Source organism: Pseudarthrobacter kochi (assembly GCF_055412805.1).
The window spans coordinates 1-57,671 of record NZ_JBVAYV010000022.1 but is presented as its reverse complement, the minus strand read 5'-3'; the positions used below and the strand labels follow the sequence as shown (position 1 = coordinate 57,671).

Annotated in this window: 47 protein-coding genes, 3 tRNA genes and 1 pseudogene (1 of these 51 running past the window's edge); 28 read left to right on the top strand and 23 right to left on the bottom strand. The window is 68.0% G+C overall.

Annotation, left to right across the window (positions count from 1 at the left end; genetic code table 11):
* Window positions 1-1,586 carry the 5' portion of a glycogen debranching protein GlgX gene (gene glgX / locus ACZY0Y_RS12175; protein ID WP_463958223.1) on the bottom strand. The gene continues 529 nt to the left of window position 1, outside the view, so the window shows 1,586 of its 2,115 coding nt (coding positions 1-1,586); it begins with the start codon at window positions 1,584-1,586; its stop codon lies beyond the left edge, outside the window.
* Between the two features lie 116 nt (window positions 1,587-1,702).
* Between glgX and ACZY0Y_RS12170 the strand changes: the two genes are divergently transcribed.
* Window positions 1,703-2,506 (top strand): carbon-nitrogen hydrolase family protein, encoded by an 804-nt coding sequence (locus tag ACZY0Y_RS12170; RefSeq protein ID WP_463958221.1) that lies wholly within the window; start codon window positions 1,703-1,705, stop codon window positions 2,504-2,506.
* A 577-nt stretch (window positions 2,507-3,083) separates the two neighbouring features.
* Here the strand turns inward: ACZY0Y_RS12170 and rlmB are convergent.
* The 6 genes from rlmB to ACZY0Y_RS12140 all read right to left on the bottom strand — a co-directional run bounded on the left by rlmB (window position 3,084) and on the right by ACZY0Y_RS12140 (window position 8,152).
* Window positions 3,084-4,070, bottom strand: a complete 987-nt coding sequence (gene rlmB / locus ACZY0Y_RS12165) for a 23S rRNA (guanosine(2251)-2'-O)-methyltransferase RlmB (protein WP_160667810.1) — start codon at window positions 4,068-4,070, stop codon at window positions 3,084-3,086.
* Between the two features lie 123 nt (window positions 4,071-4,193).
* Window positions 4,194-5,675 carry a cysteine--tRNA ligase gene (gene cysS, locus ACZY0Y_RS12160; protein WP_463958219.1) on the bottom strand — a complete coding sequence of 494 codons (1,482 nt, stop codon included), beginning with the start codon at window positions 5,673-5,675 and terminating at the stop codon, window positions 4,194-4,196.
* A 54-nt stretch (window positions 5,676-5,729) separates the two neighbouring features.
* Entirely contained in the window at window positions 5,730-6,059 is a 330-nt protein-coding gene (locus tag ACZY0Y_RS12155; RefSeq protein WP_160667814.1) for a hypothetical protein, read from the bottom strand.
* 42 nt (window positions 6,060-6,101) lie between these two features.
* A complete protein-coding gene (gene ispF, locus ACZY0Y_RS12150; protein WP_463883503.1) occupies window positions 6,102-6,638 on the bottom strand; it encodes a 2-C-methyl-D-erythritol 2,4-cyclodiphosphate synthase in 537 nt (178 codons plus the stop codon).
* Between the two features lie 2 nt (window positions 6,639-6,640).
* The gene (gene ispD, locus ACZY0Y_RS12145) at window positions 6,641-7,459 is read right to left on the bottom strand and encodes a 2-C-methyl-D-erythritol 4-phosphate cytidylyltransferase (RefSeq protein WP_463958217.1); all 819 of its coding nucleotides are present in this window, start codon (window positions 7,457-7,459) and stop codon (window positions 6,641-6,643) included.
* Between the two features lie 210 nt (window positions 7,460-7,669).
* Window positions 7,670-8,152 (bottom strand): CarD family transcriptional regulator, encoded by a 483-nt coding sequence (locus ACZY0Y_RS12140; RefSeq protein ID WP_024367191.1) that lies wholly within the window; start codon window positions 8,150-8,152, stop codon window positions 7,670-7,672.
* A 316-nt stretch (window positions 8,153-8,468) separates the two neighbouring features.
* Here ACZY0Y_RS12140 and ACZY0Y_RS12135 point away from each other — a divergent pair, with 316 nt between their 5' ends.
* The gene (locus ACZY0Y_RS12135) at window positions 8,469-9,011 is read left to right on the top strand and encodes a hypothetical protein (protein ID WP_463958235.1); all 543 of its coding nucleotides are present in this window, start codon (window positions 8,469-8,471) and stop codon (window positions 9,009-9,011) included.
* Between the two features lie 125 nt (window positions 9,012-9,136).
* Here ACZY0Y_RS12135 and ACZY0Y_RS12130 read toward each other — a convergent pair whose 3' ends face one another.
* Both ACZY0Y_RS12130 and ACZY0Y_RS12125 read right to left on the bottom strand, forming a co-directional pair.
* Window positions 9,137-9,817 (bottom strand): response regulator, encoded by a 681-nt coding sequence (locus ACZY0Y_RS12130; RefSeq protein WP_024367190.1) that lies wholly within the window; start codon window positions 9,815-9,817, stop codon window positions 9,137-9,139.
* On the bottom strand, window positions 9,814-11,070 hold the full coding sequence (locus ACZY0Y_RS12125; RefSeq protein ID WP_463958233.1) for a sensor histidine kinase: 1,257 nt from the start codon (window positions 11,068-11,070) through the stop codon (window positions 9,814-9,816). Before ACZY0Y_RS12125 ends, ACZY0Y_RS12130 begins: the two co-directional genes overlap by 4 nt.
* A 207-nt stretch (window positions 11,071-11,277) precedes the next feature.
* Here ACZY0Y_RS12125 and phoU point away from each other — a divergent pair, with 207 nt between their 5' ends.
* Complete coding sequence (phoU, locus tag ACZY0Y_RS12120) at window positions 11,278-11,940, top strand: phosphate signaling complex protein PhoU (RefSeq protein WP_463883506.1); 663 nt, start codon at window positions 11,278-11,280, stop codon at window positions 11,938-11,940.
* Between the two features lie 99 nt (window positions 11,941-12,039).
* Here the strand turns inward: phoU and ACZY0Y_RS12115 are convergent, their stop codons facing one another.
* On the bottom strand, window positions 12,040-12,786 hold the full coding sequence (locus ACZY0Y_RS12115; protein WP_463958216.1) for a phosphoglyceromutase: 747 nt from the start codon (window positions 12,784-12,786) through the stop codon (window positions 12,040-12,042).
* A gap of 203 nt (window positions 12,787-12,989) precedes the next feature.
* On the opposite strand from ACZY0Y_RS12115, the gene ACZY0Y_RS12110 reads away from it, so the two are divergent.
* Complete coding sequence (locus ACZY0Y_RS12110) at window positions 12,990-13,826, top strand: class I SAM-dependent methyltransferase (RefSeq protein ID WP_463883564.1); 837 nt, start codon at window positions 12,990-12,992, stop codon at window positions 13,824-13,826.
* Here ACZY0Y_RS12110 and ACZY0Y_RS12105 read toward each other — a convergent pair.
* The gene (locus ACZY0Y_RS12105; protein WP_160667824.1) at window positions 13,811-14,167 is read right to left on the bottom strand and encodes a DUF2516 family protein; all 357 of its coding nucleotides are present in this window, start codon (window positions 14,165-14,167) and stop codon (window positions 13,811-13,813) included. The genes ACZY0Y_RS12110 and ACZY0Y_RS12105 overlap by 16 nt on opposite strands.
* Before the next feature lie 9 nt (window positions 14,168-14,176).
* Entirely contained in the window at window positions 14,177-15,397 is a 1,221-nt protein-coding gene (locus tag ACZY0Y_RS12100; protein ID WP_463958214.1) for a trans-sulfuration enzyme family protein, read from the bottom strand.
* Between the two features lie 88 nt (window positions 15,398-15,485).
* On the opposite strand from ACZY0Y_RS12100, the gene tmk reads away from it, so the two are divergent.
* From tmk to ACZY0Y_RS12065, 7 genes are all read left to right on the top strand, one after another.
* A complete protein-coding gene (tmk, locus tag ACZY0Y_RS12095; protein ID WP_463883510.1) occupies window positions 15,486-16,142 on the top strand; it encodes a dTMP kinase in 657 nt (218 codons plus the stop codon).
* A complete protein-coding gene (locus ACZY0Y_RS12090) occupies window positions 16,139-17,281 on the top strand; it encodes a DNA polymerase III subunit delta' (protein WP_463883511.1) in 1,143 nt (380 codons plus the stop codon). Before tmk ends, ACZY0Y_RS12090 begins: the two co-directional genes overlap by 4 nt.
* A gap of 62 nt (window positions 17,282-17,343) precedes the next feature.
* Window positions 17,344-18,924 (top strand): alpha/beta hydrolase, encoded by a 1,581-nt coding sequence (locus tag ACZY0Y_RS12085; RefSeq protein WP_463958213.1) that lies wholly within the window; start codon window positions 17,344-17,346, stop codon window positions 18,922-18,924.
* A gap of 94 nt (window positions 18,925-19,018) precedes the next feature.
* Window positions 19,019-19,091: transfer RNA gene (locus tag ACZY0Y_RS12080), tRNA-Thr, on the top strand.
* A 250-nt stretch (window positions 19,092-19,341) separates the two neighbouring features.
* Entirely contained in the window at window positions 19,342-20,310 is a 969-nt protein-coding gene (locus ACZY0Y_RS12075; RefSeq protein ID WP_463958211.1) for a glycoside hydrolase family 16 protein, read from the top strand.
* 145 nt (window positions 20,311-20,455) lie between these two features.
* On the top strand, window positions 20,456-20,971 hold the full coding sequence (locus tag ACZY0Y_RS12070) for a hypothetical protein (protein ID WP_463883515.1): 516 nt from the start codon (window positions 20,456-20,458) through the stop codon (window positions 20,969-20,971).
* A gap of 97 nt (window positions 20,972-21,068) precedes the next feature.
* Window positions 21,069-22,319, top strand: coding sequence for an MFS transporter (locus ACZY0Y_RS12065; RefSeq protein WP_463958209.1), 1,251 nt, complete (start codon window positions 21,069-21,071; stop codon window positions 22,317-22,319).
* Between the two features lie 34 nt (window positions 22,320-22,353).
* Here ACZY0Y_RS12065 and ACZY0Y_RS12060 read toward each other — a convergent pair whose 3' ends face one another.
* Together ACZY0Y_RS12060 and ACZY0Y_RS12055 are read right to left on the bottom strand one after the other, a co-directional pair.
* On the bottom strand, window positions 22,354-25,197 hold the full coding sequence (locus ACZY0Y_RS12060; protein ID WP_463958207.1) for a cation-translocating P-type ATPase: 2,844 nt from the start codon (window positions 25,195-25,197) through the stop codon (window positions 22,354-22,356).
* A gap of 17 nt (window positions 25,198-25,214) precedes the next feature.
* Complete coding sequence (locus tag ACZY0Y_RS12055; RefSeq protein ID WP_463883519.1) at window positions 25,215-25,688, bottom strand: hypothetical protein; 474 nt, start codon at window positions 25,686-25,688, stop codon at window positions 25,215-25,217.
* A 70-nt stretch (window positions 25,689-25,758) separates the two neighbouring features.
* Here ACZY0Y_RS12055 and ACZY0Y_RS12050 point away from each other — a divergent pair, with 70 nt between their 5' ends.
* The 3 genes from ACZY0Y_RS12050 (at window position 25,759) to ACZY0Y_RS12040 (ending at window position 28,380) form a co-directional block, all read left to right on the top strand.
* Window positions 25,759-26,727 (top strand): hypothetical protein, encoded by a 969-nt coding sequence (locus ACZY0Y_RS12050; RefSeq protein WP_463958206.1) that lies wholly within the window; start codon window positions 25,759-25,761, stop codon window positions 26,725-26,727.
* Between the two features lie 36 nt (window positions 26,728-26,763).
* Window positions 26,764-26,943 (top strand): hypothetical protein, encoded by a 180-nt coding sequence (locus ACZY0Y_RS12045; protein ID WP_463883522.1) that lies wholly within the window; start codon window positions 26,764-26,766, stop codon window positions 26,941-26,943.
* Between the two features lie 138 nt (window positions 26,944-27,081).
* A complete protein-coding gene (locus ACZY0Y_RS12040; protein WP_463958204.1) occupies window positions 27,082-28,380 on the top strand; it encodes an FAD-binding oxidoreductase in 1,299 nt (432 codons plus the stop codon).
* A gap of 161 nt (window positions 28,381-28,541) precedes the next feature.
* Here the strand turns inward: ACZY0Y_RS12040 and ACZY0Y_RS12035 are convergent, their stop codons facing one another.
* From ACZY0Y_RS12035 to ACZY0Y_RS12005, 7 genes are all read right to left on the bottom strand, one after another.
* Entirely contained in the window at window positions 28,542-29,387 is an 846-nt protein-coding gene (locus ACZY0Y_RS12035) for an aldo/keto reductase (RefSeq protein ID WP_463958203.1), read from the bottom strand.
* A gap of 106 nt (window positions 29,388-29,493) precedes the next feature.
* Window positions 29,494-29,949, bottom strand: a complete 456-nt coding sequence (locus ACZY0Y_RS12030) for a hypothetical protein (protein WP_463958201.1) — start codon at window positions 29,947-29,949, stop codon at window positions 29,494-29,496.
* A gap of 7 nt (window positions 29,950-29,956) precedes the next feature.
* Window positions 29,957-30,631 (bottom strand): bacterial proteasome activator family protein, encoded by a 675-nt coding sequence (locus ACZY0Y_RS12025; protein ID WP_463883528.1) that lies wholly within the window; start codon window positions 30,629-30,631, stop codon window positions 29,957-29,959.
* Window positions 30,632-30,744: 113 nt separating this feature from the next.
* The gene (locus ACZY0Y_RS12020; RefSeq protein WP_463958199.1) at window positions 30,745-30,936 is read right to left on the bottom strand and encodes a YbdD/YjiX family protein; all 192 of its coding nucleotides are present in this window, start codon (window positions 30,934-30,936) and stop codon (window positions 30,745-30,747) included.
* A gap of 13 nt (window positions 30,937-30,949) precedes the next feature.
* Entirely contained in the window at window positions 30,950-33,250 is a 2,301-nt protein-coding gene (locus ACZY0Y_RS12015; RefSeq protein WP_463958197.1) for a carbon starvation CstA family protein, read from the bottom strand.
* Window positions 33,251-33,484: 234 nt separating this feature from the next.
* On the bottom strand, window positions 33,485-34,021 hold the full coding sequence (locus ACZY0Y_RS12010) for a PadR family transcriptional regulator (RefSeq protein WP_463883534.1): 537 nt from the start codon (window positions 34,019-34,021) through the stop codon (window positions 33,485-33,487).
* A 162-nt stretch (window positions 34,022-34,183) separates the two neighbouring features.
* Window positions 34,184-35,167 (bottom strand): NAD(P)H-quinone oxidoreductase, encoded by a 984-nt coding sequence (locus ACZY0Y_RS12005; protein ID WP_463958195.1) that lies wholly within the window; start codon window positions 35,165-35,167, stop codon window positions 34,184-34,186.
* A gap of 171 nt (window positions 35,168-35,338) precedes the next feature.
* Between ACZY0Y_RS12005 and ACZY0Y_RS12000 the strand changes: the two genes are divergently transcribed.
* From ACZY0Y_RS12000 to ACZY0Y_RS11975, 6 genes are all read left to right on the top strand, one after another.
* Window positions 35,339-35,426: transfer RNA gene (locus ACZY0Y_RS12000), tRNA-Ser, on the top strand.
* Between the two features lie 186 nt (window positions 35,427-35,612).
* A complete protein-coding gene (locus ACZY0Y_RS11995) occupies window positions 35,613-36,389 on the top strand; it encodes a VOC family protein (protein ID WP_463958193.1) in 777 nt (258 codons plus the stop codon).
* Between the two features lie 412 nt (window positions 36,390-36,801).
* Window positions 36,802-41,370, top strand: a complete 4,569-nt coding sequence (locus ACZY0Y_RS11990) for an ExeM/NucH family extracellular endonuclease (protein ID WP_463958191.1) — start codon at window positions 36,802-36,804, stop codon at window positions 41,368-41,370.
* Window positions 41,371-41,560: 190 nt separating this feature from the next.
* On the top strand, window positions 41,561-42,700 hold the full coding sequence (locus ACZY0Y_RS11985) for a glycosyltransferase family 2 protein (RefSeq protein WP_463958189.1): 1,140 nt from the start codon (window positions 41,561-41,563) through the stop codon (window positions 42,698-42,700).
* 17 nt (window positions 42,701-42,717) lie between these two features.
* Complete coding sequence (locus ACZY0Y_RS11980) at window positions 42,718-43,005, top strand: hypothetical protein (RefSeq protein ID WP_463958187.1); 288 nt, start codon at window positions 42,718-42,720, stop codon at window positions 43,003-43,005.
* The gene (locus tag ACZY0Y_RS11975; protein ID WP_443094290.1) at window positions 43,002-43,223 is read left to right on the top strand and encodes a hypothetical protein; all 222 of its coding nucleotides are present in this window, start codon (window positions 43,002-43,004) and stop codon (window positions 43,221-43,223) included. The genes ACZY0Y_RS11980 and ACZY0Y_RS11975 overlap by 4 nt, the downstream gene beginning before the upstream one ends.
* Before the next feature lie 111 nt (window positions 43,224-43,334).
* On the opposite strand, the gene ACZY0Y_RS11970 is transcribed toward ACZY0Y_RS11975, so the two are convergent.
* A complete protein-coding gene (locus ACZY0Y_RS11970) occupies window positions 43,335-45,338 on the bottom strand; it encodes an FAD/NAD(P)-binding protein (protein WP_463958185.1) in 2,004 nt (667 codons plus the stop codon).
* 118 nt (window positions 45,339-45,456) lie between these two features.
* Here ACZY0Y_RS11970 and ACZY0Y_RS11965 point away from each other — a divergent pair, with 118 nt between their 5' ends.
* From ACZY0Y_RS11965 to ACZY0Y_RS11950, 4 genes and pseudogenes are all read left to right on the top strand, one after another.
* The gene (locus tag ACZY0Y_RS11965; RefSeq protein ID WP_463883543.1) at window positions 45,457-47,760 is read left to right on the top strand and encodes a prolyl oligopeptidase family serine peptidase; all 2,304 of its coding nucleotides are present in this window, start codon (window positions 45,457-45,459) and stop codon (window positions 47,758-47,760) included.
* Window positions 47,761-47,903: 143 nt separating this feature from the next.
* A tRNA-Ser gene (locus ACZY0Y_RS11960) sits at window positions 47,904-47,991 on the top strand.
* 102 nt (window positions 47,992-48,093) lie between these two features.
* Window positions 48,094-49,773 carry a phytoene desaturase family protein gene (locus ACZY0Y_RS11955; protein ID WP_463958183.1) on the top strand — a complete coding sequence of 560 codons (1,680 nt, stop codon included), beginning with the start codon at window positions 48,094-48,096 and terminating at the stop codon, window positions 49,771-49,773.
* A gap of 117 nt (window positions 49,774-49,890) precedes the next feature.
* Window positions 49,891-51,178, top strand: a pseudogene (locus tag ACZY0Y_RS11950) (MFS transporter).
* Here ACZY0Y_RS11950 and ACZY0Y_RS11945 read toward each other — a convergent pair.
* Window positions 51,123-53,312 carry a RecQ family ATP-dependent DNA helicase gene (locus ACZY0Y_RS11945; RefSeq protein ID WP_463958181.1) on the bottom strand — a complete coding sequence of 730 codons (2,190 nt, stop codon included), beginning with the start codon at window positions 53,310-53,312 and terminating at the stop codon, window positions 51,123-51,125. The pseudogene ACZY0Y_RS11950 and the gene ACZY0Y_RS11945 sit on opposite strands and share 56 nt — an antisense overlap.
* A gap of 153 nt (window positions 53,313-53,465) precedes the next feature.
* On the opposite strand from ACZY0Y_RS11945, the gene ACZY0Y_RS11940 reads away from it, so the two are divergent.
* The 4 genes from ACZY0Y_RS11940 (at window position 53,466) to ACZY0Y_RS11925 (ending at window position 57,209) form a co-directional block, all read left to right on the top strand.
* Window positions 53,466-54,884 (top strand): phosphomannomutase/phosphoglucomutase, encoded by a 1,419-nt coding sequence (locus ACZY0Y_RS11940; protein ID WP_463958179.1) that lies wholly within the window; start codon window positions 53,466-53,468, stop codon window positions 54,882-54,884.
* Window positions 54,885-54,888: 4 nt separating this feature from the next.
* Entirely contained in the window at window positions 54,889-55,395 is a 507-nt protein-coding gene (locus tag ACZY0Y_RS11935; RefSeq protein ID WP_463883547.1) for a hypothetical protein, read from the top strand.
* Window positions 55,396-55,414: 19 nt separating this feature from the next.
* Window positions 55,415-55,864, top strand: coding sequence for an RrF2 family transcriptional regulator (locus ACZY0Y_RS11930; protein WP_463883549.1), 450 nt, complete (start codon window positions 55,415-55,417; stop codon window positions 55,862-55,864).
* A gap of 184 nt (window positions 55,865-56,048) precedes the next feature.
* Window positions 56,049-57,209 (top strand): globin domain-containing protein, encoded by a 1,161-nt coding sequence (locus tag ACZY0Y_RS11925; RefSeq protein ID WP_463958177.1) that lies wholly within the window; start codon window positions 56,049-56,051, stop codon window positions 57,207-57,209.
* Window positions 57,210-57,671: the final 462 nt, after the last annotated feature.

The following is a 57,671-nucleotide window of genomic DNA, read 5'->3' as shown; positions in this document are numbered from 1 at the left end:
GAGATCATCAGCGAAGCCATCAGGTTGCGGCTGGCCTGCGCCCGCCGGGCGAGGATGTCCTCGTCCTCGGTGGGGCCCTCGAAGCCGTGGTTGTAGCTGCGGTTGTCGCCGTGTCCGTCACGGTTCTGCTCGCCATTGGCCTCGTTGTGCTTGCGGTCGTAGGACACGAGGTCGGCCAGGGTGAACCCGTCGTGGGCGGTGACGAGGTTGACCGAGGCGAGCCGGGACCGGCCTGACGGCTCAAACAGGTTTGCGGAGCCGGAAAGGGCGTCCGCGAGGCGGGCCACGGAGCCGCCCTGCCCGCCGCCGTCGATCGCGGCGCGGTCGGCGAGCCAGAAGCTGCGGACGGCGTCGCGGAAGTGATCGTTCCAGTCGACCCAGCCGGCCGGGAAGCGGCCGGTCTGCCAGCCTCCGTAACCGATGTCCCAGGGCTCGGCGATGAGCTTCGTGGCGGACAGCACGGGGTCGGCGCCGATCGCAACCAGGAACGGGTGCCGGGGATCGAACTCGTTGGCGGCGTTGCGCGCCAGCGTCACCGCGAGGTCGAAGCGGAAGCCGTCGATGTGGAACTCGGTCACCCAGTAGCGCAGGGAATCCAGCACCAGCTGGACCACGCGGGGCTCGCCGAAGTTCAGGCTGTTGCCGCAGCCGGTGGTGTCCACGTACTTGCCGTGGCCGTCATTGCGGTAGTACGTCATCTCGCCCAGGCCACGGAAACTGAGGGTCCGGCCGTCCCGGCCGCCCTCCGCAGTGTGGTTGTAAACGACGTCGAGGATGACCTCCAGTCCGGCGGCATGCAGCAGCTTGACCATGCCCTTGAACTCATCCTGGACGGCCTTCGGGCCGGCGGCCTGCGCCGCCTCGGTGGCGTAGCCGGGGTGCGGGGCGAAGAACGCGGCCGTGTTGTAGCCCCAGTAGTTCGTCATGCCGAGATTCTGCAGGTGCGGTTCGTCCACGTGGAAGTGCACCGGCAGGAGCTGGACAGCGGTGATCCCCAGCGCGATCAGGTGCTCGATCATGGCCGGGTGCGCCAGGCCCGCGTAGGTGCCCTGGAGGTCCTGAGGGATGTCGGGGTGCAGTTTGGTCTGGCCGCGGACGTGGGCCTCGTAGATGATGGTGTTGCGCCAGGGAATCCTGGGGCCGCGGTCGGTGCCCCAATCGAAGCCGCTCTCCACTCGGACGCTCGCGATGAAATCCTCGCGCTCATCCACGGCCCGGCCGTAGGGGTCCAGGAGCAGCGGCTGCCCGCCGTCGGCGTCGAAATCCGTGGCGGGCATGGACAGCGGGAGCGCCTCGTGGTCCGGGGTGGTACGGAATCCGTAGCGCGAACCGGCCGGCATGCCTTCGACGATGCCGTGGTGCACGCCGTCGGTCACGTTCGGCAGGGTCTTCAATTGCCAGGCGCCGCCGGGCGCCTGGAAGGCAATTTCGAGGGTCGTCACGCCGGGCGCGTAGACAGCCACATTCGCGAAGGCACCCCGAGGATCGTCCGTTGCCGGCGAACCGGTGCACGGAACGCTGATTCCCAGCGGAAACGCACGCGAGGCGTCTACGGTGGAAGCTGTGTCTACAGAGGGCATAACCATTGCTTAAAGTTTAGCGGGGCCGATCAAATAGCCCCGGATTCTGATTTCCTAACGAAGTGCAGTGTACGGAATAGCGGCGTTGCATACTGGAACAGGCGCCACAATTGGAGGTAATAGTGCGCATTGCACTCGCTCAAATCATTACCGGACGCGACCTTGCCGGAAATCTTGCCCTGGTGGCGGACTATGCCGCCCGGGCCAAGGCCGGCGGCGCGGAGCTCGTGGTGTTCCCCGAGGCCACGATGCGCGCGTTCGGCAATTCGCTGCTGGATATCGCCGAGCCGCTCGACGGCCCGTGGGCATCGCGGGTGCGCGCCATCGCGGCGGAACAGGACATCGTGATCGTCACCGGGATGTTCACCCCGGGGACGGCGGGCGACGGCAGCAGGGTGCGCAACACCCTCCTGGTCACCGGCCGGGGCATCGAGGCCAGCTACGACAAGATCCACCTCTTCGACGCCTTTGGTTTCGCGGAATCGGACACGGTCGACGCCGGCGCCGAGCCCGTCACCTTTGAGTTCGACGGCGTGACGTTCGGCCTGGCCACATGCTACGACATCCGCTTCCCGGACCTCTTCACCGAGAATGCGGACCGCGGAGCCGACATCAACATTGTCTGCGCCTCCTGGGGATCCGGTCCCGGCAAAGCCGAGCAATGGAAGCTCCTGGCCCGCGCCCGCGCTCTGGACTCAACCACCTTCATCCTCGCCTGCGGCCAGGGCGACCCGGCCAGCCAGGGAATCGAGCCCAAAGGCGCGGCGCCCACCGGCGTCGGACACTCTGTTGTCGTCTCCCCCCTCGGAGAAGTCCTCGAAGAGCTCGACGCCGCCCCCGGCCTGCTCTTCGCCGACCTGGACACCGCCGTCGTCAAGGAAGCCCGGGCCAAACTCCCGGTCCTCGCCAACCGCCACAAGTTCTAGGCGTCCCGCCGGGTTCTCCGTGGCCACCTTCCGCGGTCAGCGGCGCCTTCCGGTGGTCACTTCCGCGGACACCGGCGCCTTGCCGTCGCTTAGACACCTCCCGACGCCTCCTTCGGCCGCTGGCGGCCTCATCCGGCTCTGGTCGGCGATGCGCTCCTGGCAAGACCCCGGCGCACGCTTGAATGTCCGGCACCCGGCGTCGGGGTACTTGAAAGAACCAACGCACCCTCACCTTTCGCAATTTATCCGGCAACGCTCCCCCACCTTTCGCCGCTTAACGGCCAACGCTCCCTCACGTAATGTGAGAGAGCGTTTGCCATCTAAGCGCAAAGCGTGCGGGAGCGTCTGACAGCCAACCGCCAAAGGTGCGGGAGCGTCTGAGCCGGAACCGGAGTTTTTGCCAGGAGCGCATCGCCGACCAGAGACGCTGCAGGCCGCCCGCGGCCGAGCGCAACGTCGGGAGGAAGGACAGCCCCGAGGGCCCCGAACTGAGCTTGCGAAGTTTGGGAAGGAGCTGACCGCTAAGCGACGGCAAAGCTCCGGTTCCGGCGGACCCAACCGCAGAAACCCGCGAAGGTTACTTGACTGCCCGCTGGCGGGAGATCTCGTACAGGGAGATGCCGACCGCCATGGAAGCGTTGAGCGACTCCATCGCCGAGTCGATCGGGATGGAAACGATCTGGTCGCAGTTTTCGCGGACCAGGCGGCTGAGGCCCTTGCCCTCGGAACCCACGACGATGCAGACCGGCTCGGTGGCCAGGGCAAGGTCGGGCAGCGAGACGTCGCCGTCGCCGTCGAGACCCAGAACATAGATGCCCATGTTCTTGAACGCCTTCAGCGTGTTGTTCAGGTTGGCCGCGCGTGCCACGGGGACGCGGACGGCCGCACCGGCGCTGGTCTTCCAGGCGGAGGCGGTGACGCCGACGGAGCGGCGCTCCGGGACGATCACGCCGTGGCCGCTGAACGCCGAGACGGAGCGGATGATCGCGCCGAGGTTGCGGGGGTCGGTGATGCCGTCGAGGGCGACGAAGAGGGGCGCGTTGGAGACGTGGCCGCGCTTCCAGCTTTCAAGGGTTTCCTCGGCAAGCTCGTAGGCGTCCTGGTATTCGTACGGCGGGATCTGCAGCACGAGGCCCTGGTGGATGGCGTCGTCGGTCATCCGGTCCAGCTCGGGCTTGCCGGTTTCGAGCAGCGGAATGCCGCGCTCGGCAGCAAGCTTGAGGGACTCCTTGACGCGGTCATCCATCTCGATGCGGATGGCCACGTGCAGGGCCTTGGCCGGGATGCCGGCGCGCAGCGCCTCCACGACCGAGTTGCGTCCGGTGACGACTTCCTCGGTGGCGCGGCCCTTGGGGCCGGAACGGGCGCCGGCGTTGCGCGGGGCTCCCGGGCGCTTGGCCGCGGAGCGTTCCGCGAGCTGCTTGTTCTTGTGGGCCTTGTGGTAGGGACGGTCCTCCGCCTTGGGAGTGGGGCCCTTGCCCTCGAGGGCCTTGCGGCCGTGGCCGCCAGTTCCGACAGTGGGGCCCTTCTTCATTTTGACCGACCGGCGACCGTTGTTGGCCATAAGTTTCACCCTTTTAAATACGCGATTCGTTAATAAGTCTGAACTCCAGTCTACTGACTCGAGTTAAATCCTCGACCGCAGGGCTTGGCGGGGTCCCGGCTCAGCGCCCGGAACGGTGTCGACTCAGCCGCGCTTGAGGCTCCAGCTTGCGCCGTCCGGTCCGTCCTCGACGACGACGCCGGCGGCGGCGAGGGTATCGCGGATGGCGTCCGACGCGGCCCAGTCCTTGCTGGCGCGGGCCTGTGCCCTGGCCGCGAGCTGCGCTTCAACAAGGACGCCGAGGGCGGTGTTGCCCTGTTCGTCGACCGCCGGCGCCGCGGCGTCGTTGAGACCAAGGACACGCAGCATGTCGGTCACGCTGGCGAGTGCCTGCCGGGCGGCGTCGAGCTCCCCGGCGGTGAGCGCCGTGTTGCCGGCCCGGACGGTGTCGTGCAGGACGGCGAGGGCCTGCGGGACGTTGAGGTCATCGTCCATCGCGGCGGCAAAGCCGTCCGGGACGATACCGTAGCTGGCAAAGCCGTAGCTTACCGGGGTGCCGCCGTCGCTGCCGCCGTCGGCGCCGGCAAGGGTCCGGACGGCGCGGCTGATGAAGCCGTCGATCCGCTCCATCGCGGCCGCGGCCTCGTGCAGCGAGGTGGGCTGGTAGTCCAGCACCGATCGGTACTGCGCCTGGCCGAGGTAGTACCGGACCACCCGCGGCGACGCGAGTTCCAGCATTTCGGCCGGGCTGACCGTGTTGCCGATCGACTTGGACATCTTTTCGCCGGCGTAGGTGACCATGCCGTTGTGCATCCAGAAATTGGCGAAGCCGTGGCCCGCGGCCTGGGACTGGGCCATCTCGTTTTCGTGGTGCGGGAACCTCAGGTCCAGCCCGCCGCCGTGGATATCGAACTCGGTGCCGAGGTACTTGGTGACCATCGCGGAGCATTCCAGGTGCCAGCCCGGCCGGCCGGTGCCCCACGGCGAAGCCCAGCCCGCCGTCGTCGGCTCCCCCTCCTTGTGGCCCTTCCAGAGCGCGAAGTCGCGGGGGTCCTTCTTCCCACGCGGGTCCGCGTCCGGAGCTCCCTGCATGTCGTCGATCTTCTGCCGGGTCAGTGAGCCGTACCTGGCCCAGGAGCGCACGTCGAAGTACACGTCGCCGGAATCATCAAGGGCGGGGTAGGCGTGACCGCGGTCAATCAGCTGCTGGATCAGGGCGTGCATTTCCGGGATGTGGCCGGTGGCGCGCGGCTCATAGGTGGGGCGGGAGACGCCCAAAGTGTCATAGGCCTTGAGGAATTCCTGCTCGTAGCGGTAGGCCAGCGCCCACCATTCCTCCTCGCGGACCGTGCCCGGCTCGCCCTCGAAGCCAGGGGCGAACGAATCCGCCGACTTCGCCAGGATCTTGTCGTCAATGTCGGTGACGTTGCGGACCGCGGTGACGCGGAATCCGCGGTACTGCAACCACCGGGTGAGCTGGTCAAAAGCGATGGCGGAGCGGATGTGCCCGACGTGCGGCATGCCCTGCACCGTGGCGCCGCAGTAGTAGAGGCTCACTTTGCCCGGAACCAGGGGGACGAAGTCACGGACTTCGGCGGATGCAGTGTCATAGAAGCGCAGGGTCACCGCTCCAGATTAGCCGATGGGGATCCGGCCCCGGCGTGCGGACCACCCCGCGGCTTACTTGCAGTATTCGCCGATCCTGTTGTTCTGTTCCGTGAGCTGCTTGGTCTGCTCGGCACTCGTGGCCCCGAGCGAGGTGCCCGCCACCTGCTTCATGATGTCCGCCATCTTCTGGATCGGGTCGGCCACTTCGGGCGCCACCTTGTCCGCGACCTCCTGGTAGTGCTTGGCGATCTGCTCAGCCTTTTGCTGCTGGTTGCCGGTGGGGACAAAGGTGTCCTTGTTGAGGAAGGCGCAGCTCTCCGGGATGCTCATCTTCGGCGTCGCGGCGCAGCCGGTCAGCAGCAGTCCTGCCAGAAGAACGACGGCGGGCAGCAGCTTTTTCACGGGAGGTCTCCTGGTGTTGCGGGAAGGGATCTTCCGTTAAGCCTAGGCGACACGTGCCGGAGGCGCCGAGCGGGAGGGGTAGACCAGGGCAGTCGCCGTGGCTGAAATCCCTTCGCCGCGGCCGGTGAAGCCGAGGCCGTCGCTCGTGGTGGCCGAGACACTGACCGGGGCGCCGGCGGCCTTGCTGAGGACGGCTTGGGACTCCTCCCGGCGCGGGCCGAACTTGGGGCGGTTGGCGACGAACTGTATGGCGATGTTCCCGATTTCGAAGCCGGCAGCGCGGGCGATCCGGGCGGCCTCGGCGAGCAGGGTCACGCCGGAGGCGCCAGCGTATTCGGGCCGGTCGGTGCCGAAGTGCGTGCCGAGGTCCCCGATGCCGCAGGCGGAGAAGAGGGCGTCGGCGGCAGCGTGGGCGACAGGGTCACCGTCCGAGTGGCCGGACAGTCCGCGTTCCCCTTCCCAGAAGAGTCCGCCGAGCCAGAGCGGCTGGGGTGCGTCCTCGGGGGCGTAGGCGTGGACGTCGATGCCGATTCCGGTCCGAGGTATGACGGGCAGCGGGGCGTTCTGGCTTCCGGACATGCTCAGCCTTCCACCCAGCGGGCGCCGAGCGGGCCTTCGAGGAGACCTTCGGCGATGATCAGGTCCAGCGGCGTGGTGATTTTCAGCGATTGGCTGGCACCGCGCACCGCGTAGACCGGAACGCCGAGGAGTTCCACCAGCATGGCGTCGTCGGTGACGGCGGCTGCCTGGCCGGCGTCGAAGGAGGCCGCCGCGTCGTGGGCGCGCCGGAGGGTGGCAAGCTCGAACCCCTGGGGGGTCTGCACAGCCCGGAGGGTTTCCCGGGCTGCGGTTCCGGTGACGAGCTCCGGGGCGATTGCTGCGCCACCGCCGGTGGTCGGCTCCACCGTCTTGACCGTGTCCACCACGGGCATGACCGGGATGACGGCCAGCGCGCCGGCCGCAAGTGCCTGGGACACCCGGTGGAAGACCGCCTCCGGCGTCAGGGCTCGTGCGGCATCGTGGACCAGGACTGCTTCTGTGGCGGGCAGGAGCGCTGCCAGCGCGGCGCGGACGGACTCGGCGCGAGTGGCGCCGCCGTCGACGATCGTCACGACCGGGAGCTGCCCGCCGTCGCCCGCGTGGCCGGCGCGCCGGCGCTCCGCTTGGAGGTCCTGGGTGAAGGCCTGGCAGAGGGCGTGGAGTTCCGGATCGCCGGGCGGGATGGCGACGCAGATCTGCCGCGCTATACCCGCGGCGGCGACGCCCCGCAGGGCGTGGGTGAGGATGCTGTCCCCGCCCAGCGGGACCTTGGCTTTCGGCATGCCGTAGCCCAGGCGCTGGCCCGAGCCGGCAGCCACGACGATGACCGCGGTGACGGGGGTTCTTGGTGCAGAGTCCATGCGCACAAGACTACGTCCCGCACCGCCCGTCGAGGTGACAGTTAACGCCCATGTTCTCGACCAGCATGGGCGTTAAGTGTCACCTCGGCAGGGGGTATCGGGTGGCAGGGCCACGTGGCGGAGCCGTCCCCGCGTGCGGCTGAAATTGGGCAAAAAGAAACCCGGCAGCCGTTACGCTACCGGGGTTCGATTCTTGCCTGTTCGACTTGCTTAGGAAGCCAGGACCTCGTCGAGAACGCTTGCAGCCTTCTCTTCGTCGGTCTTTTCGGCTAGCGCCAGTTCTGAAATCAGAATCTGGCGTGCCTTGGCCAGCATGCGCTTCTCCCCTGCGGAGAGACCCCGATCGTGATCGCGGCGCCACAGGTCACGGACGACCTCTGCCACCTTGATGACGTCACCGGATGCAAGCTTCTCCAGGTTTGCCTTGTATCGACGTGACCAGTTGGTGGGTTCTTCAGTGAACTCGGCCCGCAGCACTTCAAACACGTGCTCCAGACCTTCTTTGCCCACTACGTCCCGGACCCCAACTAGGTCTACGTTTTCTGCTGGAACTTCAATGGTCAGATCACCCTGAGCCACCTTGAGCTTGAGATACATCTTCTCTTCGCCCTTGACAGTGCGCATCTTGATTTCTTCAATTTTGGCTGCACCGTGGTGAGGGTAAACTACTGTCTCGCCGACCTCAAAAACCATGTGGACATTCCCCTTTCCCGCAGACCAGTTTATCACGTTTAAGCCATACAACTGCCATGGAACGTACCCAAGAACCGCATAAATACGGGGAAAACAGCCTTAAACGGACCCCGTAGACCCCTTGACGAAAGCGGATATTAGTGCATGGGCCCGCCTTTGCCAAGAGTGTGCGCCATCCCCCGTGGACAGACGGCCGGACACGCAGTCGGCGGCATTGTGTAGCGCCCGAATCAATGTTTGGGGCGGATTGCCGATAGGCTATGGCTGAATAATGTTCCAAGACTCTCAAGGAGTGCGTGACGTGGGTTTCTCTGCGATGAACCGGGGCCAGCGCGGCAAGCTGGCAATGGCAACGGCTGCTCTGGGCATCGGCCTGCTGTCCGTAACTGGCTGTGGCTACATCAACCCGCAGTCGACCAACGCGCAGTATGCTGCGTCGGATGGAACCCAGGCCAACGTTGGCCCGTTGCAGTTGCGGAACATGATGATCATTTCCGCCGGTGAGGACAAGCCCGGCCGCGTGATCGGCGCGGTCTACAACTCGTCCTCGGAGGACGTGAAGCTGACCATCCTTGGTGCCAGCGGTTCCCAGACCCAGGTCCCGGTCAAGCGGAACTCCTACACGCTGCTCAACGAGTCCACGGACGAGGCAATCCTGAGCACCACCGGCGGCGTCCCGGGCTCCCTCGTCGAGGTCAGCATCCGCGAGGACGGCACCAACCAGAGCACCAAGTTCAAGGTCCCCGTGCTGGACGCAACGATCCCCGACTACAAGCAGTACCTGCCGGCAGGCAGCGAGCCGACCGGCTCGGCCACGCCGACGTCGACCCCGTCGTCGACGAGCAGCGCGAACCACTAGCTTCCAGACAGAAGGAGGGGCGCCCGGCCGGGTGCCCCTCCTTCTGTCTGTGCTGCCTGTGCGGGCCGCCCCTCCGGTCCGCCCGCCGTCGGGCCGCCCGCCGGAGGGCTGATGATCCTCCGGGCTTAGGGTTCGAACTTGTAGCCGAGGCCGCGGACCGTGATCAGGTGCCGCGGGGCCGAGGGATCAGGCTCGATCTTGCTGCGGAGCCGTTTGACGTGGACATCCAGGGTTTTGGTGTCCCCCACGTAGTCCGATCCCCAGACCCGGTCAATCAACTGCCCGCGGGTCAGGACCCTGCCCGAGTTCCGCAGCAGCATTTCCAGCAACTCGAATTCCTTCAGCGGCAGGGACACCTGTTCGCTGCTGACCGTGACCACATGCCGCTCAATGTCCATTCGGACCGGTCCCGCCTGCACGGTGCTGGCCACCAGTTCCTCGGGTTCGCCCTGGCGGCGCAGCACGGCCCGGACGCGGGCCACCAGCTCCCGGGAGGAGTAGGGCTTGGTGACGTAGTCGTCGGCGCCGAGCTCCAGCCCCACGACCTTGTCGATCTCCGCGTCCTTCGCCGTCAGCATGATGACCGGGACGGATGAGCGCTGCCTCAGCTGCCGGCAGACCTCGGTGCCCGACTGTCCGGGCAGCTGCAGATCCAGCAGCACCAAGTCGGCGCCATTGCGGTCGAATTCGGTGATGGCGTCCAGCCCGTTGTCCACCACCTCGACCTCGAACCCTTCCTTGCCCAAGAGATAGGACAGCGGGTCGCTGAACGACTCTTCGTCCTCGACAATCAGAATCCTGCTCAAGCGGTAGCTCCTTGCTCATGGGCGCCGGCGGCGCCCCGTCGTGTTGGTTTGGGGTGCTGGGACGGCCCAGGGGCCGTGGGCTGGTCGGCCGCCCGGGGCGCGGGTTCGCGCACTTCGGAAACGCCGTCGACGTCCTGCCCTTCAAGCTCCGGAAGCCGGATGGTGAATGTGGAACCCCGCCCGGGCTGGGACCAGAGGGTCACCTCGCCGCCATGGTTGGCGACAACGTGCTTGACGATGCTCAGGCCAAGGCCGGTGCCGCCCGTGTGGCGTGAGCGTGCGGCGTCCACGCGGTAGAAGCGTTCGAAGACACGTTCCTGGTCCTCGGGGCTGAGCCCCTCGCCCTGGTCCGTGACGGACACGGCCACGAGGCCGTCCTTGGCCCGGACGCCGACGCCGACCCGGGTGTTTTCCGGCGAGTACCGGATGGCGTTATCGATCAGGTTCCGCAGCGCGGTCACCAACTGGTCCTGGTCGCCGTAGACCAAAGCGTCCGAGTGCCCGCCCACCACGAGGTCGATGTTCTTGCTTTCCGCTGGCAGCTGGGAGCGGTCCACCGCCTCGGCGACGACGGTATTGATGTCCACCGCACGGCCCTGCTTGGCGACGTTGGACCCCTGCAGCCGGGAGAGTTCGATGATGTCCTGCACCAGGGCGGCCAGCCGGGCGGATTCCTTGTGGGTGCGCCTGGCGAAGCGGCGAACGGCCTCCGGGTCATCCGCGGAGGACTCGAGCGCCTCCGCCAGCAGCGAGATGGCGCCGACCGGCGTCTTCAGTTCGTGGGAGACGTTCGCGACGAAGTCGTTCCGGACTTCCTCGGTGCGGGTGACCTCGGTCCGGTCATCGGCCAGCAGGAGGATGTATTCCTCCGCGATTACGGCCGCCCGCACCTGGACCACCATGGTTCCCTGGCCCCGCGGGCCGCGCGGCAGTTCGAGGATCCTTTCCAGGATGACGCCGTCGCGGCGCACTTTCGCGGTCATCTCCAGCAGCTGTTCATGGACCAGCGTATGGCCACGCACCAGTCCGTAGGCGTATGCGGCGGGGCTGGCACGGACGACGCCGTCAATCGCGTCGACCACCACAAAGGCCCTGCCGACGGCGGCCAGCACCTCGGCGGAGCCCTCGGGAAGGGAGGGCTCCTCGAACTCAGCGTCCACCAGTTTTCGCTGCTGCTCGCTGACCCGGAAGGCGAGCACGCCGAAGACGCCAAGCGCCAGGCCGATCAGGCCGGCGAGCACGCCGATAAGCATTGGGTCCACGGTTCCAGCTTATGCTGTGCCCCGCGTCGGAAACTGTAATCTCCCGCCATTCCCGCTCCGGTTCAGCTAACGTTCACCTATTGGGGCGTAACAGTTCACCGGACGCTGGAAGACTGGACAGTTGAAGCGCCGACAGGTGAACCGAAATGGGCCCGCCGCCGCAGTGGCCGGCAATATTTCCAAGGAAAGGACGCACACGTGCGCAAGGTTTTTCAGGAAGAGCTCGCCCAAGTGGGGGAACAGCTCGTCGAAATCTCAAAGCTGGTCAGCGAGGCCATTGAGAAAGCCACGACTGCCTTCGAGGGCGCCGACATCGATCTGGCCGAGGACGTCATTGCGGCCGATGCGCGGATCGATTTCCTGCAGAACAGCCTCGACGAGCGCGCCATCGACATCCTTGCCCTGCAGGGACCCGTGGCCAGTGATCTGCGGATGATCGTGGGCTCCCTCCGGATGAGCGCCTCCCTCGAACGGATGGGCGACCTCGCCCGCCACCTCGCGCAGCTTGCCCGGCTCCGCTACCCCGCCACGGTGGTTCCGGCCCAGCTGCACGAGACGTTCAAGAGCTTCGCCGAGTACGACCTGCTGATCGCCCGGAAGCTCACGGTCCTCCTGGAAACCCGCGATCTTGAAGTTGCCCGGGACATCCTGAAGGCCAACTCCGCCGTGAATGATCTGCACCTGAGCGTCTTCAAGGCGATCGCCCGCAGCGACTGGCAGGAGTCCCCCGCGACGACCGTCGACGTCGCCCTCGCCAGCCGCTACTTCGAGCGCTTCGCGGACCACGGCGTCTCCGTGGCGCAGAAGGTCACCTATCTGGTCACCGGCGCCTGGCAGCCGAACGGCATCGAACACAGCTGATACCCCTGCCGTCTGGACGGCTGGGGGTACGACGGCGGCCGGTCACCTTGGGGGGGTGACCGGCCGCCGTCGTCGTATTCGTTGTCGGCTGCGCGGGCGCTACTTCTTGCCCTGGTTCGCGACTGCCTTGATGGCCTCGGCAGCGGCCTCGGGATCGAGATAGGTGCCGCCCGGGTTCAGCGGCTTGAAGTTCTCGTCCAGTTCGTAGATCAGAGGGATGCCGGTGGGGATGTTCAGACCCGCGATGGCTTCGTCGCTGATGCCGTCAAGGTGCTTGACGAGGGCGCGCAGGGAGTTGCCGTGGGCCGTGACCAGGACCGTCTTGCCGGCCTTGAGGTCTTCCTTGATGTCCGATTCCCAGTAGGGCAACAGGCGCACCAGGACGTCTTTGAGGCATTCGGTGCGGGGCAGGGCGTCGCCAAGGTCCGCGTAGCGCGGATCATGTGCCTGGGAGAATTCGGAATCGTCGGCCAGGGGCGGCGGCGGGGTGTCGTAGGACCGGCGCCAGGTCATGAACTGCTCTTCACCGTATTCGGCGAGGGTCTGGGCCTTGTCCTTGCCCTGCAGGGCGCCGTAGTGTCGCTCGTTGAGGCGCCAGTCCCGCTTGACAGGGATCCAGCCGCGGTCGGCCTTGTCGAGGGTGATGTTGGCAGTGTTGATGGCCCGCTTCAGCAGGGAGGTGTACAGGACATCCGGGAGGATGTTGTTCTCCACGAGAAGCTCGCCGCCGCGAATGGCCTCGGCCCGGCCCTGGTCGTTGAGGTCAACGTCCACCCAGCCGGTGAACAGGTTCTTGGCGTTCCATTCGCTGTGGCCGTGGCGCAGCAGAATCAGCTTATAAGTCATGGTTTTCATCCTAGCCGAGCGGTCCCGGACGGTGCCGAGCGTTACATCACAGGGCCTGAACCGCAACGCGGGGTCACGTCGCGCCCATCCCGCGGCATCGCATGGGCCGGAGCTGACCCCGCGTTGGAGGATAGGGTTGGCGTGTGGTGCAGAAGGCTGAGCGGGTGGCGTCCCCGCAGACCCATGTCATGGAAAAACGCGGCATGGCAAAACGCGGCGCGGTACAAAGCGGACCCCGCGCCGGCCGGCCGGTGGGCAACATTACCCGCGGTACCACCAACCCCAACCGAATGCGGCGGCTGGACCGCTGGCTGACCGGCCCGCAGGCCTGGCGGCTGCGCACGGCGGCCGATCCCCTCGTCGTCGACCTGGGCTACGGCGCGTCGCCGGCCACCGCCGTCGAACTCTTTGAACGGCTGTCCGTGATCCGTCCCGATGTGCGGGTGGTTGGCGTCGAAATAGAGCCCGAGCGGGTCCGGCAGGCCAAGGAACTGGAACGGCCCCGGCTCAGTTTCCAGCTGGGCGGCTTCGAACTGCCCGTGGCTGGGCGGCCCGTCCTGGTGCGGGCGTTCAATGTGCTCCGGCAGTATGAGGAAGCCGACGTCGCGGCCATCTGGCGGCTGGTGCAGGGGCGGCTGGCCCCCGACGGGTTGTTCATTGACGGCACATGCGACGAGATCGGCCGCCGGGTCACGTGGGTGGCGCTGGATGCCCGGCAGCCGCTGAGCCTGAGCCTGTCCATGCGGTTCGGGAGTTTTACGCTGCCCTCGGAAGTGGCCGAGCGGCTGCCGAAAGCCCTGATCCACCGGAACGTTCCGGGCGAGAAGGTCCGGGCCTTCCTGCAGGCCATGGACAAGGCCTGGCTGGAGGCCGCGCCGCTGGCTTCGTTTGGGAACCGGCAGCGCTGGATGGCCATGTGCCGTTCATTGCGCGACGGCGGCTGGCCGATCCAGGATGGTCCGGCCCGGTGGCGGCTGGGCGAACTGACGGTGGGCTGGGACGCGGTGGCGGGGGCCGGCGGGGATTACCAGGGGCCGTAGGGGCCCATGTTGCGGTTCCCGCCGCGGCCGGCATCCTTGACCGCGGGGCGGACGTCGGCGAGGTAGACGGACGCCGCAGTCACAGCGACGAGCCCGAACAGTCCCAGCGGACCCAGGAGGCCTCCGCCTCCGCCGCCGACCACAGAAAGCAGACCCACGGCCATGGCGCCGCCTGTGACGGCAAGCCAGAAGGTCTTGGTGCGCTTGGACACGGCTTCAAAGGCGTTCCCCTTGTGCCGCAGGCAATCGAAGAAAGCCCACACCTCAAGGGCCAGGGCTACGAGGGCCAGGAGAAAGTAGATCCCTGTTTCGACATAGTAAATAAGCGCTCTTCCGTCCATTCCCCCAGCCTAGCCGCCCAAGCTGGCCAGGGCCTGGTCCAAATCGGCCCAAAGGTCCTCGACGTTTTCGATCCCCACACTCAATCGGACCAGGTTGTCCGGGACACTGGCCGGCTCGGCAGTGTGCCGGCGCCGCCGTTCGATCAGGGATTCCACTCCGCCCAGGGAGGTGGCCGGCAGCCACAGCTTCAGCGCGCGGATCATCCGGTCCGCGGCTTCGGCGCCGCTGATGCTGCCGGTGTCGGTGCCGCTGCTGTTGTTTCCGCTGCTGGCGATCGCGGCCATTTCAATGCACAGCACCGAGCCGAAGCCCTTCATCTGGTTCTTGGCCCGCTGGTGGCCGGGATCCGAGGCGAGGCCCGGGAAGCGGATGCTGCCGACCCGGGGGTGGGTGCTCAGCCGCTCCGCCAGGACAGCCGCCGAGGCCTGCGAGCGCTCCACCCGCAGGGCCAGGGTGCGCAGCCCGCGCAGCGCCAGCCAGGCTTCGAAGGGCCCGGCGATCCCGCCGTGGATGGTGCGGTGGTGCAGCAGCGTGGCGCGGAGTCCGGCGTCGGACGTCACCAGGGCGCCCAGCACGACGTCGGAGTGGCCGGAGAGGTATTTAGTCACCGAGTGCAGGACAACATCGGAGCCCAGCGCCAGGGGCTGCTGCACAAGCGGGGTGGAGAAGGTGTTGTCCGTGACGACGACGGCGCCCGCGGCGTGCGCCGCGGCGGTCAGCGCCCGGATGTCGGCGACGCCGAGCATCGGGTTGGTGGGACTCTCCAGCCAGAGCATGCTGGCGGGGCGACCGTCCGCCGGCGCGAGCTCCGCCAGGACCGCGTCGGTGTCCGCAATGTCCACCGTGCGCAGTTCCAGGAAACCCTTCCCGGCAAGTTCCGTGGCCATCACCAGGGATCCGGCGTAGCTGTGGGACGGCATGACCAGCACTCCCCCGGCAGGAACGAGGGACAAGGCTGAACTGACGGCGGCGAGGCCGGAAGCGTAGAGCAGGCCTGGGAGTTGGGCGCCTTCCAGCTGGCCGAGAGCTTCCTCGAAGGGGTCCCAGGTGGGATTGGAATAGCGGCCGTAGCCGCGGTCCCCGTCACCCAGGGGTCCCGTGCCGAAATAGGTCGACGAGAGCACAACCGGGGGGTTGACCGGTTCGTCGCGTTCACGCGGCGGACGGCCCGCCGCCACAACAACGGTTTCTGCGGACAGCGATGCTGCCTGTTCTTCGGAAAGACTCATGGTCACAGGGTACTTTGGCGCACTCCGGGGCAGCCGAGGCGTTACGCCAAGGCGCATTAGTGTCAGGGAATGTCGGTACTCTAGAGCAGTGACTACCCAGAGCCCCGGACTGTTTATCGCCTTTGAGGGCGGCGACGGCGCCGGCAAGTCCACGCAGGCAGCCGCGCTGGCAGCGTCCCTTGAATCGCGCGGTCTCACAGTGCTGCGGACCAGGGAGCCGGGCGGCACCCCGATCGGCGAAAAACTGCGTTCCCTCGTCCTGGACCACGGCCACGGCCACATCGACGCGCACACCGAAGCCCTGATTTTCGCGGCCTCCCGTGCCGCCCACGCGAGCCAGGTCATCCGCCCCGCCCTCGACCGCGGCGAGATCGTCCTCACCGACCGTTATATCGACTCCTCGGTCGCCTACCAGGGCGCCGGCCGGGACCTTGGCACCGAAGCCGTCCGCAACGTCAACGAGTGGGCCACCTCGGGCCTGCGCCCGGACCTCACCGTGCTGCTTGACGTTGCCCCCGAGGTGGGCCGCCGCCGGCGCACCGCGGGCGACGCGGCCGAGGACCGGCTGGAGTCAGAGGCGGACGAGTTCCATGCCAGGATCCGGACCGCATTCCTCGAACTCGCCGCGGCCCGGCCGGAGCAGTACCTCGTCCTCCCTGCCCACCTCCCGGTCGATGAACTGGCCGTGCGGATCCTCGACAGGGTCGAGTCCCTGCTGTCCCTCCCTCGGGGCCTGAGCGCATGAGCGTCTGGGACGACCTCCAGGGCCAGCCCGCCGTCGTGGCGCAACTGCGCCAGGCTGCCGGAGGTGACGGCCTGACCCATGCGTGGCTTTTCACCGGCCCGCCGGGTTCCGGCCGGTCCAATGCGGCGAAGGCCTTCGCCGCCGCCTTGAACTGCGACCAGGACGATGTCAGCCTGCGCGGCTGCGGCGAATGCGCGGCGTGCCTGACCATCCTGGGCGAAACCCACTCGGATGTGGCCTTCGTGCGCACCGAAAAAGTCACCATCACCATCGACGAGGCCCGCGAGCTTGTCTCCACGGCCGGAAACCGGCCGTCCTCGGCCCGCTGGCGCATCATCGTCGTGGAGGACGCGGACCGGATGGCGGAACGCACCACCAACGTGCTGCTCAAGGCGATCGAAGAACCCACCCCGCGCACCATCTGGATGCTGTGCGCGCCGTCCCCCGCCGACGTCCTGGTCACCATCCGCTCCCGCTGCCGGGCGGTGGCCCTGCGGCTTCCGCCCGCAGCCGACGTCGCGGCCCTGCTGGTCAAGCGCGACGGCGTCGACCCGGCCGTCGCCGAACGCGCGGCCCGGGCAGCACAAAGCCACGTCGGAATCGCCCGCCGGCTGGCCCGGGATCCGGAAGCCCGTGAACGGCGGCTCGAGACAGTGCGGTTCCCCCTGGGCCTCCGCGGGGTCACCGCCGCCGTCCTGATGGCCGAAAAGCTCGTCAAGATCGCCACCGAGGAAGCCAACAGCTCCAACGACGAGCGCGACGCGGCAGAAAAGGCCGCCCTGCTCGCAACCCTCGGGGCGCCGGAAAGCGGCACGCTGCCGCCGGCCATGCGCGGCCAGGTCAAGCAGCTCGAGGACGACCAGAAGCGCCGCGCCAAGCGTTCGGTAACCGACTCCCTCGACCGCACCCTGACCGACCTGTTGTCTTTCTACCGGGACGTGCTGATCATCCAGATGGGGAACGCCGTGGAGCTGGTCAACGTTGAACTCAGGACCGAACTCGCTGAGTTCGCCCGCCACTCCTCCGCCGAAACAACGCTTGCCCGCATGGACGCCATCAACAAGGCCCGCAAACGGATCACGACGTCGAACGTGGCTCCGCTGCTGACCATCGAGTCCATGGCCGCCAGCCTCATCTGACCCTGACAGTACCGCCCGACCCGCTACGATCAGCACTGTTGCATTTCCCCAAGGAGACCCGCATGACCTCACCCTCACGGCCCGCAAAGAACCGACCCGTGGCGGTCGGGGTGCGGGGAGCCGGCGCCCTGGCGCTCGGCCTGGTGATGGCCCTTGTCCTGTCGTCCTGCGCTCTTTTCGGCTCGGGCGACGCCGGCGCGAAGAGTGCCCAGGGGACGCCGGATCCGTCGATCGCCGCGGCAGCACCGGATGAGCTCCGCAGCTTCTACTCCCAGCAGCTCAGCTGGAGCCGCTGCGAGGGCGACTTCCAGTGCGCCACGGTCAAGGTGCCGCTGGACTACAGCAAGCCGGACGGCGACACGATCGAACTCGCAGCCCTGAAGCTGGCGACGAAGAGCAACACCAGGAAGGGCAGCCTGCTGGTGAACCCGGGCGGTCCGGGCGGCTCCGGCTACGACTTCGTGCGTGACGCCGGCTCGACCAACATCTCGGAAAAGGTGCGCGCCAACTACGACGTCGTCGGTTTCGATCCGCGCGGAGTGAAGCGTTCCGCGCCGGTCACCTGCCTCACCGACCAGGAGCGCGACGCCTCCCGGGCCAAGATCTACAAGCTGGAAACCGACGCCGGGATGGCCGAAGCCCTCGCCGACAACAAGGCCATCGCCGCCAAATGTGCGGAAAAGACCGGCCCGGTCCTCGGCCACATCGACACGGTCAGCTCCGCCAAGGACCTCGACATCCTGCGCGGCGTGCTCAATGACAGCAAACTGAATTACCTCGGCTACTCCTACGGAACATTCCTGGGTTCCACTTACGCCTCGCTGTTCCCGGACAACGTTGGCCGGATGGTCCTTGATGGAGCGATGGATCCCTCGCTCAGTTATGAGGAGCTGACCAGCGGCCAGGCGAAGGCGTTCGAGAAGGCCATCCGGGCCTACGTGACACACTGCCTCGCTGACAGCGCCTGCCCGCTCAGCGGCACCCCGGATGATGCCGTCGGCCAGATCCAGGACCTCATCAAGGCGGTCGAGGCGGCCCCGAGGTCCGTGAAGGACGGCCGGGTCGTGAACGCCTCCATGTTCGTCAGCGGCTTTATCCTGCCGTTCTACAACGACGACAACTGGCCCTTGCTCACGCAGGCCCTGGGCAGCGCGATGAAGGATGACCTGGCGCCGATGCTCCGGCTCGCAGACTTCGGCGCGGACCGGGAGCCGAACGGCAGTTACTCCTCGAACTCGACCTTCGCGTTCAACGCCATCAACTGCCTCGACTACCCGATGTCCGCGGACACGGCGACCATGCGCGCTGAAGAGCAGACGTTGCGCGGGCTCTCGCCCACGCTGGGCTACTACTTCGCCTACGGCGGCACGAACTGCAAGGACTGGCCGTATAAGAACGTCAGGACCCCGGCGCCGGTGGTCTACAAGGGGTCCACCGACATCGTTGTGGTCGGTACCACGGGCGACCCGGCCACCCCGGTGGAATGGGCCAGCGCACTGCGCACGCAGCTGGGGACGGCCGCGCTGCTCACCTGGAAGGGCGAAGGCCACACGGCCTACGGCCGCTCCAACGACTGCATCGGCAATGCCGTGGACGGTTACTTCGTTGACGGCAGGACGCCGGCGGACAACACAGTCTGCTGAGGCGTTCGACACTCATTTTGACCCGGGCCGGAAGACTCTACTACAGTTGTCTCTGGCATGAGGCGCCCGGGTCACCCGGACATTTCAGGCGGTTGCTTCCTTAGCTCAGTTGGTAGAGCGTCTCACTCGTAATGAGAAGGTCGCCAGTTCGATTCTGGCAGGAAGCTCTGGTCTCCATCTATCGGCCCCGGCACAGTCGTCGGGGCCGTTCTTTTTGCCCTGCCATGGGTGACGCCTGTCCTGAAGGCGTATGAGAAGGCACATCGCTGCCTGGATGCATTAACACGGCCGAACGTCTGGTCCGCCGGTGAATACCCCTCGGTGCCGCCATGAAGAACGGCGTCTTCCGTCCTGCCTCGCGCCTTAGCGCTGCGCGGGACGACGCCAACAACAGAGCGTGAGCTCCAGGAGTAGTAAATGAAGAAACGCACAACATTGTTTTCCGGTGCGGCTGTTGCAGCCGTGCTGTCCCTCACGGCGTCCCTCGGCGCCGTTGCGGCGCCGGGGGCAGCCCCGGCTGCGCCGTCGACCGCCACGGGCACCTACAAGTGCACACTCAAGAACAGCGGCGGGGTGCCGCCCTGCACGCTCCAGGCGGCGCCCGCGCCGGCCGAAGCACCTGTGCCTGCCCCGGCTGCTGCAGTGGCAGCCGCCCCCGTGGCAGAGCCTGCCCCCGCCGCCGCCCCGGCGGCGGCCGCGCCGGCCGCGATTGTGCCGGCGTCGAGTGTCTCGTCGCTGACGCCCCTGGGAGTCCCCGGCGCGTGGTCGCAGACCTTCAGCGATGACTTCAACGGAACCGCCCTCGACACCAGCAAGTGGTCGAGCTCCTGGTTCGGCGGCGGCACCATGAACAAGGTCAAGACCGACCCCGCAAACGTCTCGGTCGGCGGCGGAAACCTCTCGCTGAAGCTCTCGGACGCCGGCACCGGCGCCCTCGTGTCGTCAAACCCGAAGGACGCCGCCACCACCGGCTACGAGTTCCGGACCGGCTACACCGAGGCCCGCATCTCCTTCCCCGGCAACGGAACCGTGCTGCACAACTGGCCGGCATGGTGGACCACCGGACAGTCCTGGCCGGCGAACGGCGAGAACGACATCGCCGAAGTGCTCAAGGGAAAGCTGACGTCCAACTACCACTCGGGCTCCGGAACCCATAACCAGGGCACCATTGCCGGCAACTGGGGCAACGAGTACCACACCTACGGACTGTGGCGTAAGGGCAACCTCTCGGAGGTCTACGTTGACGGCGTCAAGGTCAAGTCCTTCCCCACGGACGATGCCAACGCCTCCCAGTACCTCGTGCTGAATGTCGGCAAGGCCAGCACCAGCACCACCTTCGGGCCGGCCTCCGAGATGAAGGTCGACTACGTCCGGGCCTGGCAGTAACAACCAGGTCAGGTCCGGGGCTCCTACCGCCCCTGCTCCATCCGCTGCCTCCGCGCTGAAGGGTCGCTTGTGACCGTCCGGCACGGGGGCAGCGGCCGTATCCGGGTCCCCGCCTTGGACCGTCCTGCCCTCTAAGATGGACGGGATGAACACCACACGGGGGGCCAGCTACATCGTTGCGGCTGCGCTGATGCTGGCTCTGGCCCCGCTGATTCCCGCGCTGCCGGCGGCCGCCGCCCCCTGCGATCCGGTCGGAGGGATTGTGCCGGCACTCATCTGCCCGGCACCCCCGAACCGCCCCCGTCCGACCGCGACGCCCGCCCCGACGGAAAGCCCCACCGTTGTGCCGACGCCGCCGTCGGGGCCGCCCGTTACCGCCCCTGCTCCGCCGCCCCCGGAAGTACCCGCGGCGACGGCCGGCCAGGCGCTGGCGCCGGCCGCTGACCCCGGAACCCCGCCGCCAACCGACCGTCCACCCACGACGACGGCCCCCGCCGCTGGCACCCCAACGGCGCCGGGCCCGGCGCCGGACCCCGTGGCCGTGGCGCGTCCGACGTCCGAGGACCGGGGCGGCCGCGGCGTCACCGGCGCGATCCTGCTGGCGGCCGGTGGTCTGGTGGTCATGGTGTGGGCGTTCGTGGGCCTCCGGAAGACCGCCTAGCCCCACGCCAAGGCCTCCGGCCCTTGTCCTTTCGCGGACGAACCGCGAGCCTTGGAAAATGGACCGGCCCCGCCGAAATGTATCAGCCCCCGAGCGGGTGAGGCGATCTGCGGCGCCCGGCGCGAACCGGCGCATCGTCTGGGGCCCGGTGATCGGGTTCGGGCTCGTCAGCCTCGCCGCCGACGTTGTCTCCGACGGCGCCCGGCCGCTGGCCGGTCCCCTGCTCGCCCAGCTGGGTGCCTCCGCGCTGCTCGTCGGACTCGTCACGGGCGCCGCGGAGGCTGCAGCGCAGGGACTCCGGCTGCTGTTCGGGCCTTGGGCGGACCGGACCCGCCGCTACTGGTCATTCACACTGGCCGGATATGGCCTCACCGCGGTCTGTGTGCCTCTGCTCGCCTTGGCACCCCTGGCTGGAGCGGCCGGATTGGTTCTGGCGTCCGTGTTGATCATCGGGGACCGCGTCGGCAAGGCCGTCCGCAGCCCGGCAAAGACCGTGCTGCTGGCAGCGGTCGCCAAACCCGTCGGGCGTGGCCGCGGCTTCGCCGTCCACAAGTCCCTCGACCTTGTCGGTGCCCTGCTCGGGCCGGTCCTGGTCGCAGCGGTACTCGCGGTCACCGGCAACCTGTCGGCGGCCTTCGCGGTCCTGTCCCTTCCGGCAGTGGCGGCCATGTTCCTGCTGTTCCGGCTGCGCCGGCGCGTGCCGGATCCCGGCGCACGCCAGCCGTCCGGGGCCGCAGACGGCGGCCCCGGCGCTGCCGCCGTCGAGCCTGCGCCTGCGGGTGTTCCCGGCCGTCCGGCGCCGGTGTTCACCGGGAGGTTTGTGCTGTTTGCTGTCGCGGCCTTCTTCTGGAGTGCCGGACTGGTGGCCTTCGGCGTCATCTCCTTCCACCTCACGACGGCGGCGGCCGTCCCGGTGGCAGTGGTCCCGCTGCTGTATGCAGGCGCAATGGCGGCGGCGGCCCTTGGTGCCCTCGCCAGCGGCGTCCTCTACGACCGCTCCGGCGCCTCGGTGCTCCTCACGCTTCCCCTGCTGATTGCCGCCGTGCCGGTGCTGGCCCTGGCGCCGGCGGCCGGGCTGGCGTTTGCCGGGGTCCTCGTCTGGGGCACTGCCACCGGGATCCAGGACTCGACTGTCAAGGCGCTCGTTGCGGACCTGGTGCCGGAACAGCGGCAGGGCACGGCGTACGGCGTCTTCGCGGCGTTCGAGGGCGCCGGGGCGCTGGCGGGCGGGGCACTGTACGGCGTGCTGTATGAGGACCGTCCGCTGCTGATTGTGGCCGTGGCCGTCCTGCAGCTGCTGGCGATCGCGGTGCTGGCGGTGGCGCTGCGCAGGACCCGCAGCCGCTAGCGTCGTCCGTCGGGCCGGGGTCCGGCGTCGTTCCTCATCCCCGGGCCTGCGCGCCCCGGCGCCGCCCGCCCCTCCGGAGGGCGATCTTGCGTAGCTCGTCAAACCAGAGCACAGTCGAGGCCATCACGACGCAGATGGCCCAGTGGCCGGGGTCCAGGGACGCTGTCCCGAAGGCCCGCTGCAGGAAAGGAAGCTCCACGACCGCCACCTGCAGCACCGCCGCGAGCAGCACGGAACCCCAGAGCCATCTATTGACGAAAAGCCGGCGGAAGGCCGACGTCGTCTCCGATCTGGAGTTGAAAGCGTTGAACAGCTGGGCAAACACCAGAGTGGTGAAGCCGGCGGTGCGGGCGACGTCGAGCGAATCTTTGCCGCCTGGGACCAGGCCTCCCGGCAGGAAGATATCGATGGTCAGCAGGGACGCGACGCCCATGACGAGGCCAACGCTGAGGATGCCCAGCCACATGCGCGGGCCGAGGATCCGGTCGCTGCGTTTGCGGGGCCCGCGCGCCATGACGTCGTCGATTTCCGGGTCAATGCCCATTGCAAGAGCGGGCCCGGAGTCGGTCACGAGATTGATCCACAGGATCTGGGTGGCCAGCAGCGGCACCGCGACTTCGCCGGCGCTCGCTCCGGTCAGGCCCATGGCGCCGGCGAACACAACACCGAGGAAGACCGTAAAAACTTCGCCCATGTTCGAGGACAGCAGGTAGCGCAGGAATTTTTCGATGTTCTCGAAGATGACCCGTCCCTGCCGCACCGCGGAGACGATCGTGGCGAAGTTGTCGTCGGCCAGGATCATGTTCGAGGCCTCTTTGGTGACCTCGGTGCCGGTGACCCCCATGGCGATGCCGATGTCCGCGGTTTTCAGCGCGGGTGCGTCGTTGACGCCGTCACCGGTCATCGCCACCACGTTGCCTTGTGCCTGCAGGGCGCTGATGATCTGCAGCTTGTTCTGCGGTGCCACCCGTGCGTACACCGAGGTGTTCCGGGTCAGCGTCCGCAGCCCGTCCTCGTCCAGTTCGTCCAGCTCGGCGCCGGTGACGGCCCGCTCCCCCGGCCTGGCGATCCCGAGGTCGCCGGCGATCCGGGCCGCGCTGAGCGGATGGTCCCCGGTGATCATCATGACGCGGATGCCGGCCCGCCGCGCCTCGCCCACTGCGGGGGCCGCTTCGGCCCGGGGCGGGTCCAGGATTCCGACGACGCCGATGTACACCAGCGTGCTCTCGTCCTCCTCATCGAGGACTTCCGCTTCATGCCGGTCCGCTTCGGTGTATTGCCGGTAGGCCACGCCGAGCGTGCGGAACGCCTGGGACGAAAGCTCCTCGACGTCGCCAAGAGCCCGGGCGCGGCGGTCCGCGTCCATCGGCACCACCTCCCCGCCGAGCTGCAGTGCGGTGCAGCGTTCCATCAGGACGTCCGGGGCGCCCTTGGTGACAAGGGACAGGGTGCCGGCCTGCCGGTGGTGGGCCAGCGTGGACATCAGTTTCCGCTCCGAGGTGAAGGGGATCTCGCCACGGCGCTCGAACTCCCCGATCCGGTCCGTGACCCCGTCCAGCTTCCGGGCAGCGACGAGGAACGCAGCCTCCGTCGGGTCGCCCTGGATCTCCCATTCACCGCCGTGTTCGCGCAGCTGCGCGTTGTTGGCGAAGGAGCCCCCGGCCAGCACCATGCGGGCTTCCAGGAGCAGGGCAGGATCACGCACCTCCTGGCCGTCCTGCAGCACACCGCCCTCCGGCCGGTACCCGACACCGGTGAGCTCGACCTGGCCGGAGGCGGTGCTGATCCTGCAAATGGTCATCTCGTTGCGGGTGAGCGTTCCTGTCTTGTCCGAGGCGATCACCGAGGCGGAGCCGAGGGTCTCGACCGAGTGCAGCTCCTTGACGACGGCGTTGCGCTTGGCCATATTCTGGACGCCGATGGCGAGCACCACGGACAGGATCGCTGGCAGCCCCTCCGGCACGGCCGCCACCGCGAGCGAGACCCCCAGGAGCAGGACCGCGACGAGCCCGCTCAGCGAGGACACTCCGTTGACGACGATGATCGTGGCCATCACCACGACGGCGATCCCGATCACCGTGATGCCGAGCAACTTGCTGACGCCCGCGATTTCCTGCTGCAGAGGCGTAGGGGCGTCCTCAACAGCCGCCAGCATGCCCGCGATCGCGCCGACTTCGGTGTCCATCCCGGTTCCGGTGACCACCGCGCGGCCCACGCCTTGTGCGACGGCCGTCCCCTTGTAGACCATGTTCAACCGGTCACCGAGGGGAATGTCGCCGATCAGGGTGCCCGGGTCCTTGAAGACGGGCGCACTTTCGCCGGTGAGTGAGGACTCGGCGACGCCCAGGGAACTGGCCGTGATCAGCCGGGCGTCAGCACCGACGGAATCCCCCTCGTTGAGGACCAGCATGTCACCGCGCACCAGCTCCGAGGACGGCACGGTTTTCAGTTCGCCGTCCCGCAGCACTGTGGAGTTCGCGGCCGTCATCAGCCGCAGCGCCGCGACGGCGCTCTCGGCTTTGTTCTCCTGGACGAAACCGAGGACGCCGTTGAACAAGACCACGGCGCCGATGACGACAGCGTCAATCGGCACGCCGGCGGCGCCTTCCACGGTCCAGGCAAGGACCGAGATGGCGATGGCCGCCAGCAGCAGGTAGATCAGCGGGTCCTGGAACTGCCGCAGGACCTTCCGCCACAGCGGCACACTTGGTGCGGGGCGGAGTTCATTGGCGCCGTAGAGCCCCAGGCGCCGCTCCGCTTCGGCCGGGTCCAGACCCCTCTCCGGGTTGACCTCGAGGGTGTGCAGGGCATCCGTGGCGCGGCGGAGGTGCCACGGAACAGCGCTGGTGGCATCGCCGTCGGCGTTGCTGATCGGCACGGCTGAGGGGCCCTGGGTTATCTGGCCCAGACCGAGGCAGCGCCGGAATGGCCTGTGATGATGCTCTGGTAGGTGAAGAAGGCCCCCGCTGCGGCTGCGACGACCAGGAGGGTGGTCCGGACGGCGCGGTTGGTCCGCAGGCTTCCCAGGAAGGCGAAGCGCCGGCCGATGGGCTCATAGCTCACAACCAGCGTCGCCGCGATGACCGCGAAGAACACCACGGAGACGGCTTTCAGCACGTCCCCTTGCTCCGCGTGTTCCCGGATCAGGGCAGACGCGGGACGGGCCTTCTGCAGCTGCTCACCTGCCTGCGCGGTGATGAGGGACACCGGAACCAGGCCAAGCGACAGCACTCCCAGCGGCCAGGCCAGGTAGCTGCGCCAGCGCGGTGCGGCGGCGTAGACGATCGCCGCGAGGCCGGCGATCGGCGCCAGCACCACGACGGCGTGGATGAGCAGGATGTGGGCCGGGAGCCCCGCTATTTCGATCATGTCTGCCCTTTTCTTCGAACGAACTGCCCGTGGCGGCGGCATCGCCGGGCCGGGCTTCTATGATTCTTGCATGGGAGAGCAGGGGCTGGCGGACGTTGCGGCACTGCTCTACGCCCTCCCGTTCGACGACTTTGTCCCCGCGCGGACCGCAGCTGCCAAAGACGCGGCCGCCGCGAAGGACCAGCCGTCCCTCGCCGCAGAATTGCGCTCCCTGCCCAAGCCGTCCGTGGCGGCGTGGACTGTGAACATGCTCGCGGCCCGGCAGCCGGAGACCCTGCGGGAACTCGCCGGGCTGGGGAGGTCGATGCGCGCCGCTCAGTCCTCCCTTGACGCCCCGGAACTCCGCCGCCTGGGACAGGAACGGCGGCAACTCCTCGGCAGCGCGGCCCAGGCGGCCCGGGCGGTAGCCGAGCAGCAGGGCCGGAAGATCAGCGCAGCCATCGCTTCGGAAGTGGAAGCGACGCTGCGGGCGGCGACAGCTGACGAGGGGGCCGCGGCTGCCGTGCAGTCGGGCCGCCTGCTCCGGGGACTGTCCGCCGACGGCGTCGACGTGGTGGATCTTTCCGGTGCCGTTGCGCTGCCCGGCCTGGTGCTCCCCGCCAGGGCGGTACCGGCGCCCGCGCCCAGCTCATCCGGCGAGGCTGTTCGGACCGGAACCACTCGCCCGAACGAAGCGGGGCAGCCCCGACTGCGGGCTGTCCGCCCCGAACCCCGGAGAACCACTCCCTCCGCGCTGGAACGGGCCCGGTCACTGCTCAAGGATGCCGAAGAGGCCGCTGGCGCGGCCGCGGGGCAAGCGCAACAGGACAAGGAGGAGCTTGCCTCGCTGACCGCCCTGACCACGGAGCTCTCCGACACTGCGCGCAGGCTGCGCGAGCAGCTGGCCCAGTGCGAACGGGAGCTCAAAGCGGCCGCGAAACGACGCGAACTGGCCGCGGCCGAGGCCCAGCAGGCAGCACGGGCGGCGGACCGGGCGCGGCGCACCGCGGACCTTGCCCGGGAACGGGTGCTGCGGCTTGGCAACACGCCGGACCCATAAGCTCATAGTGTCAGAGCCCGGCGGCACACTTAATGCATGGAAACCACCCAGTACTTCGAAGTTACGTATCTGGACACGGACTGCGGCCGCATCCGCGCCGAGACGTTCGATGACATCGCCGACGCCGAACGGTTCGCCGGCCGCCAGGCCGCCGACGAGGACGGCTGGGCCATCATCGACGCCGTGCCGGTAAAGGAAAGCCTGAAGGCCGCCTAGCCGAACTGCCCGGGCGGCTGGCTGAGGTCGGGTGAGGACACGCCGGTCCGCCGGCTGATTGCTCCGTTTGTCCCCCGCCATAAGTACCGACCGCTTTTCCTCTGGAAACCTCAGCACCCCGGGCCCCACCATGGAGCCATGTTGGGCACCCGCACGGTGAGGGTCTTCGCGGACGGCATCGGCGGCGAAGTGATCAGGCCGGGCGAACCGAAGTACGACGCTGCGCGTGCGGTGTGGAATGGTCTGGACCTCGTCGTCGCCGTGCGCGGCGGCGGCCACAGCATCCCCGGATTCTCTACCTGCGACGACGGGATAGTCATCGACCTCTCGCGGATGCGCGGCGCGACGATCGATCCCGCACACCGCACAGCTGTCTGCGCCGGCGGCGCGCTGCTCTCAGAGTTGGACAACGCGGCACAGGCGGTTGGCCTCGTTTGCCCTGTCGGTGTGGTCTCCCACACCGGCGTCGCCGGTCTCACGCTTGGCGGCGGGATGGGCCGCCTGCAGCGGAAGTTCGGGCTAACGATCGACAGCCTGCGCGCGGTGGACCTTGTGACGGCCGAAGGCGGGACCGTCCGCGCCTCGGCGGACGAGAACCCCGACCTCTTCTGGGGTGTCCGTGGGGCCGGCGCAAACTTCGGCGTCGCGACGTCGTTCGAATACGTCCTTCATCCGCTCGACCATCCGATCACGCACGGCACCGTCGTCTACCCGATCGAGCGCGCCGGCGAGCTGGCACAACTCTTCACTGAGATTTCCGGGACGGGCCCGGACGAGCTGTGGCTCGGCTTTTACATCCGCCTGGCGCTCCCGACGGATGACTTCCCGCCAGGGATCGGGGGCCGGCCGATAGCCGCCGTCTCCGTTTTGCACTGCGGGCAGCCCCGCGAGGCCGAACGGGATCTCGGGCGGTTGCGGGCGTTCGGACATCCGGTTGCCGGCTCGATCGAGCCGAAACCGCACCTGGCAGCACAGCGCCTCGCAGACGTGTCCTCGGCGTGGGGCCACCGCTTCTACATGAAGAGCGCCTTCCTCCGCAGCCTGCCCGGGGAGCTCGTCGATATGGCAGTCCAGCACGCCCACGGGATTCCTGAGGGAGCCGGGGGCGAGTTCGGTTTCTGGTCTTGGGGCCGGGCGATCGCCGAGGTGCCGGAGGACGCGACCGCGTTCACGGGCCGCACGGCGGCCTACTGGATGGGCGCCGAGATCCAGTGGGACGATCCTGCGCTCGACGGGCCGTGCCGGGAGTGGGCACGGGCGGGAATGGCCGACGTCGGGCCGTTCACCACCAGCGGCCGCTACGTCAACGACGTCGCCGAACCGCGGGAGAACGCGCGCGCGATCTACGGCGGCGGGAAGTACGAGCGGCTGGTCGGGCTCAAGCGCATTTGGGACCCGGACAACGTTTTCCGGATGAATCAGAACATCCGCCCATAGCGGCAACCCGGACGGGCGGCTGGGATCTGCCCTGAAACGACTACCGGGCAGGAGAAAGGGCCCCCACCCTCTCGGGTGAAGGCCCTGCTGTGGCTCCGCTGGGGCCGCCGCTTCAGCCGGCTGGCGGCCTCACCGCTTGCCTGCTCGGCTAAGCGCGTGGCTTAGGCGAAGTCGGAGACTGCGGGGTCCGGGCCGATACGGCCGGCGCCCTCCGCCGAGTTGTCCATGCCGTTGATGGCCTGCACATCGGTCTCGTCCAGGCTGACATCCAGCGCAGCGTAGTTCTCGCGGATGCGTGATTCGGTCACGGACTTGGGGATGACCACGTTGCCGATCGCCAGGTGCCAGGCGATGACCACCTGCGCCGGGGTGGCGTTGTGCTTGGCCGCGATCTGGCCGATGACCGCACTCTCCAGCAGCTCACCGCCCTGGCCGAGCGGCGACCAGGCCTCGGTAAGGATGCCCTTGGAGGCGTTGAATTCCCGCAGCTCGGCCTGGTTGAAGAAAGGGTGCAGTTCGACCTGGTTGATGGCCGGTACAACGCCGGTCTCGTCAATCAGGCGCTGCAGGCCTTCCTTGGTGAAGTTGGAGACGCCGATGGTCTTCACACGGCCCTGCTTCTGCAGCTCGATAAGAGCCTTCCAGCTGTCCAGGTACTTGTCCTGCTTGGGCTGCATCCAGTGGATCAGGTACATGTCCAGGGTCGCCAGGCCCAGGCGCTCCATGGATTCCTCGAAGGCCTTCAGCGTGGACTCGTAGCCCTGGTCCGCGTTCCACAGCTTGGTGGTGATGAAGATTTCCTCGGGCGTGAGGCCTGAGCGCTCGATCGCGCGGCCCACGCCTGCCTCATTGCCATAGATCTTGGCGGTGTCGATGTGGCGGAAGCCTGCCTCGAAGGCCTGGACAACCACCTTCTCGGCGATGTCGTCTTCAACCTGCCACACTCCGTAGCCAAGCTGGGGAATGGTGTTGCCGTCATTGAAAGTCAGTACCGGTGAAAAAGTCATCTGGCTATCCTTGCAACGACCCCGGCATACCGCCAGCACAAACGGCTCAGCTAAGCTAGGCGCTTAACCGGGAATATCAGCCCCGCAGCCGGGGATCCGAGGTCCCTCAGTCGGTGGCGGCCGCCCCGGCAAGCCGGCGTTCGGCGTCGTTGACGTGTTCCAGCACCATCCGGGCGCGGCGCCGGACCGATTCCGCGCCGGCCGGAACGGGGCCGGCGGCGAGGCGGAGCATCGCGGCTGCCTCGGCAGTGGTGGCCAGGGAGTTGCCGGCCGTGGACAGGGCACGGTGGACCCCGGCCAGGGTCCCCGGAATGTCGAGGCCCTCGCTGGGCGCACGCCGCTGGGCCTCCACGCAGATCCTCCGGACCCGCCCCGAGAGCTCCGTGAGTTCATTGGCGATCTCAACGAGCTCGGCATAGAGCGCCTCGTCCTGCACCCCCTCGAGGATCTGGTGGTAGCGGTCGAGGCCGCGGGTGAAGCGGTCGTGAGCCCGCCGCCAGAGGCCCTTGCCGAGTTCGGCATCGTCTTTGCGTCCCTGCCGGGCCGCGCTAAAGAATCCCAAGAGTGCCCTAGAGATACTGGCCGGGACCGTGGTCCGGGTCCGCGGGTACGGGGGGCCGGGAGGGATCGGCACCGGGCTTGGCCGCGGCGCGCTGGGGCTCGCCGTTCTCGCCGATAATCACGCCGGGGGCGATCACTGTTCCGGGCGGCAATTGGCGGAGCTGTGCCTGCGCGATGGAGTGCTCCCGGGCGGCATGCTGGGCTGCGATGGCGGTCTGGATGCCGTGGAAGAGGCCCTCCAGCCAGCCAACCAGCTGGGCCTGGGCGATCCGCAGCTCCGCGTCCGACGGGGTTCCGTTTGCGGGAAAGGGAAGGGTGATCCGTTCCAGTTCCTCGACCAGTTCCGGTGCGAGGCCGTCTTCCAGTTCCTTGATGGAGCGTTCATGGATTTCGGCGAGCCGAACGCGCGCCGCGTCGTCGAGCGGGGCCGTTTTCACTTCGTCCAGGAGCTGTTTCATCATGGTGCCGATCCGCATGACCTTCGCGGGTTCGTCAACGAGGTCCTGGAGCTGGCTGGGCTTCGGCCGCGCTCCCGCGGGGCGGCCCTGCCTTCCCGGTCCCCCGGGCTGTCCTGGCTGTCCAGGTTCCGACGGCTGGCTGCCGTCGCCGGCCGGCTGGGAGTCCAGGGTAGTCCCTTCGATGGGAACGCCGTCGTTGGGCTGAGTGTCGTGCGGATCGCTCATGGCTTCATACTCTCACGAGCCCGGGACCGCGCAGCGGGCCGGTACCGTGCCATGCCCCAAAACTCAACAATCCCGGCAACACACAGCGGAGGGCGCCGATCAGCCGGAACCGGTCAGCAGCACCGGCCCTGCGGATTGGCTTCCTGGCGGTCCGTCTGGTCCCGCCAGAACTCCCGCTCGGTCATCGGCGGGGAGCCGTGGCCGGCTTCGGCGTGGTGGGCCAGGTACTTCGCGTACGCGTCCGCACCCATGACACCGCCCAGGTACCGCGCGAATCCCCGGAAGCCTGCCACTACGGCGTTCATCTGTGCCTCCGCATTAGTGCTGGGTTGCCTTTGCGGCCCGTTTGTCCGCCGGCAGCTGGTCCCACTTCGCCAGGAGCTCACGCTCTGCCGCGGTGGGAGCCGGTCCGGCCGGAGCGAAGACCCGGGACGGCAGGGCCGGATCCTCGTTGTCGCTGTTGACCACACCTGCCTTCGTGTTGCGGAACGCCTTGTAGGTGGCGATCAGCGCGGCCACGATAACGATGATGCTGAGCACCACGAAGATGACTGAGAGCCAGCCCTGGATCGCGGTGTTGCGGATTACGGCTTCCATGGCCGGGACGGTCTTCGCCGTACCGAAGGAGGTCTTGCCGTCCGCGAGTGCCTTGGAGAAGGCTGCGTTGTTGGCGAAGTAGCCGACCGCCGGAGTGGAGGAGAAGATCTTCTGGTAGCTGGCCGTGATGGTCACGACGGCCGCGAAGGCCATCGGGACCGCCACGATCCAGAGGTACTTGAAGGAGCCCCTCTTGGCCGCGATGGCCAGGCAGACGGACAGGGCGATGGCGGCCAGCAGCTGGTTGGCGATGCCGAACAGCGGGAACAGCGTATTGATGCCGCCCAGCGGATCCGTGACGCCCATGATCAGCACGGCGCCCCACGCTGCGACCATCACGGCGGTGGCAAGCCACGCGCCGGGACGCCAGGAGTGCTCCTTGAACTTCGGGATGAAGTTGCCGATCGAGTCCTGCAGCATAAAGCGCGCGACGCGCGTGCCGGCGTCGACCGCGGTGAGGATGAACAAGGCCTCGAACATGATGGCGAAGTGGTACCAGAAGGCCATCATGGCGGTGCCGCCGATGAACTGCTGCATGATGTGGGCAAGGCCCACGGCGAGGGTCGGCGCTCCGCCGGTGCGGGAGATGATGCTGGTCTCCCCGACATTGGCTGCCGTCTCGGCAAGCATGTTGGGGCTGATGTTCACGCCGGACAATCCCAGGCTGTTGACCCAGGCGGCCGCGGTTTCCACGGTGCCGCCGGTGAGTGCGGCCGGGGAGTTCATCGCGAAGTAGAGCCCGCGGTCAATGGAGATCGCCGCGACGAGGGCCATGATGGCCACGAAGGACTCCATCAGCATGCCGCCGTACCCGATGAAGCGGGTCTGGCGTTCCTTCTCGATCAGCTTCGGCGTGGTGCCGGAGGCGATCAGCGCGTGGAATCCCGAAAGCGCACCACAGGCGATGGTGACAAAGAGGAACGGGAACACCGCACCCGGGAAGACGGGCCCATTATCGCGGCTGGCGAACTCGCTGAAGGCCGGGACCGAGATTTCCGGGCGCACCACGATGACTGCCACGGCCAGCATCGCGATGACACCGATCTTCATGAAGGTGGAAAGGTAGTCACGCGGAGCCAGCAGGAGCCAGACCGGCAGAATCGCTGCGATGAAGCCGTAGATGATGAGCGCCCACGCGATGGTGACCTTGTCCAGCGTGAAGAAGGCATGGCCCCAGTCAGTGGCGGCAACGGCGCCGCCGCCGATGATGGCGGCCATCAGCAGCACAAACCCGATCAGGGAAACTTCCATGATCTTGCCGGGGCGGATGAAGCGCAGGTAAACGCCCATGAAGAGGGCGATCGGGATCGTCATGCCGACGGAGAAGACGCCCCACGGGCTTTCGGCCAGGGCGTTGACGACGACGAGGGCCAGGATGGCGACGATGATCACCATGATCAGCAGGGTGGCGACCAGGGCGGCGGTGCCGCCGATGACGCCGAGTTCCTCGCGGGCCATCTGGCCCAGGGAGCGTCCGCCGCGGCGCATGGAGAAGAACAACACGACGTAGTCCTGGACAGCTCCGGCGAACACAACGCCGAAGATGATCCAGATGGTGCCCGGGAGGTAGCCCATCTGGGCGGCGAGGATCGGGCCCACCAGGGGTCCGGCGCCGGCGATGGCGGCGAAGTGGTGGCCGAACAGGACGTTGCGGTCCGTGCGGACGTAGTCTTTGCCGTCAGCTTTGTACTCTGCGGGCGTGGCCCGGCGGTCGTTCGGCTTGAGCAGGTAGCGCTCGATGACCTTGGAGTAGAAGCGGTAGCCGATCAGGTAGGTGCAGACCGCGGCGAACACGAACCAGATGGCGTTGACCGTTTCGCCGCGGACAATCGCGAGCATGAACCATGCCACGGCGCCCAGCAGGGAGATCGCCACCCAGAGTGCGATCTTGGCCGGCGTCCATTTCCGCTCTTCGGTTTCGAGCACAGTCGCGTCCACGGCGGTGGGCGGCAGGGTCGGGTCCGGCGTAATGCCGTCGTCGACCAGTAAGTTTTTTGGCGTGCCATCTGGCATTGTGCCCATGTCTCCTCCTTGAGAAACCCCAACTGGGCAAATCCACGACAGATGTGCCCCAAGGCACCCTACCAACCACGACGATTCAAGGGTATGGCTTTGTGTTAGGCGGTTCAGTGGAGGCGATGAACGGCCGGGCAAAAGCGCCGAACGGCAGGGTTGTTACCGGACGGTGTTACTTTCCGGTACAGGCGCTTGCCGGTACACGCCCTGGCGGTTACTGCCCTGCCGGTGGGCCGGGAGTCAGGCGGGCGGGACGGTCAACTGCATGAGCCGGGCCTCGCAGAGGTCCAGCCAGCGCACCTCGGCCTCGGTCTGGAAAATGAGTGAATCCAGTACCAGCAGCCGCGCGGTGTCGGTCGGGCGGTGCTGGGATGCCGTGTCTCGCCGGGCCTTGGTGTAATCCTGCAGTGCCCGGATGGACACTGCGCGCTGGGCGTGGATGGCGGCGCCGACGTCAACGCCGGGGAGCGTCAGGCCCAGTGCGAGCTTGATGGCCAGTTCGTTCCGCGGCGGGCTGGTCCGCGGCACCGGTGAGGTGAACCAGTTGCTGACTTCAGCGCGCCCTTCGGCGGTGATGCTGTAAACGACGTGGCCCTCACCGTCGGCACCATCCTTGCGGACCAGGCCGTCGCGCTCCAGGCGGTCGAGGGTGGTGTAGACCTGCCCGATATTGAGGGGCCAGGAGGATCCGGTGCGGTCTTCGAATTCGATCCTGAGCTGGTAGCCATAGCGTGGCCGGTCCTGCAGGAGGGCGAGGAGGCTGTGACGGATGGACATGATGCCCCCAAAGGGTAGCGGAACGACAGCATACACGCGCCCCAAGACGCGTGTATACCGCGTATGGAATTACAATACAGTCATTTGATATCCCGAAGCAATTCGGATATGCCACGAATGGAATAAGTGTTGAGGCCCAGGCCACAGGGCCTGGGCCACAGGCTACATGACCAGCAGGATTTTTCCGACATGGTCGCCGGAGTCGAAGTACCGGTGCGCGGCAGCGACCTGCTCCAGCGGGAACGTCCTTGCGACCAGCGGCCGGATCCGCCCATCGGCCAGCATCGGCCAGACCGCGTCGCGGACAGCATCCATGATCACGGTCTTCTCTTCCACGGGCCGCGGGCGCAACGCCGTCGCTATGATCGCCGCCCGCTTACTCAGCAGTTTTCCGAGGTCCAGTTCGCCCTTGGCACCGCCCTGCAGACCGATCACCACCAAGCGCCCGTAGTCCGCCAGCGCGTCCACGTTCTGCGTGAGGTACTTGGCCCCGACGACGTCCAGGATGACATCCGCGCCCTTGCCGCCATTCTGCGCGCGCAGGCTCTCCGGGAAGTCCTCCTCGGCGTAGTTGATCGCGATGTCCGCACCGAGGAATGCCTTGGCGGTGCCGACCTTCTCTGCGGTGCCCGCCGTGGCGGCCACCACGGCCCCAAAGGCCTTGGCGAGCTGGATGGCCATGGTACCGATGCCGCCGGTGGCCCCGTGGATGAGGACGGTCTCGCCCGGCTGCAGCTGCGCCGTCATGATGAGGTTGGAATACACCGTCGCCGCAACCTCCGGCAGGGATGCCGCGGTGACGACGTCGACGCCGTCGGGGACCTTCAGGACCTGCCCCGCCGGAACGGCCACCTGCTGGGCGTAGCCGCCGCCGGCCAGCAGGGCCACGACTTTGTCCCCCACGGAGAAGGGTTTGGTGACGCCGGGCCCAAATCCGGCGATCCGGCCGGACACTTCCAGCCCGGGAACCTCCGAGGCGCCGGGTGGCGGCGGGTAGTGGCCCTTGCGCTGCTGGACGTCGGCGCGGTTTAGCCCCGCGGCCACGACGTCGATCAGCACCTCGCCGGGGCCGGGCACCGGGGACGGGACCTCGCGGACCTCCAGGGCCTCGGGTCCGCCCGGCTTTGAGATATAGACAGCCTTCATGGAGAACTCCCGATTCCTAACGAACTTGTTGCAGCCGTCGAGCGCGGATGCGGCTACGGCACACCACGCCCGGGGCGCCTCCTCCCAGAGTAGGCGGAGGAGTTGCCCCTGTCCGCGGGCGCGCCCGCGGTTTTTGTTGCTGCCGACTGCCTATGAAACACTACTCGTTAGGGAAGGTTGTCCGAGCGGCCGATGGAGCTGGTCTTGAAAACCAGTGTGCGGTAACCCCGTACCAAGAGTTCGAATCTCTTACCTTCCGCGAATAATGCCCCTGGTTCAGCGCTCTGCGCGGAACCGGGGGCATTTTTGCGTGTCCGGCCAGCCCGCCGGACCATTGAAACCGTCGGTGCTCCGGCATAGTCTCGCGGTGTCTTCTCCACTACCCCACACATTCGGCGGCCCCGGCAGCACGATTCACGGCCGCAGAAGAGAACAGGAGCCCACAATGCCAACACCCGATCACTCCAACGGAGCGCCGTGCTGGATCGACCTGATGACCTCCGACACCGAGAAGGCCAAGTCGTTCTATGGCGCGCTTTTTGGCTGGACCTTCGAGACCGGCGACCAGGAGAAATACGGCGGCTACATCACGGCGCGGAAGAACGGCAAGTCCGTCGCCGGGATGATGCAGAAGCAGGCAGAGCAGGCCGGTTTCCCGGACGTCTGGTCCACCTACCTGCGCACGGACGATGCCAGGACGACGGTCAAGAGCGCGGCGGAGCATGGCGGACAGGTCTACATGGAACCCATGGACGTCCCCGAACAAGGCAGCATGGCCATGGTCGGCGATGCCACGGGCGCGGCCGTCGGCATCTGGCAGCCCGGCGAGATGAAGGGCTACGAACTCGCCGCGGAAGCCGGAACCGCGGCATGGCATGAACTCCATACCAAGGACTACGCCACCGCGGTCAAGTTCTACCAGGACGTGTTCGGCTGGGACACCTTCGTCTTGAGCGACACCCCTGAATTCCGCTACACCACCCTCGGAGCCGGGGACGCCGCCAAAGCCGGGATCATGGACGCCTCCGGCTACCTCCCTGCCGAGGTCCCGTCCAACTGGCAGGTCTACTTCGCGGTTGAGGACGCGGACGCCGCCACCGAGAAGGCCGCGTCGATGGGCGCAACAGTGATCCAGGCACCGGAAGACAGCCCGTTCGGACGCCTCGCCACCCTTACTGATCCCACCGGGGCCATGTTCAAGATCGTCGCCGGAAACCGCTGACGCGCGCCCGCCCCGGATCTGAGCGTCCCTCGAAAAACTTCAGAAAAGCTGAGCAAAAGCTTTAATAAAACTGCTGTAGTAAATACCGGCCAGCCCCTTCCCATGCGGAAACTGGCCGGTATTCTTTTGGGATGCCCGGCGCCTGGAGCCGCCGCGGATAGCTAATTCACGCAGTTCGAAAGCTCCGTCAACACCATCGCTGGGGCCGCAGCCAGGGTCTCCAGGGCGGCTGTGACACGTCCCGCTGGGGGACGTCTCGCCGAATGCACACGCAAGACACATCGTGTTCATTCACCCCTGTTTTGATGTGCCGGGACCTGCTTGACCAGGAGCAACGACCGGCCGGTCCGCGGCATCACCCGGACACCCTCCACCCAGCCCTTACCCGGGCACCTAATGAGAGTTAGAGCGGATGAAACACATACCTTGGAAAACAGCGCTCGGCGCAGCGCTGTCCGCGGGGCTCATCGCAGCCCCGCTGGCCGCTGTGCCGGCGTTTGCCGTGGAGGTCTCCCCGGCAGCGGCTGGCACTTCGCCGGTCATCATCAACGAGGCGTACCTCAGCGGCGGCAGCGCCGGAGCAGCCTACAAGAACAAGTTCGTTGAGCTGTACAACACCTCGGACGCCCCGGTTTCGCTGGACGGCTGGTCGCTCCAGTACCGCGCCCCGGGCAATTCAGGGGCGCCGGGCAATGTTGCGCCCCTGTCCGGCACCATTCCGGCGAAGGGCTTCTACCTGCTCAAGGCCGGCAGCAATGGCGCAAACGGCGCGGATCTTCCCGCCGCCGACGCCACGTCCACCGGGTTCAACATTGGAAACCCGGGCGGAACCATCGTGCTTGCAAAACAAGCCACAGCCCTGACCGACCTCGCCACCGGCTCCGTGATCGAGCAGGGGGCCGTGGCAGATCTTCTCGGCTACGGCACCTCACTGACCTTCGAAAGCCAGGCAGCCAAGGCCCCCTCTGCCACCACCGATGTCAAAAGCCTGAACCGCAGCAACGGTGTTGACAGCAACAACAACTCCGCGGACTTCACGCTGAACACCACGATCACCCCCAAGGCGGTCAACGGCGCAGCCGCCCCCGTCGATCCTCCGGTCGACCCGGGCCCCGTCACTCCGCCGGCAGCCAAGACCATTGCCGAGATCCAGGGCAACGGCACCGCCAGCCCGCTCGTCGGGACCTCCGTCACCACCCGGGGCAAGGTCACCGCGGCATTCCCCACCGGCGGATTCGCGGGCTACTACATCCAGACCCCCGGCACCGGCGGCGATCTGACCCCGGCCAACCACCCGGCGTCGGACGCCATCTTCGTCTTCTCGTCCGCCACGGCCGGTTCCGTCCAGATCGGCGATTACGTCGAGGTGACTGGTGCCGTCAGCGAATACTACGGCATGACCCAGGTGAGCGTCGCCGCCGCGGCAGGCGTCTTGAAGCTCACCGAGGCCGCCCCCGAGGTCAAGGCCACCGGCTTTGCCCTCCCGGCCGACGAAGCCTTCCGTGAATCGCTCGAAGGCATGTTGCTGACCCCGCAGGGACCTGTCACGGTCGCCGACAACTTCTCGCTGAACCAGTATGGCGAAATCGGCCTGGCCAGCGGCACCACCCCGCTGGAACAGCCCACCGCCGTCGCGCCCTACGGTTCGGCCGAGTACAACGCCACCGTCGCCGCCAACGCCGCCCGCGGCATCAAGCTCGACGACGGCGCCACCACCAACTTCCTCAAGGACGCCACCACCAAGGCACTGGAGCTGCCCTACCTGACCACGACGGAACCCGTCCGCGTCGGCGCACCGGTGAGCTTCAAGACCAACGTGGTGCTCAGCTACACCAACAACTCCTGGAAGTTCCAGCCGCTGACCCAGCTGACCCCGGCCAACGCGGACACGGTGCAGCCCGTAAGCTTCGGCGCCACCACCCGCACGGACGCCCCGGCAGCTGTCGGCGGCAACCTCAAGATCGCCTCATTCAACGTGCTGAACTACTTCCCCACCACGGGCGATCAGCTCACCGGGTGCACGTATTACACGGACCGGGCCGGCAGCCCGATCACCGTCCGCGGAGGCTGCGACGCCCGCGGCGCGGCCAACGCCGAAAACCTCCAGCGCCAGCAGGACAAGATCGTCGCCGCCATCAGCAAGTCCGGCGCCGACGTCGTGTCCCTCATGGAGGTCGAGAACTCCGCACAGTTCGGCAAGAACCGTGACGACGCCCTGGCCAAGCTGGTTGACGCCCTGAACATCGCCACGCCGGGGATCTGGGACTACGTCCGCACACCCGCCAACGCGCCTCCCCTGGCGGACGAGGACATGATCCGCACCGCCTTCATTTTCAAGAAGGCCGCAGCAGAGCCGGTGGGCGAATCCATCATCCTCAACGACACCGTCGCCTTCGCAAGTGCCCGCAAGCCGCTGGCACAGGTCTTCAAGCCGGTCGGCGCAACCGACGACAAGAAGTTCATCGCGATCGCCAATCACTTCAAGTCCAAGGGTTCAGCCGCCACTCCCGACGACACGGACAAGGGCCAGGGCGCCTCAAACCTCGCCCGCACCGCCCAGGCCCAGTCCCTGCTGGCGTTCTCTGACGAACTGCAGAAGTCCAAGGGCACCGACAAGGTCTTCCTGATCGGCGACTTCAACTCCTACGCCAAGGAAGACCCGATCAACGTCCTCACGGCCGCGGGTTACGTCAACCAGGACGAAAAGGCCAAGAACGCCGACGGTTCCGCCAAGCACTCCTACCTCTTCGGGGGCCTGGTGGGCTCGCTGGACCACATCCTCGCCTCACCGGGCGCCAACGCCATCGCCACCGGCGCCGACATCTGGAACATCAACTCCGTGGAGTCCGTGGCCCTGGAGTACAGCCGGTACAACAACAACGTGACCAACTACTACGCTCCGGACCAGTTCCGGGCGAGCGACCACGATCCGGTGGTGGTGGGCCTGAACCTGCCGACGACCCCGGCCATCCCGGCCAGCGTTGAGCTGAACCTCCTCGGCATCAATGACTTCCATGGCCGCATCGATTCCAACACCGTGTTCTTCGCGGGAACCATCGAGAAGCTGCGGGCCGCGGCTGCCCCCGGCGCCACGGCATTCCTCTCTGCGGGCGATAACATCGGCGCCTCGCTGTTCGCCTCGGCCGTTGCCAAGGACCAGCCGACCATCGATGTGCTGAACGCCCTTGAGCTGCGGACCTCGGCCGTGGGCAACCACGAGTTCGACGGCGGCTGGGCCGACCTGCGCGACCGCGTCATCGCGGGCGGCAGCAACGCCCAGTTCCGCTATCTGGGCGCCAACGTCTACAAGAAGGGCACTACCGAGCCGGTCCTGCCGGAGTACACGGTGCTTGACCTGAACGGCGTCAAGGTCGCTGTGATCGGAACCGTCACGCAGGAAGTGCCCTCACTGGTCACCCCCGCGGGCATCGCCGATCTCGAGTTCGGCGACGCCGTTGACGCCATCAACCGCGTCGCGGCGAAGATCAAGGCGGACAAGCTCGCCGACGTGATCGTGGTGGAAAACCACGACGGCGCCGGTTCCGGCGCGCCCGAAGGCTCCACCCTGGCGCAGGAAGTCGCCGCCGGCGGCCCCTTCGCCAAGATGGTCACCGGGGTTACCCCCGATGTTGCGGCGATCTTCAACGGCCACACCCACAAGCAGTACTCCTGGGATGCCCCGGTCCCCGGCGTTGAGGGCAAGACCCGCCCGATCGTCCAGACCGGCAACTATGGCGAGTACATCGGCCAGATCCAGTTGACCATCGACACGAAGACCATGTCGGTCACCAGCTACAAGGCTGGCAACGTCAAGCGCACCACCACCACCGACCAGCCGGCAGCTGCCCTCGTCGCCGACTACCCCCGGGTCGCCGCCGTCAAGACCATCGTTGACAAGGCCCTCGCCGACGCAGCAGTGGTCGGCAACCAGCCGGTCGGCGCGGTGAAGGCCGATATCACCACCGCATTCACGCCTGCCACCGCCACCACCCCGGCAGCACGCGATGACCGCGGCAGCGAGTCCACCCTGGGCAACCTCGTCGCGGATTCCCTGGTCGACTCACTCAAGGCGCCGGAACTCGGCGGTGCCGAGATCGGCGTCGTCAACCCGGGCGGCCTGCGCAACGAGCTGTACTACGCGCCGGACGGCACCATCACCTACGCCGAGGCCAACGCGGTCCTGCCGTTCGTGAACAACCTCTGGACCACGTCGCTGACGGGCGGGCAGTTCAAGACGCTCCTGGAGCAGCAGTGGCAGACCAACCCGGACGGCACGGTTCCCAGCCGCGCCTACCAGCAGCTCGGCCTGTCCAAGAACGTCAACTACACCTACGACGCCGCCCGCGCCGCCGGTGACCGGATCACCTCGATCCGGGTCAACGGCGCGCTGATCGACCCGGCGAAGTCCTACCGGATCGGAACGTTCAGCTTCCTGGCAACGGGCGGCGACAACTTCCGCATCTTCACCTCCGGCGCCAACACCAAGGACTCCGGCCTTGTGGACCGCGACGCGTGGATCAAGTACCTGCAGGCACACAGCCCGGTCTCGCCGGACTTCGCACGCCGCTCCGTTGCCGTGGTCAACACCACCGCCGCAGAGGTCAAGGGCGGGGAGGCCATCACCCTGGCAGTCTCCAAGCTGGACCTCACCTCGCTGGGCAGCCCGGTGAACACCTCGCTGCGCGCCGGGTTCTCGGATTCGAAGGGCATCGTCACGGCACTCGGCACGGTACCGGTTTCCGCCGGTGCGGCCACGGTGAGCGTGTTGGTTCCCGCGGGTGCGGCAGCGGGCACGGGCACCCTGGTGCTCACCGCCGTCGAATCCGGCACCGTGGTGAAGGCGAACGTCCCGGTCGCGGCCAGCACGCCGGTCCCGCCGAAGTGCACCGCACCGGTTCCGCCGACGAAGTGGTACGACCTCAAGGGCTGGATCAAGTACTCCATCGCCTGGCTCCAGTACCGGAAGTGCCTCAGGGGCTAGCTTCCACGCCCTGACCCAGTGAGCATGCCCTCCCCCGGGCCGCAGCGGTGGACATATAGCCAATATGTCCACCGCTCAGCCCGGACGGAGGGCATGCTCATTTTTGCGGGCGCAGGCGCATGGTGGCTATGTGACGGATGTTAGCAATGTGACGTGTGCGCATTCACTACCCGCTGGTAGCGTCTGGAGCATGGGTAGGGGAAAGTTCCACCGGGCGGTCGGTCTCGTCATTGCTGTCCTGGCGTCCACCGGGGCCACGCTGCTCTGGTTCGCGGTCATTGCCGGCGGCCCGGACATGACCGACGCCCCGACCCACGAAGTCATCGTCGGCGTCTGGAGTTTGCTCTACAACACCGACAGTCCGGGTCCGCGCGTGATGCTCGCCGCCATGGCGCTCGCGCTGACGATGGCCGCCAGCGTCGCGCTCCTTGAACGCAGGATCACCACGAGAAGCCGCCGGTCCTCGAACCCGCGCATCACTCCCTTGGCGCCCAAAGTGGTGATGGCTGCAACCCACGGCGACTTTGCCGGGCCTGTCACCGTGACCGTGCTGATTCCTGCCCACAACGAGGAGGCTTCCCTCCCTTCAACGCTCGCGTCCCTGCTGGCCCAGTCGCACCGGCCCGACCGCATCATTGTGATCGCAGACAACTGCACCGACTCGACCGCCGACGCCGCCCGCCGGGCCGGCGTCGAGGTCATCGAGTCCGTCGGCAACACCCAGAAGAAAGCCGGCGCCCTCAACCAGGCGCTCACAGGACTGCTTCCGGGCCAGGGCGAGAATGACGTCGTTATGGTGATGGACGCCGATACCCAGCTCGACGACGGCTTCCTCGCCGCCGCCGTCACCCGCTTCACCGGGGACCGGGCGCTCATGGCCGTCGGGGGGCTCTTCTACGGCGAGGAAGGGCACGGCCTGCTGGGACAGTTCCAGCGCAACGAATACATCCGGTACGGCCGGCAGATCCGACGACGGCGGGGCCGGGTCTTTGTCCTCACCGGCACCGCCTCGCTGTTCCGGCCGCGCGCCCTGCGCACCGTCGCCGGGCAACGCGGCGATTCCCTTCCCGGCACCCCAGGCGATGTCTACGACACCTCGGCCCTGACGGAGGACAACGAGCTGACCATCGCCCTGAAATCCCTCGGAGCGCTGATGATCTCACCGTCGGAATGCACCGTGGTCACCGAACTGATGCCGAGCTGGCAGATGCTCTGGGCCCAGCGGCTCCGCTGGCAGGGGGCGCCCTCGAAAACATCGGCGAGTACGGGATCACTCCACAGACCCTGCGCTACTGGGCGCAGCAGCTGGGGATCGGCTACGGCGTCATAGCCCTGGGCTGCTACCTTGTGCTGCTGTTGCTCATGGTGCTGTCCCTGGATGACTGGATCTGGTTCCCGTTCTGGATGGGCATGGGCATCGTCTTCGTCGTCGAGCGCGTGGCCACGGTCTGGCACGGCGGCTGGCGCGCCCGGCTCCTGGCCCTGCTGCTCCTGCCCGAACTCTTCTTCGATATGTTCCTCAACGTCGTCTACGTCAAGGGGATCATCGATATCTCCCTGGGCCGGACCGCCCACTGGAAACACGTCCAACACGCGGCATCCGGCACCGGGTCCACGGTCAGGGTGGGCCCGTGATGCCTATCGTCGTGGTTCCCGCCGGCATCCTGCTCCCGGAGTCGTTCCTGCATAGTCAGTGGTTCGCCATCATGGCGACCTTTGTGGCGATCAACACCGTCATGTATGCGGCCCTGGCTGTTTCGAAGCTCCTGCCCAAGCTGCACCGCCCCAACTGGCTTCGCCGCCGTCACGAACGCTCCGAGACCCGCAGCATCTACCCCGAGGCGCCGAAGTAACGGCTTCCCACGAATGAGCATGCCCTCCCCCGGGCCGCAGTGCTGGACATATAGCCCCTATGTCCAGCGCTCAGCCCGTACGGAGGGCATGCTCATTCGCGGGTGGACCCGTCAGGACCCGTCACGAGCCGAACACCCGAGGATGGCCCGGGCGATTTCGTCGGCATCCCGCAGGGTGCGCTGGCCACTGCGGTACACGGGTCCGCTTTTCTGCCGGGCCTCGGCCGCGATCGCGGTTCCCCACTGCACGGCGGAGAGCTGCAGCCCCAGGACATACAGTCCGTCTGTCACCGAGCCGTTGGAGCCCAGCGGCCGGTACGGGTGCGGCGCCACGTCCAGCCCGGACGTCGGCACCGGCGTTCCTTCCGCCGTCATCATGAGCCTCGGGCGGACCAGGCCTTCGGCGAGCAGCTGCTCCAGCAGGGGTGAGTCGTTGATCGCGATCCGGTTGGCCGGCGCCAGCGCCTCGACCATGGCCCTGGCGGTGACCACGTCCCCGCTGCCGTCGTCCGTGCCGTTCCCCACCCAGGGCGATACGGCCGTGAAGGTCCCCGTTTTGCGGTCCACCCCGAACTTCGGGTCCGGCCCGACGAACCGGACGACGCCGGCGCTGACCAGGGCCGCAAGCTGTTGGGCCCGCAGCGCGGGCGGCCCGCTGGCCAGGCCCTCGACGAAAGCTTCGAACCAGCCGCGAAGCCCGGCGACCCACGATTCATCGGTGATGCCGCCGTCCGCGACGGCGGTCTTGAGCACCGCCCGGCCATGGTGCAGGGCGCCGATGGCCATCTTCACCGGGTCGTCCTCCCCCAGGGCGGATCGCCGGGCGTCGTCGAGCAGATACTCGACGACGGCGTTGTCCAGTTCTGCGCGGGAGCCGAATGACCTGCCGGCCAGCGGTGCCGCCAGTCCCAGGAGGTTGAGCCGGTGGGCGGGACGGAGGTGGACCTCGAGGACGGAGTCCACCTGGTTTTCCCATTTCGCGGCGGAGTGCGCATGCGGGTGCAGGGCCTGCTCCAGCTCCTTCAGGAACTCCTTCGGATCCGTGAGGATGGCCCCCGGCTGCGAGCGCGCCAGCGTGGAGTAGTAGGCCCAGAAGGCATCGCGGTGCAGGAGGGGCCAGAGGTCGTGGTCGAAGGCAGGCCGGATTCCCGCCTCCGCGAATTTCGCCAGGGCGCTTTCGGTGCAGTACCTGAGCGTCACGGCATCGGGGTAGTACCCGGCGAGCGTTGCCTTGGCCCGGTACGGGGTGCCGCGCCGGGAGGCGGCGATGATGAGCGGTTCGCGGCCGGAGGGGAGGTAGCTCATTCCGCCGTCCCCGCCCGGCAGGAACCGCCCGCCGCGGCCTTCGGTCAGCTGGCCCATGGCATCAAAGAAGTTCAGGCCCATGCCGCGCACCAGCACCGGCTTGACCGCCGGCACGAGCGACCAGTCGACGTCGGCCGGAGCAGCCGGAGGCAGGTACAGCAGCCCGAATTCCTCGGCTGCCGCGCGGAGTTCGCGCTGTTCGGGGTTGAGCCGCGAGTCGAGGTGGCCGAGGGCCAGCACCACGGAATCAACGGTGAGGGCCGCGCCGTCGGCCAGCCCGACGTCGAACCTCACACGGCCGTCGTCCTCTTCGCCGGCCCCGGGAGCGGCGGCGTGGCGGACGGAGGTCGCCGTCGTGCTGTGGAAATCCACCGTGGCGCCGGCTGGGAGGCGGGACAGCAGCTCTTCCACGGTGGAGCGCAGGTAGCGCCCGTACAGGGCCCGGCTGGGGAAGTCCGCCGCACCCAGGCCGGACAGTTCGGCGCGCTCCTCGGCGGTGAGCGAAGGGTGCGGCTGCCCGCGCTGCAGTTCACGCCAGCGGTCGAAGGTATGGCCGGCGAGCGGGCGCGCGAGGTCCGGGTCCTCGGGGATGACGGTGGGGTAGAACGACTGCGTGTTCATCAGGTACAGCCGGGACTGGCCCGGCTGCCAGACGTGTCCCGGCCCCGCGGGATAGGGGTCAATGACGTCAATGTGCAAGGTGGCGCCCGGTCGGGCGGGCGCCCAGTTGGCCAGCAGCCGCTCCAGCACGCTCGTGCCCCGGGGACCGGCGCCAATCACTGCCGTCCGGATGCTCTGCGATATGCCCACGGCATCCAGCGTATCGGCAACCGGCCCGCGGCCCGGACCTGCCGGATCCGCCCGGGACGGCTTCAGGGGCCCGCGGCTTGACTTGCTACTGGCGCGCCGATGTTGCTTGGATGGAAAAATGACCACCGCTGAAGCTGCTCCCCCGCCCGAGTCCGACCGTCCCGCCGCGTCCACCGGGTCCGCCGCGGACGGGACCGCCCCCGAACCCGTCGACGAGAACATCTGGCTCGAGGAGATCTACGGCGACGAACAGCTCGCCTGGGTCCGGGAACAGAACGCCCGCACCGAGGAGCTCCTGGAGGGCCCGGACTACGCCGCCCTGGAAAACAGCATCCTCGAGGTGCTCGACTCCACCGACCGGATCGCCATGGTGGGCAAGCACGGCGAGTGGTACTACAACTTCTGGAAGGACCAGGAGAACCCGAAGGGCCTGTGGCGCCGGACCAGCTGGGACAGCTACCGCGGCGGATCACCGGACTGGGACGTCCTGCTGGATGTGGACGCCCTTGCCGCGGCGGAAGGTGAGGAGTGGGTGTTCCACGGCGCCAACTTCCTGCGCCCGGCCGCGGGCGAGCCGCACCGCTTGGCGTTGCTGGCCCTGTCCCCCGACGGCGGCGACGCGAACCGCTACCGCGAGTTCGACGTCGAGACCCGCAGCTTCGTGGACCCGGCGGCCGGCGGCTTTGACCTGCCGACAGCCAAGGGCAACGCCTCCTGGCTGGACGCGGACACCCTGCTGGTGTCCAGCACGGCAGACGGGTTGCCGAGCACCACGTCCTCCTACGCCCGGACCGGCGTCACGCTGCGCCGCGGCGGGTCCCTGGCCACGGCTGAGCGGCTGTTCGAAATCCCCGAAGACCACATGATGGCGCTCGTGGCGCACGACTCCACCCCGGGCTTCGAGCGGACCTTCGCCGTGGACTGGATCAGCTTTTTCGAGAAGACCACCTCGGTGCTGCGCGACGGGCAGTGGGTGCAGATCGATGTCCCTGCGGATGTGAACCTCAGCGCGCACCGTGACTGGCTGCTCTTCCGGCCGCAGCGGGACTGGGCCGTCGGGACAACGACCTACCCGGCAGGGTCCCTGCTCGCGGCCGGGTTCGCGGCCTACCTTGCCGGCAGCCGGGAACTGTCCGTGCTGTTCACTCCGGACGAGCACACCTCCCTGCAGTCCTGGAGCTGGACCCGGGACTTCCTGCTGCTGAACCTGCTCCGCGACGTATCCTCGGAGATCCGGGTCCTCGATCCGCAGCAGCCCGGGACGGACACCGCCTGGGCGTCCACCATGCTGGACGCCTGCCCGCCGCTGCACGACGTCAACGCCTACGCCGTCGACGACGAGGACAGCGCCGACGGCACGGATGACGACTCCGACGACGACGGGACCGACGGCGCTGCACCGGTCGCCGAGGGCGAGGGCCCCGGCGCGGGGAACGACTTCTGGCTCGTGGCCACCGGTTTCACCACACCGAGCACGCTCACCCGCGGGACCCTGAAGCGTGCCGCCCAGGGCGCGGGCGTGGACAGCACCCACGAAGTGATCCGGTCCTCGCCGTCGTTCTTCAACGAAGCGGCCTACGAGGTCCAGCAGCACTTTGCGGTGTCAAAGGACGGCACCCGGGTGCCGTATTTCCAGGTGGCGTCCAAGGACCTCGTGCTGGACGGCCAGAACCCCACCCAGCTTTCCGGCTACGGCGGCTTCGAAATCTCCCGGACTCCTGCCTACAGCGGCGCGGTCGGCCGCGCCTGGCTGGAACGCCGCACGGCGGAATCCGCCGGGCACGAGGGCGACGCCCCGCACACCCGCGGCGGCGTCTACGTGGTGGCCAACATCCGCGGCGGCGGCGAATACGGACCCTCGTGGCACCGCGCGGCCCTGCAGGAGAAGCGACACCGGGCCTACGAGGACTTCGCCGCCGTGGCGGCGGACCTGATCTCCCGCGGTGTGACCTCCCGCGGGCGGCTCGGCTGCGTGGGCGGCTCCAACGGCGGCCTGCTGGTGGGGAACATGCTCACCCGGTACCCGGAACTCTTCGGGGCCGTCTCCTGCGGGGTCCCGCTGCTGGACATGCGGCGCTACACCAAGCTGTCCGCCGGCTACTCCTGGATAGCAGAATACGGGGACCCGGACGTTCCCGGGCAGTGGGAGTTCATCAAGACGTTCTCGCCGTACCACCTGCTCAAGGACGGGGTGGACTATCCGGAGACGTTCATCTGGACGGCCACCTCGGATGACCGTGTGGGGCCGGTCCAGGCACGCAAGATGGCCGCCCGCATGCAGGCGATGGGCATCCCCAACGTCTGGTTCCACGAGTCGCTGGAAGGCGGCCACGCCGGCGCCTCCGACAACCGGCAGGCCGCAGCCCTGCAGAGCCGCAGCCAGCACTTCCTGTGGCGGGCATTGGCGGGCCGCGGCGCCTGATCGCGGTACCTGCCGGCGGGGGCAACGCGGGGTCACATCGCGCCGGTGTGTGGGCCGGGTTGGGCGCGAAATGACCCCGCGGTGGCCGTTTTGCACTGTATGGCACCTTCTGCGTATCCTTGGTTGGCTAGTTAATAGCAAATGGAGACGTGCCAGAGCGGCCGAATGGGCTTCACTGCTAATGAAGTGTGGGGCACAACTCCACCGGGGGTTCAAATCCCCCCGTCTCCGCGTTTGGCCCCGGTCCCTGGACCGGGGCCTTTTGCGTACCGGGCGCGTCCGGGTGCCGGACACCGGACGCCGTCCCGGCCGCCCGGATGGCAGGATAGGCCCATGTCGAGCAACCCCGGGTCGGGCAACAGCGCGTATGACGCGATCATCGTCGGCGGCGGCCACAACGGCCTGGCCGCGGCAGCGTACCTGTCCAAAGCCGGCCGGTCGGTCCTGCTGCTGGAGAAGCTTGAGCATCCCGGCGGCGCCGCGGTGTCCGCCCAGGCGTTCGACGGCGTCGACGCGCGCCTCTCGCGGTACTCATACCTCGTCAGCCTCCTCCCGCAGCAAGTCATCGACGACCTCGGCCTGCGCATCCGGCTGGCGCGGCGCCGGTATTCGTCCTACACCCCCGACCCGCACGACGGCCGGAACGCCCTGCTGATCGACAACGGGGATGCCGCCGCCACCGCGGCGTCCTTCGCCGCCGCCGGGGCTCCGGAGAGCGAATTCCACGCCTTCACCGAGTTCTACGCCGGCTGCCGCCGGCTCACCGAGGCCCTCTGGCCGACCATGACGTCGCCGCTGCCCACCCGCTCCGAGGCGAGGACCCTCGCGGCCCGGGCCGGGGCAGAGGAGGCATGGGAGGCCATGATCGAACGGCCCATCGGCGACTCCATCGCCCGCTCACTCCAGCACGACCTGGTCCGCGGCGTGGTGCTGACGGACGCCCTGATCGGCACCTTTGCCCGGGCGGACGACGAGGACCTGCAGCAGAACATCTGCTTCCTGTACCACCTGGTCGGCGGCGGGACGGGTGACTGGGATGTGCCCATCGGCGGGATGGGCGCAGTCTCCGGGGAGCTGGAACGGGCTGCCCGCGACGCCGGGGCGACAATCCTGACGTCCGCGGATGTCACGGCCGTCCGCCCGGGAGGGATGGTCAGCTACCAACACGACGGGGCGGAGCACACGGCCACCGCGTCATGGATCCTCGCCAACGTGGCCCCGGTGGTGCTGGACCGGCTCAGGACCCCCTCCCGCCCAGCTGCCCCGAGCAGCACCCGGAACCCGAACCACCTCCGGGAGGGCGCGCAGGTCAAGGTGAACCTGCTCCTGAAGCGGCTCCCCCGGCTGCTGGACCCGGCCGTCGGCCCGGAAGCGGCCTTCGGCGGGACCTTCCACATCAACGAGACCTGGTCGCAGCTCGACGCCGCCTACCTCGCCGCCGCGGCCGGAACCGTCCCGGACCCGCTGCCGTGCGAGATCTACTGCCATTCGCTCACGGACCCCAGCATCCTGTCCCCGGAGCTGCAGGCCTCCGGCGCGCAGACCCTCACCGTGTTCGGCCTGCACGTCCCGGACCGGCTGATCACGGCGGACAATAATGACCGACGCCGGGCGGAACTGCAGGCAGCCGTCCTGAAGTCCCTGAACTCGGTCCTGGCCGAGCCCGTGGAGGACCTGCTGCTGACCGGGCCGGACGGGCAGCCCTGCATCGAAACCAAGACCACCCTGGATATTGAACGTGCCGTCGGCATGCCGCGGGGGAACATCTTCCATGGCGGTCTCGACTGGCCGTTCGTCGAGGACAACGCACCCCTGGACACCCCGGCCCGGCGCTGGGGCGTCGCGACGGATGACCCGCGGATCCTGCTCTGCGGCTCGGGCGCCCGGCGCGGCGGTGCCGTCAGCGCCATCGGCGGACACAACGCGGCCATGGCAGTGCTTGAGTCGGGGCCATGCGAGTCCGGGCCGCGTGAATCCGCTCCGTTGGAGTCCGGCCGTGTCTCCCGGGACTGACCTGGCGCCGGAACGGCCCCTGCATGAGCGAGCCCTCGCCGCCTAACGGCACGCCCTCCGGCACGCCTCCCGGCAGGCCCTCCCGACAGGCCCTCCGGCACGCCTCCCGGCAGGCCAGTGGACAAGTGGAGCCCCCGCCTGGCCCTGCTGGTCGCTGCGACCTTCTTTATGGAGTTCCTGGACGGCACCGTCCTGACCACCGCGATCCCCAGCATCGCGGCGGACTTTTCGGTCCCTTCAGCGGACGTCAACATCACCATGACCGCCTACCTGATGACGGTGGCGATGGGGATCCCGCTCAGCGGCTGGCTGGCCGAACGCCTCGGCGCGTGTTCTGCCTGGCCATTGCGACGTTCACGGTGGCCTACCTGGTGTGGCCCGGCCTGCTGGCCCCTGCCCTCGCTCCGCTCGTCGGTGGCGCGCTCACAACGTTCCTGTCCTGGCACTGGATCTTCCTGATCAATCTCCCGCTGGGACTCGCAGCGTTCCTCGCGGCGCTGCGGCTGGTTCCGGCAGCCCCGGGCGACCGCACCCGGCGCCTGGACTGGCTGGGGCTGGCCCTCACCACCCTGGGCGTGGGGGCCGTCGTGGTGGGCCTGGAGCTGGCCGGCGGCCGCGGGCCCGGCGCCCTCGCGGCTCTCAACATCACCGCGGGGCTGCTGTTCCTGGCCGCGGCCGTCTGGTGGATGCGCCGGGTCAACTCTCCCCTGTTCGACCTGGGTGTCTTTTCCGCCCGGACGTTCCGCGCCACGGCGACGGGCGGCTTCATCTACCGCCTGACCATCAGTGCCGTGCCCTTCCTGCTGCCGCTGATGTTCCAGAACGGCTTCGGCTGGGATCCGCTGCGCGCCGGGGTCCTCGTCGCGGCGGTGTTCGTCGGCAATATCGGGATCAAACCGGCCACCACCCCGCTCATCCGGCGCTTCGGCTTCAAACCGGTGCTGGTCTTCGCGTCCCTGGCGTCCGCGGCAACCTTTGCGCTGTGCGCCCTGCTCGACGCCGGCACCCCGGAGCCGCTGATTTTTGCCCTGCTCGTGGCCAGCGGGGCCTTCCGGTCCATCGGTTTCTCGGCCTACGCCTCGGTGCAGTACGCCGACGTCGTTCCCGCCCAGCTGCCCTCCGCCAACGCCGTGTCCGCGACGCTCGTGCAGCTCGCTGGCGCGGCCGGGATCGCGATCGGGGCCCTGCTGATCCGGGCCTTCCCGGCCGGCAGCCCTTGGCTGGGCGCGGCGGGTGCTGCCGCAGGGGATCCGGTGGCGCCGTACCGGGCGGCGTTCCTGGCGATTGCGGTGTTCATGCTCCTGAGCACCTGGACAGCCTGACGCTGCCACGGCACGCCGGAACCGAGGTCAGCCGGCCTGGCCAAGCACCAGCGGCAGCACGGCCCCGGCGCCCGCGAGCCTGAGCGCACGGCCGGCGACGGTCACGGTCCAGCGGCTGTCGACCAGATCGTCGATCAGCATGACGCTCTGGCCCTGGATCCCGGCCAGGGCCGCCTCCAGTTCCGGCCCCACCACGAGGCGGTCCCAGACCCCGGCCAGCCGGTAGGCGCTGTTGCCTCCGCGCCCGCCGGTCGGTCCGCCGTGCTCGAGCTGCAGCTGCCCCAGATAGGGGATCCGGCCGATCTCGGAGATGCCCCTGGCCAGCGAGTCCACCAGGGCGGGCTTGCCGCGGGACGGGACGCTGATGATCGCGGCGGGCCGGCCTGCCCCGCTCCAGCCCGGCGTGCGGGTGTCGCCGGCGCCCCACTCGCGCAGCACCTGGACGCACGCCTGAAGCATGCCGGGGTCCACCGTCCGGTCGGGTGCTCCCGCGGCGAAGGCTTCGCGCAGGGCGCCGCCCCAGCCCAGGTCCGTGAGTCTTGCCAGCGCACGGCCGCCGGCAACGCTTTCTTCGGGCTTGATCTTGCCCTTCACCGGCACGCCCAGCCGGTCCATGCCGCTGGGCCACTGCAGCCGGGGTTCCAGCGGGACGCCGGCGCGGCTCAGGGTCTGGCCTGCGGCTTCGGTGGCCGAGGCGGCAATGTCCGCCGGGAACCACTGCCCGGCGCAGTTGTCGCAGCGGCCGCAGGCACGCGCGGTCTCGTCGTCGAGGACGGAGGTGATGTATTCCATCCGGCAGCCCGCGGTGTCCTGGTAGATCACCATCGAATCCTGCTCGTCCACCCGCGCCTCCGCGATCCGGCTGTACCGCTCGGCGTCGTACGTCCACGGCTGGCCGGTGGAACGCCAGCCGCCGCCCACCCGCTCCACGGCGCCGTCGACCGCCAGAACCTTCAACAGCAGCTCCAACGGGGTCCGGCGCAGGTCCACCCGCGCCTCCAGAGCCACTGTGGACACGGCGGTCCCCGCTTCGGCGAGGGCGGTCAGCACGGCACCGGCCTTCTCCTCCGACGGCATGGACGCCGTGGCGAAATACTGCCAGATGTCGCGGTCCTCGGACCCGGGCAGGAGCAGCACGTCGGCGTTCGCGGCGCCACGGCCGGCACGGCCCACCTGCTGGTAGTAGGCCACGGGCGAGGACGGCGCCCCAAGGTGCACGACGAACCCGAGGTCAGGTTTGTCGAAGCCCATGCCGAGGGCGGACGTGGCGACGAGCGCCTTGACCTGGTTGTCCTTCAGGAGCTGCTCCGCGCGTTCCCGGTCTGCGGGGTCGGTGCGTCCGGTGTAGGCCAGTACCTCGTGTCCGGCTTCGGCGAGGAGCCGGGCGGTATCCTCGGCGGCGGAGACCGTCAGGGTATAGATGATTCCGCTGCCGGGCAGGTCCTTCAGATGCGTGAGCAGCCAGCCGAGACGGTCCCGGGAGTCCGGCAGTCGCAGCACGCCCAGCCGGAGCGACTCACGGCCCAGGGCGCCGCGGATGGTCAGCACACCGGCGCCCAGCTGCTCCTCGATGTCGTGGACCACCCGGGAGTTGGCGGTCGCGGTGGTGGCCAGCACCGGAACGGACTCCGGCAGCTGGGTGATCAGGTCCGCGATGCGCCGGTAGTCGGGGCGGAAATCATGGCCCCAGTCGGAGATGCAGTGGGCCTCATCGATGACCAGAAGCCCGGTGCGGCGGATCAGCTCGGGCAGCTGGTTCTCCCGAAACGCGGGATTGGTCAGCCGCTCGGGCGAGACCAGCAAGACATCCACCTCGTCCGCCGCGAGCTGTTCACGGACGGTGTCCCACTCCAGCTGGTTGGCGGAGTTGATGGCCACGGCGCGGACCCCGGCGCGCGCTGCGGCCGCCACCTGGTCGCGCATGAGGGCCAGCAGCGGCGAGACAATCAGGGTAGGCCCGGCACCGCGTCGCCGCAGCAGCAGGGACGAGACAAAGTACACGGCCGATTTTCCCCAGCCGGTGCGCTGCACCACGAGGGCCCGCCGGCCGCCGTCGACCAGGGCCTCGATCGCCTCAAACTGGCCGTCATGGAACTCCGCGGCCGGGTGCCCGACCAGCTCGCGCAGCACTTCCTGGGCCTGCTCCCGTGTCCCGCCACGCCCGGCGGCAGCATCGGGTGAAGCGGACAGGACTGCAGCGTTCTGGATATTGGCCATTGCTTCAGTATCCCAGCCCCCTCCGACAGCCGCGAAGCCGCGGCCGCCGCTATGTGGACAATCACAGCCGACAATCACAGCGAACCCGGCGGCAGGGCGACACCGCCGGCACTCCTCCACAGCCTGATTCGCCTGCCACGTAAGATAAGACGCGTGACTACGGACCAGACAAAGACTTATGACCTCTCGGCCTCCTTCAAGGCCTACGACGTGCGCGGCATTGTCGGCGAATCGATCACCGCCGAGATCGTCGAGGCTGTGGGCGCGGCGTTCGTCGACGTCCTGCAGCTGGAGGGCAAGACGGTGCTGGTCGGCGGCGACATGCGCCCCTCCTCGCCCGAGTTCAGCAAGGCCTTCGCCAACGGTGCCGCCCGGCGCGGAGCCAACGTCCAGCTGCTCGACCTCATCTCCACCGATGAGCTCTACTACGCCTGCGGCGCGCTCAATGCAGCCGGCGCGACCTTCACCGCCAGCCACAACCCCGCCGAGTACAACGGCATCAAGATGGCCAAGGCCGGCGCCGAGCCGATCTCCTCCGAATCCGGGCTCAAGGAAATCCAGGCCCGCGCCGAGGAATACCTCAACGCCGGATCCATCCCCGCCGCAGCCACGCGCGGCCTGATCGGCGTCCACGACGTCCTGAAGGGCTACTCCGAGTACCTCCGCAGCCTCGTGGACCTCCGCGGCTCCCGCCCCCTGAAGGTGGTGGTGGACGCCGGCAACGGCATGGCCGGCCTCACCACGCCCGCGGTGCTCGGCGACGCCCTGCTGCCTAAGCTCCCCCTCGAGATCATCCCGCTGTACTTCGAGCTCGACGGATCCTTTCCGAACCACCCCGCCAACCCGCTGGAACCGGAGAACCTGCGCGACCTGCAGGCCGCCGTCGTCGAACACGGCGCGGACATCGGGCTGGCCTTCGACGGCGACGCCGACCGCTGCTTCGTCATCGACGAGAAGGGCCAACCCGTCTCGCCGTCCGCGATCACCGGAATGGTGGCCCGCCGCGAGATTGCCCGTGCCCAGGGTCTCGGCGAGGCCAACCCCACCGTCATCCACAACCTGCTGACGTCCCGCGCCGTCCCCGAACTGGTGGAACGCCACGGCGGCCGGGCGGTGCGCACCCGCGTCGGGCATTCCTTCATCAAGGCCGTGATGGCGGCAGAGGGCGCCATCTTCGGCGGCGAACACTCCGCCCACTTCTACTTCCGTGACTTCTGGAACGCAGACACCGGCATGCTTGCCGCGATGCACGTCCTGGCCGCCCTCGGCGAGCAGGACGGACCCCTGTCCGATCTCGGCCGCGAGTACGAGCCGTACATGTCCTCGGGCGAGATCAACTCGGAAATCGACGACAAGGCCGGCGCCGTGGAACGCGTCCGCCTCGACTTCCACTCGGAGGACGTCGAGGTGGACTACCTCGACGGCAGCACCTTCATCGCCACGGACGGCAGCTTCTGGTTCAACTTGCGCCCCTCGAACACCGAGCCGTTCCTGCGCCTGAACGTCGAGGCCACGGACACAGCCACCATGGAGCGCGTCCGCGACCGCGTCCTGGCGCTGGTCCGGGGCTAGGACCGTGTCGGAACTGCCGGCGGAGGCCGCAACTGAGCCAGCAACAGTGTCCGCTGACGGGTCGTGGCGCGACAGCGTCCCGGAGGCCAGCGCCACCGATCTGGAGAACCTGCTCGGCACCGGGGTCGGCGCCGCCCAGGAGCAGCTCGAGCGCAATGGCGGGTTCCTGCCGTTCGCCCTCGTGGTCGAGAACGACGGCGAGGTCCGGCTGGTTGCCGTCACCCCCGCCGACGCGGCGGAGGGCATCGACGCCGACTTCGACGCGGACTCGATGATCAGCGACCTCACGGAACTGCTGCGGCAGCACCGGGATGAGTTCCGCGCCGCGGCCATCGTTTGTGACATCACCCTGCTGGAAGAAGCCTCGGACGCCATCCACGTGGCCGCGGAACACCGGGACGGCTCCCTGTTCGCCGCGGTCCTGCCGTACGCCGCCAACCCGGCGACCCGTGAGCTGGAATTCGGCGAGCTCTCCGCCGATACCAACGAGCCCGGCGTCTGGGTGGACTAGACCGCCGTAAACTGGCGTTATGAAGATCAACGCCTTCGCGGATGTGAGCCTGCGCGCCATGATGGTGCTCGCAGCCGCTCCCGACGGCGGGCTCCTCACCACCCAGAGCATCGCCGACGCCGTCGCGACGCCGTATAACCACGTCAGCAAGGCGATGGCGAAGCTGCGTGAACTGGGCATGATCGACGTCGAGCGCGGCCGGCACGGCGGCTCCCGGCTCAGCAGCGCCGGCCGGGTGGCCACCGTGGGCCAGCTCCTGCGCCAACTGGACACCCGCACGGACCCGGCCGACTGCGTCGGCGCCGGCGGGGCGTGTCCGCTGATCAACGAATGCCGCCTCCGCGGCGCCCTCTCCCGGGCCCGCGAAGCCTTCTACCGCGAACTGGACGACATCGTCGTCGCGTCCCTGCCGACCTCCCGGCAGATGGCGCCGGTGTTCCAGGCGATCGGCCTGCGCCCCGGCCTCTGAACCGCAGCCCGTGCCAGTACCCGTCCACCCGGGCCACGCGCCCCACCCGCCACGCCCGGGAATCCCTCCGATTTGAAGTTGTTTTCTACGCCATGTAGAACTGAGATACAAATACTTGCATTTCAAATACAGGTATTTCTATCGGTCCGGCTGAAGACCCCGGGCCACTATCTCAGGAGTCAACATGCTCTCGGACAAGTCCTTCCCCGTCATCGAGGCCACCCTCCCGCTGGTCGGTTCCCGGATCGGTGAAATCACGCCCAAGTTCTACGCCCGCCTCTTCGCAGCGCACCCGGAACTGCTGGACGGGCTCTTCAGCCGCTCCAACCAGCGCAACGGCAACCAGCAGCAGGCCCTGGCCGGAAGCATCGCCGCTTTCGCCACCCACCTGGTGAACAACCCCGGAACCCTGCCGGAAACCGTGCTCGCCCGGATTGCGCACCGCCACGCCTCCCTCGGCATCACCGAACCGCAGTACCAGGTGGTTTACGAGCACCTCTTCGCCGCCATCGCCGAGGACCTGGCCGAGGTCATCACCCCGGAAATCGCCGAAGCCTGGACCGAGGTCTACTGGCTGATGGCGGACGCGCTGATCAAGCTCGAGAAGGGACTGTACGCCGCGCAGGCCAACGGCACGATGTGGAGTCCGTGGAAGGTCGCCGCCAAGGCCCCCGCCGGCACCGGCTCCATGACCTTCACCCTGGAACCGGCCGACGAAACCCCCATCACCCCCGCCCTCCCGGGCCAGTACGTCAGTGTCAAAGTCACCCTGCCGGACGGCCTTCGCCAGGTCCGCCAGTACTCCCTTTCCGGCGACGCCGGCACGAGCCGCAGCTTCACCACCAAGATCGACGACGGCGGCGAGGTCTCCCCGGTGCTGCACAACAATGTCGAGGTCGGCGACGTCCTTGAGATTTCCAACCCCTACGGCGAGATCACGCTCAAGGACGGCGACAGCCCGGTGATCCTGGCCTCGGCCGGCATCGGTTGCACCCCCACCGCGTCCATCCTGCGCTCCCTCGCCGAATCCGGCTCGGACCGCCAGGTCCTGGTCCTTCACGCGGAAAGCGATCTGGACAGCTGGGCGCTGCGCTCCCAGATGACGGACGACGTCGAACGCCTCGACGGCGCCGACCTCCAGCTCTGGCTCGAGCGCCCGGTCGCCGGAACCAGGGAGGGCTTCATGTCACTGCGCGAAGTGGACCTCCCCGCGAACGCCTCGCTGTACCTGTGCGGCCCTCTGCCCTTCATGAAGAGCATCCGCAACGAGGCCATCAACGCCGGCATTCCCGCGACGAAGATCCACTACGAGGTCTTCGGCCCGGATATCTGGCTCGCCAGCTAAGGTACTCATCGATTGCTCCGCAACGGCCCTTTTGAGCCCTCATAAGGGCCGTTGCGGAGCAATCGATGAGAGTACGACGCGGACGGCATGCCGGTGATCGTGTGGCCGAAGCGCAGGAGGTTGCCGGGGGCGTAGTTGGATTTCGCGGCCCTCATCCGTTCATAGACGGCGGGCGTTCATAGACGGCGGGCGACCAGGCCCGCGCCCGGTCAGCTTCGTCGCCAGGCTCGCCATGGAAGTTGACCAGCGTGCATCCCATGGAGTGCGGCGCCCTCTCGGCTGCGGCTTAGGTCCCTGAGTCCCCTGCGGCTGGCTCGCCAGCTAAGGTACTCATCGGCTGCTCCGCAACTGCCCTTTTGAGCCCTCATAAGGGCCGTTGCGGAGCAATCGATGGGAGTACGACGGCGGGGGGGGGCTACGTGTCCAGTATCGGGGGGGGGCTAGCGAGGTCGCCTTGATTGC

Excerpts from the sequence above, each read along its gene's own strand:
- rlmB (WP_160667810.1), bottom strand. The coding sequence starts at position 4,070 with ATGGCCAACAACGGTCGCCGGTCGGTCAAAATGAAGAAGGGCCCCACT.
- ispF (WP_463883503.1), bottom strand. The coding sequence starts at position 6,638 with ATGTCCGGAAGCCAGAACGCCCCGCTGCCCGTCATACCTCGGACCGGA.
- ispD (WP_463958217.1), bottom strand. The coding sequence starts at position 7,459 with ATGGACTCTGCACCAAGAACCCCCGTCACCGCGGTCATCGTCGTGGCT.
- ACZY0Y_RS12140 (WP_024367191.1), bottom strand. The coding sequence starts at position 8,152 with ATGGTTTTTGAGGTCGGCGAGACAGTAGTTTACCCTCACCACGGTGCA.
- ACZY0Y_RS12135 (WP_463958235.1), top strand. The coding sequence starts at position 8,469 with ATGAACCGGGGCCAGCGCGGCAAGCTGGCAATGGCAACGGCTGCTCTG.
- ACZY0Y_RS12125 (WP_463958233.1), bottom strand. The coding sequence starts at position 11,070 with ATGCTTATCGGCGTGCTCGCCGGCCTGATCGGCCTGGCGCTTGGCGTC.
- ACZY0Y_RS12115 (WP_463958216.1), bottom strand. The coding sequence starts at position 12,786 with ATGACTTATAAGCTGATTCTGCTGCGCCACGGCCACAGCGAATGGAAC.
- ACZY0Y_RS12110 (WP_463883564.1), top strand. The coding sequence starts at position 12,990 with ATGGCAAAACGCGGCGCGGTACAAAGCGGACCCCGCGCCGGCCGGCCG.
- ACZY0Y_RS12105 (WP_160667824.1), bottom strand. The coding sequence starts at position 14,167 with ATGGACGGAAGAGCGCTTATTTACTATGTCGAAACAGGGATCTACTTT.
- ACZY0Y_RS12100 (WP_463958214.1), bottom strand. The coding sequence starts at position 15,397 with ATGAGTCTTTCCGAAGAACAGGCAGCATCGCTGTCCGCAGAAACCGTT.
- ACZY0Y_RS12090 (WP_463883511.1), top strand. The coding sequence starts at position 16,139 with ATGAGCGTCTGGGACGACCTCCAGGGCCAGCCCGCCGTCGTGGCGCAA.
- ACZY0Y_RS12085 (WP_463958213.1), top strand. The coding sequence starts at position 17,344 with ATGACCTCACCCTCACGGCCCGCAAAGAACCGACCCGTGGCGGTCGGG.
- ACZY0Y_RS12075 (WP_463958211.1), top strand. The coding sequence starts at position 19,342 with ATGAAGAAACGCACAACATTGTTTTCCGGTGCGGCTGTTGCAGCCGTG.
- ACZY0Y_RS12070 (WP_463883515.1), top strand. The coding sequence starts at position 20,456 with ATGAACACCACACGGGGGGCCAGCTACATCGTTGCGGCTGCGCTGATG.
- ACZY0Y_RS12055 (WP_463883519.1), bottom strand. The coding sequence starts at position 25,688 with ATGATCGAAATAGCGGGGCTCCCGGCCCACATCCTGCTCATCCACGCC.
- ACZY0Y_RS12050 (WP_463958206.1), top strand. The coding sequence starts at position 25,759 with ATGGGAGAGCAGGGGCTGGCGGACGTTGCGGCACTGCTCTACGCCCTC.
- ACZY0Y_RS12045 (WP_463883522.1), top strand. The coding sequence starts at position 26,764 with ATGGAAACCACCCAGTACTTCGAAGTTACGTATCTGGACACGGACTGC.
- ACZY0Y_RS12040 (WP_463958204.1), top strand. The coding sequence starts at position 27,082 with ATGTTGGGCACCCGCACGGTGAGGGTCTTCGCGGACGGCATCGGCGGC.
- ACZY0Y_RS12035 (WP_463958203.1), bottom strand. The coding sequence starts at position 29,387 with ATGACTTTTTCACCGGTACTGACTTTCAATGACGGCAACACCATTCCC.
- ACZY0Y_RS12025 (WP_463883528.1), bottom strand. The coding sequence starts at position 30,631 with ATGAGCGATCCGCACGACACTCAGCCCAACGACGGCGTTCCCATCGAA.
- ACZY0Y_RS12020 (WP_463958199.1), bottom strand. The coding sequence starts at position 30,936 with ATGAACGCCGTAGTGGCAGGCTTCCGGGGATTCGCGCGGTACCTGGGC.
- ACZY0Y_RS12015 (WP_463958197.1), bottom strand. The coding sequence starts at position 33,250 with ATGGGCACAATGCCAGATGGCACGCCAAAAAACTTACTGGTCGACGAC.
- ACZY0Y_RS12010 (WP_463883534.1), bottom strand. The coding sequence starts at position 34,021 with ATGTCCATCCGTCACAGCCTCCTCGCCCTCCTGCAGGACCGGCCACGC.
- ACZY0Y_RS12005 (WP_463958195.1), bottom strand. The coding sequence starts at position 35,167 with ATGAAGGCTGTCTATATCTCAAAGCCGGGCGGACCCGAGGCCCTGGAG.
- ACZY0Y_RS11995 (WP_463958193.1), top strand. The coding sequence starts at position 35,613 with ATGCCAACACCCGATCACTCCAACGGAGCGCCGTGCTGGATCGACCTG.
- ACZY0Y_RS11990 (WP_463958191.1), top strand. The coding sequence starts at position 36,802 with ATGAAACACATACCTTGGAAAACAGCGCTCGGCGCAGCGCTGTCCGCG.
- ACZY0Y_RS11985 (WP_463958189.1), top strand. The coding sequence starts at position 41,561 with ATGGGTAGGGGAAAGTTCCACCGGGCGGTCGGTCTCGTCATTGCTGTC.
- ACZY0Y_RS11965 (WP_463883543.1), top strand. The coding sequence starts at position 45,457 with ATGACCACCGCTGAAGCTGCTCCCCCGCCCGAGTCCGACCGTCCCGCC.
- ACZY0Y_RS11955 (WP_463958183.1), top strand. The coding sequence starts at position 48,094 with ATGTCGAGCAACCCCGGGTCGGGCAACAGCGCGTATGACGCGATCATC.
- ACZY0Y_RS11945 (WP_463958181.1), bottom strand. The coding sequence starts at position 53,312 with ATGGCCAATATCCAGAACGCTGCAGTCCTGTCCGCTTCACCCGATGCT.
- ACZY0Y_RS11930 (WP_463883549.1), top strand. The coding sequence starts at position 55,415 with ATGAAGATCAACGCCTTCGCGGATGTGAGCCTGCGCGCCATGATGGTG.
- ACZY0Y_RS11925 (WP_463958177.1), top strand. The coding sequence starts at position 56,049 with ATGCTCTCGGACAAGTCCTTCCCCGTCATCGAGGCCACCCTCCCGCTG.